This is a genomic window from Tardiphaga sp. 768_D3_N2_1 (assembly GCF_052076105.1).
In the GTDB taxonomy this organism is placed as follows: Bacteria; Pseudomonadota; Alphaproteobacteria; order Rhizobiales; family Xanthobacteraceae; genus Tardiphaga.
Genome location: NZ_CP197245.1, coordinates 1540483 through 1593191, shown reverse-complemented (window position 1 = coordinate 1593191; position 52709 = coordinate 1540483). Strand labels below are relative to the sequence as shown.

Sequence of the window (52709 nt, the reverse complement as noted above, 5' to 3'; positions counted from 1 at the left end):
GGCGACGGGACGACGCCTCCAAGGTCAGCGCCGCAAAGCGGCTATTCGATCGCTTGCGCGCAACAATGGCCGCACCGGTTTCCAGCGCGCCTTCAGACGCTACAAAATAAGACAAACAAATCTCCCCGCAGCCCAAATAGCGACGTCTGAAATTCCGTTGCGCCTTTGCGGCGCCCGTCGTGCTTGGACCCGTTAAGCGGGGTTCTGTGCAAACAGGTTAGCGGGGTAAAACATCGCGGAGTCCAACCAATATCGGTCATCCGACAAGGCTCGCCGCCGTATTCGGCCGATTGCGTCATTAATATCACAGGAGGAACGCGCACTGGATATGAACGTCCAATGAGTCCACGCTCTGGTTCAAATGACGGCGCCGCAAGCGCCGTCATCATCGCGATGAGCCCTGTAACGAAGCAGTGCAGTCGCTTGCAAGCGCGCGACGCGCCATTGCCAGGCGACAGAAAAGGGAAGCCTCGACTCTGATCGGCGTCGCCGCTCGCGCCTTGCCCCAGCGGTTCATGGAAGCGACGGTGTTATCGACGCTAGCTCCGGACGAGATCGCGGCCTTGTTGCTCGAGCCAGTCGCAGAACACGGCGATATGTGGATCGGTCCGTCGCGCTTCCGGCAGATAGGCGAAGTAGCTTCGGGCCGAGAGACTGATGTCGGGAAATGGCGTCATCAATCGCCCGGCCGCGAGATCGTCGGCGACCAGTGCGGTCGGGCCCATCGCCACACCGAGCCCGTCGATCGCTGCCTGTATGGTCAGGTAGAAATGATCGAAGGTCAGGGATGCCTCCGGGCGAAGGGCGGGCTCCCCGGCCTCGGTCAGCCAGTCGCGCCAAAGTCGCGCCATCGATGAGACATGAAGCAGCGTATGGCGCGACAAATCGCGGATATCGGCCAGTGGCGCGCGATCGAGGATGGCCGGACTGCACACGGGCAGCCGTCGCTCCCCAAAGAGGAAACGCGATGTGTAGCCCGGAAAGGTGTCCGGCCCTCCTCTGATCACAACGTCGAATGACTCGGCCAGAGCGTCGATCGTCTCGTTCGACGTACTCAAACGTACCTCGATGTCGGGATGCTCCGCACGAAAGGCGCCCATGCGTCGCAACAGCCATCGCAAACTGAAGGTCGCAAGCGCGTTGACATGCAGCACGATGGACGGCGCGTCATGCCGTCTGGTTCGATGCTGCTGCACGGCCGCCGAGATGCGATCGAGGGCCGGCCCGAATTCGGCCAGTAGCGCGGCGCCGGCTGGCGTCAGCACGACCCGCCGGACCGAGCGCCGAAACAGCGCCGGGGCTCCCAGCCAGTCTTCCAGGTGCCGTATCTGTTGACTGACGGCGCCATCGGTCACGCTCAGCTCGACGGCCGCATCCTTCAGACTGCCGAGACGGGCGGCAGCCTCGAAGGCGCGGACCGCATTCAGCGGCGGCAGACTACGGCGCGAGACAAAGGTGGACATGATTGAGATTTTCTAACCCAAACCTGAATATTACTGATTTGTGACGATCGCAAGTCTCGTTCATGGTGACGAATAGCAGCGTTTCGCGCGCCAAGCTCCGGCTCTGGCACCTCAATCTTCAGATTTTCTGCGAGTGCTGCGCCAGCGCGGAAGACCCATGACACAGCACGAGACCACGACACGCCCCACCCCGGCTCCTCCGCCCCCCACACGCGCCACGCGAACGCTTGCACTCACCGGGCTCAATCACGCGCTGCACGACGGCTTCACCGATACGATCTACGTGCTGCTGCCGATCTGGCAGGCCGAATTCGCATTGAGCTACAGCCTTCTCGCGATTTTTCGCGGGCTCTATTCCGGCACCATGGCGTGTTTGCAGATTCCGGCAGGGCATCTTGCGGAGCGCATCGACGCCAAGATCATTCTCTGTTGCGGCACGGCGCTAGCGGCGCTGGGCTACGCACTCGCAGGCATGTCCGGCGGCATCGTCGGATTGAGTTTTGCGCTGGCGGTAGCAGGCGCAGGCTCGAGCACCCAGCACCCTCTGGCGTCCGCCGCCGTGTCACGCGCCTATGGGCGCGCTGCGCGCGGGCCGCTTGGCATCTACAATTTCACAGGCGATCTCGGAAAGGCGGCCATCCCGGCGCTCATGTCCCTGCTGCTTGTCAGCGTCGCCTGGCAACACGCCGTCTTCACGCTCGCTGTCGCAGGCATCGCGGTGTCCGTCGCCATGGCTGTGTGGATGCCCGCCGTCGGCAAAGGACATGCAACCGATGCGAAGGAACGAGCCAGCCAGGCGGGTCAAAACCGGGGCGGGTTCTATTGGCTGCTGGCGATCGGCATGCTCGATAGCGCCGTCAGAATGGGCTTCCTTGCCTTTCTGCCATTCCTCCTGATTGGCAAAGGAGCGACACTTCCCACCGTCGGCTTTGCTCTGGCACTTGTCTTCATCGGTGGAGCCGCCGGCAAGTTTGCCTGCGGCTGGCTTGGCGACAAGGTCGGTACCCGGCGCACCGTCCTCTTCACCGAGATTGCTACGGCCGTTCTGATTGTCGGCGTTCTGGTGCTGCCACTCGTCCCGGCCATCGTGCTTCTGCCGGCGCTGGGAGTGATGCTCAACGGCACATCATCGGTGCTGTATGGAACGGTGCCCGAACTGACCTCACCCCATCGCACCGAACGTGCATTCGCTTTGTTCTATACCGGCACCATCGGCGCGGGCGCCGGCGCCCCGGTTCTCTATGGTTTTCTGGGCGACGCGTTCGGACCCGTGACGGCAACAGCCGCGACCGCGATGACGGCGCTGGCGATCTGCCCGTTCATGATCGCGCTCTCGCGACATCTCGGCGAGGACGTCGACATCGGTGCGGCGTCGCAGTCGTCCGGACAGAAGGCATGAGCGTCATCCGTCTTTCGCCGGGCATGTCTATCAATTTTTATCCCACCACCACATGAAGGTTCGCTAGATGACGACAGCCTCACAGACGCCGCTCATTCTGATCACGGGTGGAAGTCGTGGCGTAGGCGCCGCGACTGCGCGGCTTGCTGCCGCGCAAGGTTACGATGTCGCGATCAGCTTCGTCTCCAACGAGGCTGCCGCCCTTGCGGTGGCGGCTGATGTTGAAGCGGTTGGACGTCGGGCCCTGCCCGTGCGCGCAGACAGCGCGGATCCAGAGCAGGTCGCCCAGCTATTCGCCGCGATCGACCGTATGTTCGGCCGGATCGATGTGCTGGTGAACAACGCCGCAATGCTTGCGCGGCAGTCCCGGCTGGAGGATCTCGGATTCGAGCGGATGCAGCGCATCTTTGCGGTCAACGCGATTGGTCCCATCCTCTGCGCACAGCAGGCTGCGAAGCGGATGTCCTATCGTCACAACGGGCGGGGCGGCTCCGTGATCAACATCTCATCGGCATCGGCCCGGCTCGGCAGCCCGGGCGAATATATCGACTACGCCGCGTCGAAGGGCGCCGTCGAGACATTCACGACCGGCTTCGCCAAGGAAGTCGCGCGGGATGGCATACGCGTCAACTGCATTCGCCCCGGGCACATCTATACTGACATGCATGCCAGTGGTGGAGAACCGGGACGGGTGGATCGCGTCAAAGACTCGATCCCCATGGGAAGAGGCGGTCAGCCTGAAGAGGTTGCGCGGGCGATCCTGTGGCTGGCAGGCGCCGAGGCGTCTTTCGTCACCGGTACATTCCTCGATGTCACTGGCGGCAAGTGAGTAACTCGGCCACTCGCTACCCGCTCATCCTCCCACCCGTCCCCGGCGTCGGATAGCTCATGACAAAGTCGTTGCCGGGAATATCAGGGAAGCCGCGGAAATTGTCGACATTGCCGAAGCGGTCACGGCAGGTCGCCAGCGTCTTGTCGCAGCCGGCCGTAACTGTGAATGCATCGCCGGGCGCGATCGGCTCCGCCATGGCCTGCCACAGCGACAGCCGCACATGGCCCGGCGTGATGCGATGCTGCTTCACTTCCATGGCAAGCCCGGCATTGCCGCCGCTCGTCCATGTCAGACATCCCGCGGTGAACAGATCATCGGCGAAGGTGCCGAGGCCGCTCGCCGAGAACATCGAGGTGCCCTCGAGCGCCGCGACCGCGCCGCTGCCGCGCCAGCCCGCGAGATCGATGCGGCATCTGCCATCGCCGAGATCGGCGCCGCAGCGCGCCGTATAGAGCCGCCCGCTCTCCTGCGACAGCAGCGCCGCAAGCCCGCGCAATTCGGCGATGAAGGCCGTGCCCTCGCGTTTCACCTCGCCCAGCGTACCGCGTGCCGTGAGGACGCGCAGCGAGGTGTCGCTCCAGTCCACCAGCCAGGTCTCCACCTGCGCGGCATCGTAACGCCCCGCCGCAAGATCAGCGTCCGTGAGGATCTCGTCGTCCAGCGCACCGGCGATATCGCCGCCATCCACCGACAGATCGAAGCGGCTCGAGGCTTCCGACGCGGCAAGCCCGGTGCCGGCGCGATAGATGACGCCATCGATGACGAGATCGCAGTCATGATCGGTGAAACCCGCCACGACACCGTCGCGCCGCGTCAGCTTCCAGACCAGCGCCAGCGTGGTGACGCCGGAATCGAGTTTGGTCTGCAGGGCCGCCGGGATCGCTCTCATATCCTGATCTCCACCAGCGGAATCTTCGGGATTGCACCGGCGGCAAAGGCCGACAGATCGACTTCGAGATAGTCGGTATCGAAGCGCACCGGCACGTCGAACTGGAAACCGGCGGTGATTGCGGCCCCCGCTGCGGGAATGTGCCCGCTGGCAAATGTCACGAGGCCCGTTGTCACATCACAACTGAAGGCACTGGTCGCGATCTCGTTGCCGCCAACGCCGATGCGCACGCTGCCGTCGACAGGCTTGGTGATCGGCCGCTGATAGGGCGCAAAGGCGCTGCCATAGGTCTTCATCAGTTGAAACGCGGCGGTTGCGCCATCACCGATGCCGATGCCCTGATCATCAGGCGAGATCGCTCCACCTGCCATGTTCGACGTCTGATCGAGCCGGTCGCGCCAGCGAAAGCCATGCAGCCGCCCGCGCCGTTCCTCGAAGAACGCCACCACGGTCTGCAGCGCCGCCAGCGTCCTGATGCCATAGCCCGCATCGTAGCGGCGACGCGAATGCGCCCAGCGGGCGTTGCGTTCCTCGCGTCCGGAGCCGAACGAGACGATCTCCGTGCGCCGCTCCGGCCCGCCTGCGCTCTTCAGCGCGATGTCGAGCGGAAACAGGATGTCGTGAAACGGGGTCATAGCTGGTATTCCTTCACTCTCCTCTGGAGAGGCGGGCGACCCGCGAAGCGGACACGAGACAGGGTTAGAGCGAAACCACACGCATCGTCGATGAACAGTCGCCCCACCTCGCTCACTTCCGGCTTTGCCATGCGCGAGCGCCCCGCGCCCTCCGGCGAACCGCGCCCCTTGAGAATATCCGGCGCAGGAACATCCGGATTTGCCGTTACAAACCAAGCCAAACGGCTGCTGCGAAACTACAAACCTTCCGGGAGGCTCGCCAAAAAAAGTCGGCTATCCGCTGATAGCAATCAGTTTCGGCTTCGCAGGCACGATGGATCGATAAATTGATCTATCTCAAGATTGTCTCCGAAACGCGCAGCTACATTTGGAACGTCGCGATATGTCCAGACAATCGGGAGATGAAGCATGTACCGGCATATTCTCATTCCGACAGATGGATCGGCGCTAGCGGAGCTCGGGGTGGCGCATGGGTTGGCGCTGGCGAAATCCGTTGGAGCCAGGGTATCCCTCATCTACGTCGTGGAACCGTTTCCGGAAATGACAGGGCAGTTCGCAAGATATATCGAGCTGCGCAAGGACGAGGCCGCGAGCGCATTGGATCGCGCGGCAAAGGCGGCAAAGGAGGCTGGTGTTTCCAGCGAGACGATCCAAGTGGAGAACCCGCAACCCCATCAAGGCATCATTGCAGCAGCCGAGGACAAAGGCTGCGACCTCATCGTTATATCATCGCATGGGCGCAGTGGACTTTCCGCGCTTCTCATCGGCAGTGTGACAAACAAGGTGCTAGCGCTCGCGAAAATCCCCGTGCTGGTTTATCAGTGAATGCGCAGATTGCTCGAGGTCACATAAACCTGCCGGGAGATGGAGACAATGTCCGGCCGAGGTCATTCCCAACCGGGTTGGCCACCGGTACGCCAGGCATGCTCAACTGTACCACTGAATGCGGAAGTGAGCTCCTGCGGCGACGCAGCGGGAGTTAACGCGATGCCTTAGACAGTTCGTTGATCGTCCGGCTGTTGCCAAGGGGCGAATTGCTCACAAACTGCGCTGACCACGCGCCACCGCCCGCGCGATCTGGCCGGTGACATAACTCTCCGACCGGCGAAAGCCATCGAGATCAGGCGTTGCAATCTGCACATTGATGGTGTTGCCGCCGCCTTGCGCGGCGACGCCGAGGCTGCCATCGGCAGCACGTTGCAGCGGCATGATCGCTTCCGGTCCGGCCTCGCCGGCCAGACCCGTGCCGCCCGGCATCGGAAAATAGCTGGGCGTGCCGATCACGCCGCCCGACGCGAACGCCCTGACCGGACTGCTGACGCCCGCCTTGCCCGCGCCGCCGAACAGGCTCGAGACCAGCGAGGAAATGCTCGATGATAGCGCGCCCGCGCCGGCCTGCAGCGCCGATTTCGCCGCCAGGTCCGACATCTTCAGCGCCAGCGACTTCAGCACGTCATCGAACTTCTGGCCCGATGCGACCGAACTCGAAAATGCCTGGGTCATGACTTTCGAGAAAGTCGTCGCGGCTGAGGTCAGGCCGGCGGTCTTCGTGGTCATACTGTCGAGCGTGCCGGACGCCGCGGAAAGGTCACTGGTGTCACTCATGCAAAGGCTCCCCGGAATCCGGAAACTGTTTCATCAGCGCGTCGAGCGCGCCGCGATCCATCGGCATGGAGACAGGGCCACGCACCGCCGCGATGGCATGGGCCAGTTCACGCGGCGTCATCCGCCAGAACGCGTCGGGCGACAGCCGCAGCACGCCGAAGCCGAACTGCATCGCCTCGGCCCATGGAAACGGCGCGGGCTCTGTCATGGCGCGGCCTGCGGCGTGTCGGTGAAGGTCGCTGATATCAGTTCGGCGGCGATGCCGACGAAACCTGCGGCCCCGCCCGGCACGGTCATGGCCGCGACCTCGTCGTCACTGATCGCCTCGCCTGCCCCGCGCAATCCGGCGCCGATGATACGGATGAGATCGCGCGCCGACATCCGCCCGGAGCCGAAACGTTCGGCCAATGCTGCGAGATCATCCGCGCCGAATGCGCTTTCGAGCTCGGCCAACGCGCCGAGCGTCAGCACCAGCGTCCGGCTGCGGCCGCCGAGTTCGGCGGCGATCTCGCCGCGCAATCTGTTGGGCATGATGATCTCCTCACACCGCGGCAAAGGTCAGCGCGCCTGCGGACTCAAGCGCGAGATCAAAGCTCACTTCGCCATTGTGCTCGCCGGCGAATTCGAGGCTGGCGATCTGGAACAGGCCGGTGATGGTGCCGAAATCCGGCACCAGGACCTGGCAATTGCTGATGGTACCGTCGAAGAACGCCTGCCGCACCAGGGCATCGGAGGCGCCGTCCTTGAACAATCCGCGGCCAGAGATCGACGCGCGCCGCACGCCAGCGCCGGCCAAAAGTTCGCGCCAGCGATCGACGGACTCCGCATGGGTGATGTCGACGATCTCCGCATTGAAGGCGATGCGCCGGCTGCGCAGCCCCGCCACCGTAACGAAGGCCGTGCCGTTATGGATCTTGATCAAGAGATCCTTGCCCTTCTGTGCGCCCATCGCGTGCTCCCTCTAATCCTGCGGTTCGGTGATGGCGCGAAACCGCACCACGGCGTGATAGGTCCGGCCATCGGCCTCGCGCCGGATATCGGCGATGGCAAAGCGCAGATTGACCAGCCGATGGCCGCTGGGCGTCAGCGGCGCGTCGTCCAGCGCCTGCAGCAGCGCGCCGGTGATCACATGCGCCTCCTTGTGGCCGCCCTGCCGCGACCAGGCATGCAAAGTGAGCTGATGCTCCTGCACATTGCTGTCATCGGCGGAGACATCGACGATGCGCGCATCGCCGAGGGTGACATAGGGAAAGGCCACATTGGCCGGCGGCTCGTCATAGACGCGGTGACCGCCGAGCGCGGCGCCGAGCGCGGTGTCGGCCTTGAGCGCATCGAAGATCGCCGCGCGCAAGGCGACGTGGGCTGCGGGCATGGGAGGCTCCGTGGGATTCAGTCGATACGCCATTCGGCGTCGATCTCGACAAAGCGTCGCTCGTCGATCTCGCGCAGCGCCACGATGCGATAGATTTTCGCGCCGTCGACGAAGCGATGCCGCAGGGTCAGCGCGAAGCCGCTGCGCAGCACGATGCGCAGATGCACCAGCGCGCCGTCTGCATCGGCCTCGACCTCGCGGCTCATGCGCGCCGGCAGCACCGCGGCCCAGACGGTGGCGACGGCGCTGTAGCTGCGGAGGGCGCCGCCCTGCCCGTCATCGGCCTCATCGGGCGCCTCGATCACGAGCCGCGTCTTCAACCGTCCGGGATCGATCATAACGACAGCCCCCGATACGGCGCGATCAGCGCGTACAGACCTGCGGGCTGCGACGCTGCGCCGCCGGCAGGCGCGAGGCCGCGATTGTCATACCAATGTGCCAGCAGGATCTTCAGCGCATGAATGAGATCCGCGGGCACATCGCTGGCAAGTGCGCCGAAGCCGCAGATCACATCGAGTTCGATGCCGGCGATACTGCGCCCCGGCGCGGGCAGCGCCCAGCACGGCGCGGCAATGACATTCGCCGCGGTGTCGACGACGAAACTCTCGACCTCCAGCGCATGTGCGACACCCACTGCATCGAACATCCGCACTGCCAGCAGCGTCTTGAGCGGCGCGATGCGCAGGCTGATGCGTCCATGCGGCGGCCAGGCATCGAGCACGACGCGCCAGGTCTGCGTCATGAGCGCCCTGCGTGTGAGCGCTTCCACATGCGCGCGCGCGGCGGCGATCAGCGCGGCGATGACAGCGTCATCGTCGGCATGCTCGACACGCAAAAATTGTCTGGCCTCGGCCAGCGACAGCGGCTCGCCGGCCGGCGGCACCAGGGGTATGGCGGACATGGGATCTCCGGGACGCTCGTGTGACCAATCGGGGAATTGACATCGCGGGGCCGCGGGGCTGACATCCCCGCCATGATTCAGACAGGTTCCCGCACGCCGCTGCGCGCACGCGCTATCAGGCGCTCTCTCGTTATTGCCAGCATCGCGCTTGCATCGCTCATCTCAATTCCCGCTTCTGCCCTTGTCGGCGGCGCGAACGTGCGCGACGACGAGATCGGCCGCGCGGTGATCACCATTGTCGGCTCGCGCGGCAATTTCTGTTCCGGCGCGCTGATCGCGCCGACTTTGGTGCTGTCGGCGGCGCATTGCGTGACGCCCGGCGCCAGCTACAAGATCGTGCTCTATGACGCGCAGAAGCAGCCGCAATTGCTGGCGGTGAAGCGCGTCGCCGATCATCCGCAATTCAATGCGCAGGGCATCAAGGCGCATCGCGCCAGCGCCGATGTGGCGCTGCTGCAGCTCGCCGATCCCCTGCCCGGCAAGACCGCGCTGCCGCTCGGCGTGCCCACCGAGCCCTTCGCCGCCGGACAGAGCTATCTCGTGGCCGGCATCGGCGTCGCCGCGCGCGGCGATGGCAAGAGCGGCGGCACCGTGCGCGCGGCGCAGCTCACCTCCACCAGCCATCCCGGCAAATTGCAGATAAGACTGGTCGATCCCGCGACCGACAACACGCGCGACGGCCTCGGCGCCTGCACCGGCGACAGCGGCGGCCCCGTGCTGCAGCAGCAGAATGGCCGCAATGTCGTGATCGGCGTGGTGTCCTGGTCCACCGGCGCCAAGAGCAGTGCCGGCTGCGGCGGCCTCACCGGCGTGACGCCGCTGACGCTGTATCGCGACTGGATCCTGCAGACGGCGCGCGCCTGGGGCACGCCGCTCTGATCGCAGGCCTGTGCAAGCAAGCGCCGCGCAAGGCAGCCGCCGTTAAGATCCGTGAAAGGTTCTCCGCTATGATCCGCGAATCATGAGGGTCTCCGATTTGCTGCGCCTGCTCATTCTTGCCGTCTCGACGCTAGCCCTGATCGCGGGCGCGCAGGCCGCCGACATGGCCGGCCAGGGCCGCATCGGCCGCCTGTTCGACGAGCCGGTGGTGAAGAGCCGCCGCGCCGTCGTGGTCAAGGACGAGCGGCCGATCGAAGAGCCGATCGTGCAATATGCGCCGGAGGTGGATATCCCCTCCATCGTGCATGGCTATTACGGCAAGCCGAATTCCTATTATTACCGCAACTATTACGGCACCCCGTCCGAGACGATCTTCAGCCGCGCACCCTATGGCTGCGGCTTCTACGGCTATTGCTGAGCGCCGCGCGGAACCTGCGCGGGCCGCGGAGGTTTCAGACTGCGACAGCATTTACCTGCGATAGCAGTACATGCGACGGCATTGCCTGCGACATTGTGATATTGGTGTCTCTCATTCTTGTGAACTGCATTTCCGAAACGCCTCCCTAGCTAGAGGGAGGTGCTTCAGAGCATCACGGGAAGCCGGTTGTGCGAAAAGAAGAAAAGACCGAAGCCGAACTTGAGGAAATGATCGCCCAGCGCATCGTTGTCGGCGGCGTCTATGTGTCGGTGCGCCGGGATGCCCTGCTCGGCTGGCGGCCGATGGTGATCACCGCGCCGAAACACGCGACTTATGCGCAGCAGCTCGCCGACGAAGTCGCCACCGAGCTGCGCAAGAAATTCGTGCTGAAGGATTGAGTGGCCTTACACGCGCCCGTATCGCCAGAGCATGCTTGAGATTGAACAAAACCAGAGGCTCGAGGCTCGTCATTGCGAGCCCGCAAAATCGCCTTCGCGATTTTGCGGAGCGAAGCAATCCAGAGCCACACAGGAGAACTGGATTGCTTCGTCGCAAGGGCTCCTCGCAATGACGAGGCGGATGTCCCGATTCACTTCAAAGAAGAATGCCCTAGTCTTTCTTCTCGGTCACATTGCTGATCGTCTTGACGCCATTGCTCTCGGTATAGGTCACCGTCACGCGCTCGCCGGCATGCAGCGACTCCGGAACTGTGCGCAGCCTGAATTTCTCCACCGCTCCCGGCGTATTCGCACCAATGGTCTCGCCAGCCGGCGCCTGCTTGATCACCACCTCGCTGGTGGTGCGATCAAGGATGGTGACAACCCCCGTAAAGGTCTGGTCAGCAGCTTGAGCTGCCGATCCCGCAAAGGACCCCATCACGGCAATCACCGCCGCACACGCGACGCGTTCGGTCAGTCTCATTGTCGTTCTCCCAAAGCTTGCGTGACGTGAACGGAGGTAACGACGGCGGCGGGGGAATGGTTCCGCCGGGAACCAATTCAAACGCCCAGGCAAAATCAGCAGATCCGTCGGCTGATTTCCTGCGGCCCCTATAGAGATCCAGTCAGAGGGCGCTTTATTCCTCTGAACCGAAGGCCCGCCTCAAGGATTCCCAGTCTCATAACGTCGCGCCTGTTCGATGCTTTCATCGAAGTGGTCGAGCGTATAACTCGCATCGGCCGACTGGGGTAAACGTCCAGATCCGCGAATAACCTCCAAGGTCTTTCGCACCTGCTCGGGTGCAACGGTTAGTAGTGCGTAAGCTGCCATGAATTGGACTTGAATATTGGGCGCCTGAAGCAGCGGGATCAACGCACGACGATGATCGCCCTCACGAGACTGGAGCTGCGCCTCGATCAGCTTGATACAGTCATAAAGTCGATTGTAGCGCGCCGTCTGAAATGTCTCCACTGCCTCATGCTGTGCCAGTGCCAGATCAAAAAATTGCCCGACCAGTTCCTGCGTACTAAGGTTCTCGTTCTTTGTCTGTTTCATTCGAGCACCTTGAAGTGTCTTAGTTGCTCCAAGCCGATCCGAGTTTGCTCTTCCCAACTCATCTCGCGCAAGGCCTCTTGGGGTGAGCGTCCTCCGAAGCGGGAATTTTTTGTCGCGTACCACCGACTCAGCTCGATATGCTTCAATTGCGGAATGCGCACCACATTTTCCGGCGCCTCGATCCGACTATCGCCGAATTTGGCACGATTGCCGCCGTGCTGGTTGACGATGTGGTGATTTTCATAACCTGGCTCGCTTGAAGTTTGCGCTCGCCGCTGAAGTTCCTCAAGTGACGCAGGTGGATCGTTGGCCGTCCGGATCATGTGTGAGAGCCGGCCAATCTCTTCCACCTGATCCAGCAGACCAATAAAGGCACTGACCGCAATAGCAGAGCGTCCAAACAACCAGCTGGCAGCGGCGCGCACAAACGACATTCGCTCTTCACGCGTCTCGGGCATATCTTGTGGGATCTCTGGTGCGCCCTCGAGCTCCCCTTCGCTATTGTGGCCGATGCCAGGCGGCACGAATGAACCGAGCCAGAGTTCGCCTCCCTGACTGCCGTCCCCATCGCCAAGACCGGTATCCGTGCCGGTGTCGTCTCTGCGGGTGATATAAACACGCGGCCGTCCCGATCCGTCACCCTCACCTTCATTTTGTCTGCCGAAAGTGAACCTGCCCTCTCCTTCGCCTTCCTCGATACGTGGTTGCCCGTCCCACTTCGTTTCAAGCAATTGCGGCTCAGCAACCAAGGGCTTGCCAAACCGTGCGGCATCCGGTCTGAGATAGCGCCCGGCGTCCGGTCGCATGAAGCGCTGTTGCTGGCGTTGCAGGTAAGCATCGAAACGCGGCTGCATGGATCACCTCGCCGTCCGGCAAACAAAAAGCCGGCCCAAGGGCCGGCTCCGGTTAATTGAGATCGAGCTGAATGCTCTCTTCAGCTCGCCACCATCTTCAGCAGCTTGATCGCATCGAAATCCTGCACGCCGCCGACGACGCGCTTGGTCGTGTAGAACAGCACATGGGGCTTGGCGCTGGTGGGATCGCGCGGCACCCCACGCCCTGGCGGTCCACGATCAGATAGCCACGGCGGAAATCGCCGAAGGCGATGGAGAGCGCCCCGCCGCGACATCCAGCATATCTGCGATACACGCCGGCGCAGGTCAGATCAGCCTCACGCAAGCTCTTTCTGGCAGATATGCATGCACATACGTCGCCATCGCTCTCGCGCAGTGACACGCTGATCAGAAGGAATGCCCGTCGTGCTGCGCCAGCTCGCCCTCGCCTGCATCGCTGCTGCTATGACGCTGCCGGCGGCAGCCGCCGATCTCTCGGGCACTCCGCGCTATGGCCATGGCCCGGTGGCGGAGCCGGCACCGCTCGCTGGCCGCGGGCGTTACCTTGCCGTCGAATCCCCGCCGTGGGACAAGGTCACCACCTATTCGTCCCCGGTCGGAGCTCCAATTCAGGTTCACCGCTATTTCGGTCCGCCGCAGGTTTCCTACTACTACAGCCACTATGGTGTGCCGCCGGAGCTGCTTGTTGGCCGCCAGCAATTTGGCTGCAACTACCGCTATTGCTGAACCACGGAATGGCGGGCGACGGCACATCGCCCGCGCCAACCGTCCGTCTCTCAGCTCGCCGCCATCTTCAGCACCTTGATCGCCTCGAAATCCTGCACGCCGCCGCCGACGCGCTTCGTCGTATAGAACAGCACGTAAGGCTTGGCGCTGTAGGGATCGCGCAGCACGCGAACGCCAACGCGGTCGACGACGAGATAGCCGCGCTGGAAATCGCCGAAGGCCAGTGCAAGCGCATTCGCCGCAATGTCCGGCATGTCCTCTGCCTCCACCAGCGGGAACGTCATCAGCGTGGCACGCCCTCCGGCCTGCGCCGGTGGCTGCCAGAGATAGGCTCCGGTCGTGTCCTTGAACTTGCGGATGGTCGCCTGGGTCTTGCGATTCATCACGAAGCTGCCGTTCTGGCGATAGCCCGCTTTCAGACTGTAGATCAGATCGATCAGCACATCCGACGGGTTGGAAGCCGCAAACGCTCCCGCTGCGCCGGAGGCGATGTAACCGAGATTGCCCCAGCTCGAGGACGCATTGGCCACCGTGGTATAGCTGAGAAATCCCTTCGGCTTGTTGACGCCGTCGCCTGCCACGAAGGCCGCGCCTTCCTGCATGGCGAAGACCAGTTCGACTTCGGAAGCGATCCACTGGTCGAGGTCCACTGCACTGTCATCGAGCAGCGTCGCCGTCGCAGCCGGCATGGCGTAGAGCTCCATCGCCGGAAATGACAGCGCGTCGAATGTCGCCGACGTCGTCTGGGGTCGCGCGTCGGTTTCGCCGACCCAGCCCGTTGCTGGCCCCGCGGTCATGAATGGCTTCTTGTAGACATTGCCGGAGATCTCGCGCACCGAGGCGATGCTGCGGATCGGCGAGATCGCCATCACACGCTGGTTGATCGCGTGTTCGAGCTCCACCGGCACCAGATAGCCACCGTCGGCATTGCTGCCGACCGACATCGCCTTGGTCTCGATCTGCTTGAGACCATCGACATCGCCGGCACGCACATACGCATTAAAGGCACTCTTGTGCTCGCGCACCACGCCATCGCGCGGCTGCCGCCGGATGCCGTCGAGCGATGGCCGGGCCTGGCGCAACGCCAAATTATCCAGCCGCCGCTGCTGCGCATCCAGTGCCTGGTTGATGCGATCGACCTTCTCCTCCAGCAGCACATCGCTGCGCTTGTGCTCGATGCGAGCCAATCGCTCGTCATTGGCCGACTTGAATTCCTCGAAAGTGTGGCGCAACTCGTCATAGTCGTCGCGCGGGCCGGTCGAGAAACCGGCTTTATGTTCTGGGGCAGCATCGGTGATATCGAAACTCATGGGCAGATCTCCATTGGGGGGGTAATGGGGGGATGGAACAGAGGTCACGCGAACAGCGCCACGCCGGCACGTTGACGCGCTCCGCGGAGCTTGCGAAACTTGCCGCGAGCGACGTCAAATTTGATCTAGAACAGTGAACCCGCGGGCGGGGTATGGTGTTATCGCCCGGTGTGATGACAGGGCACGGAGTTGGCGACGATGAGACATGCTCAACCACCGATGACGAAATACGAGCAGTTCCTGCAGCAGGCGCAGGAACAGATGTTCGCCTTCGAGCGGCGCGAGAGTGAGTTCCGCAAGCAGGAGCGTGAGGAGCGCGCGGCGCAATTGCACCTGCCGATCCCGCCCGACGAGCTGCACTAGGTCCTTTCACGGTTTTCGGATTTCCGGCGAAACGCGACACCGGCGCTTACGGCGCCGAGCGCTCGCTTGCGATCGGCGCGGGCGCGCAGCGCGCAGGTCTGGACAGGCCCGCTTGCCTTGCGTCCGCGCCGGATGACCGGCGCCGGTGCATCCGCGGCGCCGCTCAAACCGGTGAGATGTGATCCGGCGAAGTCCTTGCCGGTGAGTTGCGTCCAGTCGCGCTCGGCGCGCAGGCGCGAGCGCGGCGCCTCCTTCACGGCGCTCACCCGCGCGCCATTCAGCAGCGGGAATGTGACGATGGACACTTCCCAGAGATCGACCTGATAGAGCTTGCGCACGCGCGTCTTCGGCTCGATCTGGCCGCGCTGGGTGCGATAGCCGATCGACAATCCGTCCACCGCGCCGGCCTGCAGCAGCGCCAGCAATTCGCGGGCGCGTGTCACATCCGGGATCAGCCGGCCCCGCGCCCATAAGCCGCGCAGGTCTTCCTTCATCTCGAGCCAGACGCCGACGGGCTCCGAGGGATCGTGCTGGAACAGCATCGGGATCTTTCTGAGACCGCGCAGCTTCAGCGTCTGCGTGAAGGCGCCGGGCATCACCATGTCACGCGCCTGGTCGATCTCGCCGAACAGCGAGGCATAGCCCTCGATCACGCCGTCGGGCGTGAGTGCGAGGCGTGCGGGAGATGGCTGGGGCGATGGCAACGGGGCGTGCATCGGCGGCCTCGCAGGATGCGGGGAAAGAGAGAGATCGTGGCTTTGCTCAGATAGAAGTGTTCCCTCCCCCCTTGCGGGGGAGGGTCAGGGAGAGGGGTAGGCCGCTAGCAACGTCGCTTGTTGCGCCCTCTCCCGCCTTCGCTACGCTCAGGCACCCTCTCCCGCGGCGCACGGCTTCGCCGCGCTGGGGGAGAGGGGAAAGAAAAACCGAACTACACTTTCACACGCCGCGCCGGCTTCCGACGCGCCGGCGGCTTCGCCCGCGGCCTGGAAGACAGCGCCTTGCGCTGCAACTGATCGAGATGGGCGAGAAATTCCCTGAAGACACTGAGATGATCCTTGCCCGATTTCGTCTCCGGGCGGATCGAACGCATCACGTCGTGCAGGCTGTCCATGAAAGATCCTCTTCAGATGTCATCGGTGTCGTCGCGCATGCGGTGGCGGCGATGCGCACGGCGGTTGAAGCGCGCGAGCTGCCGCACGAATTCGTCGAAACGGCGCGAGGCGCCGGCGAGTTCGCGCAGCGCGAACAGCGCCGCGGCGCTGGCGACGCTCGCCCACAGAAACAGAGCGAGATGCGCGAGGTCGCCGCGCTCGGTGAAAATGCGGATCAGGTCATCCATGGCGATTGTACTTCCATCTTGCGCAGCCGCTGCCGCGCTGGCGCGCCGTCGAACCTTTCGGCCGATGCCGCCGACCAAAGGGCAACGTCCCGCCCCCTTGCCCGAGCGCCCGCCATGTCTGCGACCACGCCGCTGCGCCTGCCCCGCTTCCGCATGCTGGCCGTGGCCGCGCTGATCGCCGGCCTCGGCGCGGCGCAGGCCATAGCCGCCACGCCGGCGCCGGCCGATCCGGCCAGCGATTACGACATCTGCCTGGGCGATACCGACGACAGGGCCATCGCCGCCTGCAACCGCGCCATCGCGCGCGATCACCATCGCGGCGAGAATCTTGCGATGCTCCATGTCAGCCGTTCGGTCGGCTATCTGCTGGCGGGCGATGCAGATGCCGCCATTGCCGACGCCGATGCAGCGCTCAGACACGATCTCGCTCTGGCGGTCGCGTTCTGGAGTCGCGGCAGTGCCTGGCAGAACAAGAATGAGCCTGCGCGCGCCATTGCCGATTTCAGCGAGGCCCTTCGCCTCGATCCTGCGGACGCGTCGTCACTGATCCAGCGCGGCATCGCCCGCGAAGCGCTCGGCGACACCGCCGGCTGCGCCCGCGACATCGCCGAAGCCACACGCATCGATCCCGTGCTGACCGCACGCAAATATGTCAGGAAGTAATGACGTCAGGACGCGGCATCGTCAGGAAGTGACATCGTCAGGAAGTGATGGGGCCCGCGATATCAGTGATCGTGAAATTGCTGATCGCGGTGGAGGTCCCAGTAATTGGTGACGCCTTCCTCGTGATTCCTGCCGCTGGGCGGCGCCCGCGGCGTATGCAGGAAGGCGCGATACAGAACGGCGACGATTCCGATCAGCAGCAACAGTGGCACAATCCAGTCCGGCATGAGCGTATCTCCTCAGCTTTCCGGCCGATATCCAAACAGCGGCTCCATCGGCCGGCCGTCGAGGTCGCGCAGATCGTAAGCGGCGCCGAGCGTCACCAGCGCATGATGTAGCAGGCCGAACGGATCGGCGGGACTTTTGAGCCCGAGCTGCTGCTGCAGCAGCGGACGGTTGTCTTCGATCGCCGGGTCGTTATCGATCGCGGCCGCGTCCAGATCCGCGCCCTCGTCATCCAGCATTGCGCGCATCGCGGCGAGATCGCCGCCGGCGGATGACGCGATCTGTTCCCACCAGGGATGCGCGACGACGAGTTCGAGAAAGTCCTGCAGGCTGGCCGCCACGATGCCGGCCTGCCCTTCGCTCGTCAGATGCAGCACATGTTTGGTATCACCGACCAGCGCAAAGAGGCCGCCCGATCCGTTCTGGCCGACGACCTCGAATGGCTGCAGCGCCGAGACATCGATCCAGACCGGACCGTGGGATTGATTGTCGGTGACCGTGAAGTCGAACGGCCACAACATGTCGCGCAGCGCCTCGCTGGCGCCGAGCATCGCGGGTGTCACAGTCATGGCGTTCACTCCGTCGGCGTCGCCGCCGCGCGGCGCAAGCGCCAGGCGCGCACCAGCAGCAACACACCAAAGCCGATGCCGACAAAGCCACATATCATCAGCGCCTTCGCGCGTTCGACGCCGGATGACGACAGCCCCACGACCACGCCGGCCGCAAGGCAGGTCGCTCCCACGGCGTCCTCGACCCACGGCCATCGCGCTGTCACCCAACCCCAGACGACCTCGGCAAGGAATTCGACGACAGTTTCGATGATCGAGGACATGGCGGTGTGCCGGTTCGGTTGCGTTACCCGGTTAGGCGTCGCAGCGCGGTCTTTGGTTCAAGAACTCGCATCCGCCTCAAGGCGCCGGCGGCCCGATAATCTCGATCAGTTCCACAGGCCCGCCGGGCAGCGCGTCATCGAACACGCCGATCACCAGCCGGCCGGTTTTCCAGGCATAAGTGTCGAAATTGCTGCGGCCCTGTTTCAGCAGCGGCCCATCGGGATGGCGGTCATGGCCATGCACCACATGGCGAGCGCCCTCGCCTGCATCATGGCCGGACGCGTCATCATCCGCATAACGCTTGGTCATCAGCAGCCGCGGATCCTGCTGCGCCAGCGGCAGCGCGGGATCGACGCCGGCATGAACATAAATGCGATGCGCATCCATGTGCCACAGCGGCCGTCCGTCGAGCCAGTCGATGTCATGCACCGGCACGTCGGCGGCCTCGCCGCCATAGGAGGCCAGCGCCGTATCGCCGCCCTTCACCATCCAGTTCGCCACGGCCACATCGCCGCGCAGCACCGCCACCATCAGCGCATCGTGATTGCCCTTGAGCATCGCCAGCCGCAGGTGCGGTGCCACCCCTGCCCGCAGCCGCGCAATCACGCCGCGCGAATCCGGGCCCTTGTCGACATAGTCGCCAAGCACGACGATGGTCGCATCCTTGCCGCCGGCATGGGCCTCGATTCGCGGCAGCGCTGCATCGAGCAGATCGCGCCTTCCGTGCAGATCAGGGATGACATAGGTGCGGGGCATGATGAACTACGCTCCCCGTGGCAATGGAAACGTTCCGGGCGGAAGGTCTTTCGCAGCTACCCATTCGATACTGTTGGGGAACTCGCCGTCGGTCTCCATGAATTGCTTCACGGCTCTCCACGCAATCGCAAACGGCACGAACAGACCAACCGACAATGGTGTCTCGTGGAGTGATTCCACGAACTCCCCAAGCTGTCGTAGGTCGCCTTTGCCGTTATAGCTGTATTGCTCCCGAACGCGCCCGTCCCACTTCCTGTAAGCGAGATAGACGCCAAGTTGACGATTGCCAATCATCGTCAAGGAAACACCAACCTGGTCCGCCTCTGGCAAATGAGATGTACCGTAGAGGCCTTTAGCATTCATGCCCCAGCTATCGTTGCCGCCGAGATAAGACCATTCTTGACCCGGAGGTGCCAGAAAGAACGGCTCCAGCGCGCTTGGATGCGGCCAATCGGACCATCGGAAACGATCGAAGTAGATTGTCCTGATCACTTCTTGTACCTCCCGCTCAGCCACCGACCATTCCACATCTCGCTCCTGAAGCCGGTGTCACGCTCAACAAAAACTACGTAAGGATTACCAAGCTCCATTCCTAGTTTTGGCAAGATCTGACCACAACTATAGCATACCTCACGATCCACCATGATCTCGATTGAACGGTTTTCCAAAGACCCTCCGTGATCGCTTGCGGCTCGCAGCAAAAGTGTCGTTTCAGCATGAAATAGCCCGTCGTTTGGTACTCCTCCAATATTCCCGAGATCCATATCGAAAGGATACTTCGAAATTAGACTGTCACGGAACTGCACGGCCATTAAACGATCTGGGCTTCCATATCCTGGCGCCGTCGAATTCACACCAAAATATAAATCCCCGTCAATTTGGCCGACGGCCACGGTGCCTTTATCGGCGGGCCATACCGCCTGTCCAAACAAATCCGGCGCATTGTTGATGCCGCGATAGGAATCGATCCACGCACCGCCATCGAATACGCGCGGAGAGGACGCAGCGGACCGCGGTGACGGCGTCTGTGGTGGAAAATTGCCGCCAATGCCGGAGCGCAGTTGATCGAGCCGCGTCTCGGATTCGGCTGCACGTGCTTCGGCACTCCGGATCGCACCTTCGACACTGCCCGGTGCGCGAAGACTGGTCTCGCTCGGACGCCACTCGGCATCATACTGCCTGATCTGCGTCAGCGCATTTTCCGAGCGCGCGACAGCCTGGTCGAGCCGCACAAGTTGCTGTGTGGATGCGCCAGGGAAGTAACTGTTCGGCGAATTTCCGCGCCGGGCATTAACCTCCTCCAGATTGGCGGGGATGTCTTCGGCGGCGTCAGCATTCGGAATCGGGACCGGTGTTGTGAGATCGTTGCCGATCAGATCCGTCCAGCTGTTCGATGTATCGGTGTCAGCGAACGCTTGAACGGAATCGCCGGCATTGACCGACGCGTCGCCGATGGCAGCATCCACGCCGCCGCCGAGCCCCGCCCCAAGGCTGCTGCCAATACTTCCAAGAGCTCCACCGAGCGCGTTGGCGAGTCCGCCTCCGACGAGATCTTGCAAGCCACCCCACAAGAGATTCTCACCGCTCGCCACCAATTCGTCTACCCAGCGTCCGCCTCCGGTTTGTCCTGCGGGAATCCGCCGCTGGGTCGGGCTGTATTTGATATCGAGGGCGGGAAACACGCTGGCCGGAGCGGTACCCGGCAGGAGAAAGCGCGCAACGTCAGGTCTGATATAACGATGCGCATCCGGCCGCATGCCGCGCTTGCGCTGATGCGCGAGCACGATGGCGTCTCGATCAATCATGAGAGGAGTTTCCCGTAACCGGACAGATGAACGCATGCACCGCGCGTGCTGGTGCTCGAAGTCGCGTGTGAGGGTGATCGCTGTGAGAGGCGCGCGCCCTAGCCCAGCCGGTCCCCGCCCTCCACCGGCGCATAGCCCACGGCTTCGCGTTTCTCGTTCAGCGTCAGGAAGTCCGCGCTGCTGACGCGCTCCCATAGCGCGGTGCGATCGGCGGCGAGCGCATCCACGCGGTCGGTGTCGATGTCGATGCGGATGCCGTCACCGAACGCAGGCGCGAGCCATTGCGCCAGCGCGTTGCCGGTGCGCGCCGCCAGCGGCAGCACGGTCTGGCGGAAGAACACGCGGTTGGCTTCCTGGAAATTCGCAAATGTATTGTCGCCGGGAATGCCGAGCAGCATCGGCGGCACACCGAAAGCGAGCGCGATCTCGCGCGCGGCCGTGTGCTTGGCCTCGAGGAAATCCATGTCCTTCGGCGTCAGCGACATCGCCTTCCAGTCGAGGCCGCCTTCCAGCAGCAGCGGCCGGCCGGCATTGGCCGCGCCCTGATAATTGCCTTCGAGTTCGCGCTTGAGGCGATCGAATTGCGGCTCGGACAGCACCGATCCCTCCGGCCCCGCATAGACCAGCGCGCCGGAGGGGCGCGCGGCGTTGTCGAGCAGCGCCTTGTTCCATTTCGACGAGGCGTTGTGGGTGTCGAGCGCAGTCGCCGCCGCGTCGATCGGCGCCAGGCCATAATGATCGTCGAGCGGATGAAAGAAGGTCAGATGCAGGATCGGCGGCACGCCGGAGGCCTGCTGATCGAAGCGCACGCTGCGGCCGCCGACGCTGTAGTCATAGGCCTCGGCCCAGCCATCGCTGCCGGGCACGACTTTCATGCGATCCGGCCGCAGCGCGTAGAGTTCACGGACCTCGTGCTGCCGCACTTGTTCATCGAGCGTGACGGCTTCGACATAGGCGTTGCCGGCAAGCAGCAGATGCGCATAGAGCGTCTCAAAAAACACGCCGCCATCCTGCCGCGGATTCGGCCGCGTCAGGAGCTGCGCCAGCGGATGCGCCTCGCGCTCCTGCGCCCCATCGAAGACGAGGAAGCTGCACGCCGCGGCATTCTCGGCGATCAATCGCACGGCGCGATGCACGATGGCGTTCGACAGATAGCCCTCGCGCGCCAGCGCCGCAAAATCCTTCGGCGTCCATCGCGCGCGTCCGCCCGATTCAAAGGCCAGTAAACGCGCGGTGCGCGACGCCTTCGCTTCCGGCGCCGCGAGATAGGCTTTCAATCGATCGAACATGATATGATCCCACTCCGTGATGCCCTGACACGATGCTCACAACACCCGCACCCGCGGCCCACCGCCGCGCGGCACCAGCGCCAGCGACGCGACGGCCCAGACCATGGCATCCAGGCGATCCGGCGAATGGCCCGACGACAGGCCTGAACTTGCGAAGTCACACATCTCGTCTTCCAGCGCGGTAAAGCTACCGGCATGTTTCACGCGGCCCTGCTCGTACAGGGTCGCCACCGGCTCGGCGCGCAGCCATTTGCCGCGCACGGCGCGCACCGGCGTCACGGGCACGGTATGGTCTACCTCGTTGATCACGCTGCGCACCATCTCGCCGCCCTGGTTGACTTCCACCACCAGCGCATCGGCCTCGAGCCTGCGCCACAGCGCGATCGCCTTGTTGGCCCAGGCCGTCGGCGTCACCGAGGATACGGTGTCATCGGCCATCACATAGACGATACCGTCCTCGGCGATCCCCGCCGCGACGATGCCGCAGGCATCCGCACGTTTGCCCGACGACACCGGCGGATCGACAGCCACGACGATGCGCTGCATGGGCGGAGCGTCGCGCACGCGGCACTGTTCGAGCAGTGCACGCGACCACAATGCATCGGGCCGATCCTCGATGATCTCGCCCACCAGTTCCTGCCGTCCCAGCCGCGTGCCCGCATAGCGGCCCATCACGCTCTGCAGAAACGTCGGCGCGAGATTGAACGCATTCACCACCGTCGCGGCGCGTGTGGTCACCGTCGTCGGATCGCCCATCAGGCGCTTGAGCAGCGCGGTCGGGCGCGGCGTCGTGGTGATCATCTGCCGCGGCTGGCTGCCGAGCCGCAGGCCGAATTGCAGCATGTCGAAAGCCGCTTCGGCATAGCGCCACTTCGCCATCTCGTCGGACCATGCGCATGAAAATTGCGGGCCGCGCAGGCTCTCGGGATCCTCCGCGGAAAACACCTGTGCGACGGCGCCATTGCTCCATTCCAGCCGCTTGCGTGACGGCATCCAGACGGGGCGCTCGTGCCTTTCATGAACCTCCATCAGGCCTGAGACGCCTTCGATCATCACTTCGCGCACGTCGTGTTCGGTTTCTCCGACCAGCGCGATCCGTTCCGCGACCTCATAGGCGAGCGGTGGACGGCCCATTGCCTGCGCGCGCACCCACTCGGCGCCGGCGCGTGTCTTGCCCGCACCGCGGCCGCCGATCATCAGCCAGGTCAGCCACGGCGCGTTGTTGCCGGCCAGCACCGGCGGAAGCTGATGCGCATGCGCGAATACATGCCAACTCTCATTCAGGAACGTCATCTCGCCGCGCGTTAGCCCCGCCAGCAGGAAGTCGCGCTCCTCCCTGGAGGCGTTTTGCAAGACGCTCAGAAAGTCTTTGACGGAGTTCGTCGAGGTCCCGGGGGCGGTCGTCATCTTCTGCAGACCCTTGTTCGTCGTCGACACGTCCCTTCTTCAATTCGATCAGCGTACGCGCCAGCACCGCCAGCGTTCGGGCGCGGCGTTCGGCTTCGGTGCGCAGGGCTTCATCCCCGCCTGTGCGCCCGACGATCTTCTCGATCAGATCCAGTTCGCGTTCGATGACTTTGGTGACACGCTTGACCAATGGACCGCGCGACCCAGTCTTCGCCCCATCATCGGACGTCATGTTATCAGCAGATACGTCATCAATTGCATCGGGCAATACAATTGCCGGAGTTTCCTTAGCTCTCACGGCAGCAGCCCGCGCCGGCTTTCTCGCCGGGCGGGCTATTGGTTTTCTGGCCATGTTGGAAACTCGTTGCTGCTGTCAGTCGCTCATGCCGGACTGACTGATATGCTCGGCCGATCGCCGGAACCGATCACGTCCTGAAGAACACAAACCAGACCACACCGAGGATCAGCACAGCGAGGCCAAGGCTGATCGTCAACAGCGCGAGAATGGACGGGCCCGGTTCGGCCTGGCGTGCCTCGGTCGCGGTTTCGACGATCTGCCCTTTCTCCTTGGTTGCCGAATTCCTGATCATCATGGCACCCTCATTTCGCTTGCTGCTGGATGCCATCACGAGATTCGTTGCGGCACCGTATCAAGAGCAACGCGGGATCTGGACCGATGTTCCGGATCATTCACCGCCACACGGGCCGAACACAGACGGCGCAGATTCACCGCCAATCAGCGGCGGCGTCTCCTGCGAACCCAATTGTGGAGCATGCCGTAAAGCTACTTCGACAGCGCAACGCTGTCAAGGCTAAAAATCCTAGATTTTGAATTTAGTCCCTATATCGGAATTTTATCCGCGCAATCAAGGCACTGGCTATCGCGGCGGCTGCGACCACGCCGCTCCCGGCGCGCCGGTGATCTTGCCGGGATAGTCGATATTGACCACGCAATTGCCGCGCAGGGCGGCCGCGGCCTGCAGGCATTGCTGATAGTCGAAGAACCGGCATATCTGCGGCACACTCCCCGGCCCGCGGGGGCCGCCGGTCAACACGCAGAACGGCGGAATACCGGAACGGGCCGCGACCGATGGCCGCGCCTGCGCGGGCTCCAGAGTCGCGAACGAGACCGACGCGATGGTGATCGCAGCCACAGCCCATAGGGGCCCGCAAATCCTTGTTGTCATCGATGCGTCCTTTACGAACGGGCGATCACTTACCGCGCGCGCCGGCGACGTTGTGGCGCCGGCTCCGTGGCAGCTCCGCCGCGATAGTCGATATTGCCCACGCAGTTGCCTCGCGTACCGACGGCAGCATTGATGCATTGCTGGTAGTCGGAAAAGATGCAGTTGCTGACATAGGAGGATTCGCCGTTGGCACCGCTCTGGGCGATGCAGTATTGCGCACCTGCCGCCGAGGCCGGGGTCGCTCCCGCGAGGACGAATGCGGCAAATCCCAAACCGGCAAATGCCGAAAGATTCAAAAGCGAATTCAAAGTCATGATGGTCATCCATATGAAAATGCGCAGGCTCGAGGCCCGCGCACGATCATATAGGGTGCTACACCGCAATCGATAGGACATTCACAACATTGCGTTCCGACAAGACAGCCATGTCTTTTGCCGGTTGCAATAGCGGCGTGCTGGCACCGGCCGGTCTTCGCTGCCCTATTTCAGCGATGAATTCACAGCGGCATAGCGGCCGTTCAGCGTGGTACCAAGGCCCTGCACGGTGACGATGATCGCGAGGCTGATGCCGGCAGCGATCAGCGCGTATTCGATGGCCGTTGCACCGGACTCATCGTCGATAAATTTCGAAATCAAACGCAACACTGAAACCTCCTGATACGGCCGCGGATTTCTTCCACGCCGTCCCCCTGAAAACTGAACTCAACCTAAGCGGCAGAGGTTGCAGGAAGGTTCACTAACAGGCTCAATTATGAATTAATCATGCGGTAACTATGTGTAAGCTCGCTCGTTACAGCAGGTGGATTAGCGCAGCGTAATCCGACGCCCGACCTTCCACCGGCGGATTACGGCTTCGCCTGATCTGCGCCACTCTAAAAGTCTATTCCGAAACCAGTGACGGCTTCGCCTTTGCCGGCCCTGCCAGCGGGCGTTCTTCCATCAGCAGCAGGAACGTAGTCGAGAGCGCCATCAGGGCTGCCGCGGCTTCGAACACGTAACGGAAGGCGGTGACCATATCGCCGGCTGCGATCGGATGCGTGCTGCCGGCGTGTTCGCCTGTGATCGAGATCTCCGTGCCCAGCGCCATCAGCAGGATGGTCGTGAAGGCGGCGACAGTGAACGACGCCATCAGCGCGCGGAAGAAGTTCATCGCGCCGGTGGCGGTGCCGATCTGCGGCCGCGGCACGGCGTTCTGGATCGAGACGAGGCTGACGGGAAACACCGTGCCGAGCCCGATGGAGAAGAGGCCGAGCATCGTGAGCAGCGCCCATAGCGGCAACGGCGTCATCAGCGCCAGCAACAGGCCCATCAGCGCCGACATGCCCGTGCCGGCGATCGCCACGCGCTTGTAGTGCTTCGCCTTGGTCATCATGTGGCCGGCAAAGGCGGCGCCGCCGACCGACACCGCCGCGATGGGGATCAGCGCGACGCCGGCCTCGCCTGCCGTCAGGCCGTAGACCACTTCGTAATAGAGCGGCATGTGCACGGTGAGCCCGAGCATCGCGCCCATCGCGCAGCCGCCGGCGGCCATCGCGAAAGGCACCACCGAGCCGGACATCAGCGGCAACGGCAGGAACGGCTCATCGTGATGGATCGCATGCCAGATGAAGGCGAAAGCCATCACAGCCGCAGCGCCGATCATCGCGACGATGGTCGGTGACGCCCACGAGAATTTGGTGCCGCCCCATGTCAGCACCAGCATGAAGACGACGGCCGAGGCCATCAGCAACAGGCCGCCGAGCCAGTCGACCTTGCGGCGGCGATGGAACACAGGAAGCTTCTTCATCTTCGGCAGCAACAGCGCCAGCGATCCAACGCCGAGCGGAATGTTGATCCAGAAGATCATCGACCAATGCAGATGTTCGGCGAACAAGCCGCCGATGATCGGGCCGCCGATGCCGGCCGCCACCCATACGCCGCTGAAATAAGCCTGATACTGGCCGCGCTCACGCGGCGACACCACGTCGGAAATCACCACCTGCACGATGGGCAGGATGCCGCCGCCGCCGAGGCCCTGCAAAGCGCGCGCGATGATCAGCACAATCATGTTCGGCGCCAATGCACAGAGGATCGAGCCGGCCATGAACAGCGACATCGCGGTGATGATCATCGCGCGGCGGCCATAGATATCGCTGAGCGTGCCGAACACCGGTGCCACTGCGGTCGATGCCAAGAGATAGGCGGTGATGACCCAGGACAGATTGTTCACGTCGGCGAATTGCCGGCCGATGGTCGGCAGCGCGGTGGCGACGATGGTCTGGTCGAGCGCCGCCAGGAACATGGTCAGCAGCAGGCTCATCAGGATGGTGCGGACTTCGGCGGGGGTTAGCGGCGCCTTCACGGCAGCAGGCGCATCGCCGGGTTCGATTACTTCAGTGGGGATCCGCGACAGTTCCTGCGCGAGTTCGTCCGACAGGAGCTCATCCGACGGGATGTCCTCGGGCAATGTCTGGTCATCGGCCGTTGACCGGCTCTGCCGCTCGATCTTGTTCATGAAACTTCGGATTCAAAGGATCTGGGAGGTAACGCGAGAGCCCAACCGGCACGCGGCATCGCGCACAGACTCTCTTTGGAAGAAATCTATTCCCCCGCCCCGTGCAGCAACAGTTGTTTCCTTGCATGGGAGCGTCCCGCCGCGATCATCTGACCGTCATATGCGCGTGACCGGACACCGCACACCGCGGGTTTTAGGCCGGCCGCTTCTTCAGCTTGGCCTTGCGCGGCAGCAAGGCAGGCCATCGAACGATGTGATCCTGCAGCTCGTCGTCGGAGATCGTGTCCTCGTTGCCCTCGACCCGCCCGCGCACCGAGACGCCGGCCTCATGGACGGTGTCGGGGCTGCCGGAGATCAGCGGATGCCACCAGTAGAGATCGCGCCCCTCGGCCGCGAGCTTGTAGCCGCAGCTCGGCGGCAGCCAGCTCAGGGTGCGGACATTGTCGGGGGTCAGCCGCACGCAATCGGGAACCTTGTCGGAGCGGTTCGGATAATCCTTGCAGGCGCAGAGGCCGGCGTCGAGCAAGCGGCAGGCCACATGGGTGTAATAGATCTTGCCGGTATCTTCGTCTTCCAGCTTCTCCAGGCAGCAGCGTCCGCAGCCATCGCACAGGCTTTCCCACTCGCCGTCGGACATCTCTTCCAACGTCTTGGTTTTCCAGAACATTCCCGCTTGTGCGGAAGGACGCGGGGGACGCGCTGTCATGCGATTTGAATCGATCCAGTTTGCGGCGAAAAGCCGTTCTAGGTGCAGCCGCATCACCTCTGCAAGCAACATCGTGATCACGGCTTCGCAAACTAAGGGCAAAACCCGGCAGGCCGTTAGCTCTCTCACGCAAAATTCCGAGCGATGCCATTGGTTTATCGGCCCTGCTCGGCTAGAACTTGGCGAGTCTTTCGGTGCCTCGCCGCGCCGCTGGATCGCCGTAATATGTCCGCAAGACATCCACATGCGTCGCGAGCGTGACGCATGAATATCGCAACAAACCAAGGGCCCCCGTGCCTCAGATCGTGCCATCCCGTTGGAAGACCAAATTCCGGCATTTCTTGCTGGATCTGGATGCGCGCATCGATTCCGGCCTGTTCTCGTCCGGCCGCGGCACCCGCGAACTGTGGGAGCGCTACTCCACCTTCATGGACCGCTTCTATGTCGGCCGCTGGAAGCGCTGGGTATTCATCGAGCCGCTATCGGAAATGGCCACCATCGGCCTCGGCGGTCTGATCCTGATGCTCGCTTTGGCGCAGCCGGCGTTTCGAGAAACTGCCGATGAAGACTGGCTGAAGAAATCCGACCTCGCGGTGACGTTCCTCGATCGTTACGGCAATCCGATCGGCAGCCGCGGCATCAAGCACAACGACTCGATCCCGCTGGAAGACTTCCCGGACAACCTGATCAAGGCCACCCTCGCGACCGAGGACCGCCGCTTCTACGATCACTTCGGCATCGATATCGCAGGCACCGCGCGCGCGCTGGTGACCAATGCGCAGGCTGGCGGCGTGCGCCAGGGCGGCTCGTCACTGACGCAGCAGCTCGCCAAGAACCTGTTCCTGTCGAATGAGCGCACCATCGAACGCAAGGTCAACGAAGCGTTCCTCGCCATCTGGCTGGAAACCCGCCTGACCAAGAACGAGATCCTGAAGCTCTATCTCGATCGCGCTTACATGGGCGGCGGCACGTTCGGCGTCGACGGCGCCGCGCATTTCTACTTCAACAAATCCGCCCGCGATGTGAACCTTGCGGAAGCCGCGATGCTCGCCGGCCTGTTCAAGGCCCCGACCAAATACGCGCCGCATATCAACCTGCCGGCCGCGCGCGCCCGCGCCAACGTGGTGCTCGACAACCTCGTCGATGCCGGCTTCATGACCGAAGGCCAGGTGTTCGGCGCACGGCGCAATCCTGCCGTCGCCGTCGATCGTCGTCAGGAAATCTCGCCGAACTACTATCTCGACTGGGCCTTCGACGAGATGCGCAAGCTCGTCGATACATTCCCGAAATCCTATATCGAACGCGTCTTCGTGGTCCGCACCGCCATCGACATGAATGTGCAGCGCGCCGCCGAAGCCGCCGTGGAAAACCAGCTCCGCCAGTTCGGCCGCGACTATCACGCGACGCAGGCCGCAACCGTCGTGTCGGATCTTGAAGGCGGCGTCCGCGCCATGGTGGGCGGCCGCGACTATGGCGCCAGCCAGTTCAACCGTGCGGTGGACGCGATGCGCCAGCCCGGCTCATCCTTCAAGCCCTATGTCTACACGACGGCGCTGCTCAACGGTTACAAGCCGACCTCGATCATCCTCGACGGCCCGGTCTGTATCGGCAACTGGTGCCCGCAGAACTACGGCCACTCCTATTCCGGCAACGTGACCCTGACGCAGGCGATCACCCGTTCGATCAACGTCGTGCCGGTGAAGATCTCCATTGCGCTTGGCAAGGGCGCGCAGAACCCGGCCAAGGCCGGCCGTGCCAAGATTGTCGAGACCGCACGCCGCTTCGGCATCAAGGCGCCGCTGCTCGATACGCCGTCGCTGCCGATCGGCTCCACCGAAGTGACCGTGCTTGAACACGCCGTCGCCTATGCGACCTTCCCTAACAAGGGCCGCTCGTCGACGCCGCATGCCGTGCTGGAAGTGCGCACCGGCGCCGGTGACCTCGTCTGGCGGTTCGACCGCGATGGTCCGAAACAGTTGCAGGCCATCCCCGCCTCGGTCGCCGCCGACATGGCCAGCATGATGAGCCACGTGGTCAGCGAGGGCACCGCACGGCGCGCTGCCCTCGATGGCATTCCAACCGCAGGCAAGACCGGCACTACCAATGCGTATCGCGACGCCTGGTTCGTCGGCTACACCGGCAACTTCAGCTGCGCGGTCTGGTACGGCAATGACGACTACTCGCCGACCAACCGCATGACCGGCGGCTCGCTGCCGGCGCAGACATGGCATGACATCATGGTCGCAGCCCATCAGGGCATCGAGATCAAGGAAATCCCGGGTGTCGGCGCGGGCACCAAGAATCCTGCTGCAGCTGCCTCATCCGTCACGGCCGCCAATGCGCAGGACGCCAAGCCTGGCCCGCCGCCGGTGCTGACCCGCCGCGGCGCCGACATCCTGCTGCGTGTCGAGAAGCTGCTCGACGACGCCGGCAAGACCGCTGGCCGCACATCCTCCAACGAACCATTGAAGCCCCGCGCCTCCTCCGCGCTGGCCTTCCCCGAGAGCTACGCGTCGGCCAATGATGCAGCGGATACCAAACCAATGACGTCCGCGACCACATCCGCAACCGCCCCCGCGTCGCGCAAGAACTGAAGCTGCTATCATGACGGTGCGCACGTGCGGCTGATCTTCCTCACGCTCCTGGCGCTCGCGATCGCCACTATTGTCGGTCTCGGTCTGACCTGGACCACCGCGACCCGCGGCACAGACCTCGGCACGCTCACGATCGGTGCATGGACCGCGCGCCCGCGCACCGGCACCAGCGAGATTGATCCCTATGCGCGTGCGTCCATTGCACGGTCGGGCGAATTGCCGATCGGCACCGGCGACGGCGTCACCTTCACCGCCACCGCCGACGACAAGAAGAAGCCGCTGGATGGTCGCTGCGATATCGTCGTGTCGGGCGTGACACCGGCTGCGCGTTTCTGGACGCTCTCGCTCTATGACACCAAGGGCCGTCTGGTGCCCAACACATTGCAGCGCTACGGCTTCACCAGCCAGGAAGTGGTGCGCAATGCCGACGGCGCGTTCGAGATCCGCATCGCTGCACGCTCGCGCGCGGGCAACTGGCTGCCGACATCAGCGCTGGAACGCTATGTGTTGATGCTGCGGCTGTACGATACGCCGGTTGGCGTTGCTACCCGGACGCAGAAAGACGCGCCGATGCCCGCCATTGCCACGGTGAGCTGCCCATGATCCGGCTGCTGTTCGCAATCATCGGTGGTGTCGTGCTCGGCGGTATCGTGCATCTCGTCAGCGTGCTGGCGCTGCCGCGCATCGCGACGCAGGACGCCTATTCGCGCCTCGCCTCGGTGACGAAAGAAAACGCGGTCACTGCACTGCCGCAGACCGAACCGGCCAATGCGCTGCTGCCATTCATGGACCCGGCCTTCGCCATGGCTGTCTGCCGCTATGATCTGTCGAAGGGACCGATCAAGCTCACGGTACCGGTCAGCCAGTCCTACACATCCGTGTCGTTCTATACCCGCAGCGACGTCGCTTACTACGCGATCAATGATCGTTCCGCGGGGCGTCGCGTCATCGAACTCGATCTGATGACCGAAGCGCAGCACGAAGCGCTGCCCGAGGAAGAGGATGTCACATCCGCCGACCGCCTCATCATCGACTCGCCGACTCCGACCGGCCTGATCGTGCTGAAGGCGCTCGCCGCCGAGCCCGGCCTGATGATCCAGGCCCAGGCATCCCTCGCCGCCTCGAATTGCCGGGTGCAGACCGATCCGCCGGCTGCGCCGGTGAAGGGCAAGCGCTGAGCGCTCGCTATCGCGCAATCAGCTATCCCGTTGCCAACGGCGTGCCGATATCCGCGACAAGCTTCACGAGATCGGCCTGCCGTGACCTTCCGGTCTTGGCGTAGATCCGGTTGAGATGTGTCTTCAGCGTATTCTCCGAGATCCCGAGCGAAGCGGCAGTCTGGGACGGGTTGAGCCCCTTTCCGGCGCTCACGAGCACGCGCGCCTCGGCGGGCGTGAGTTCAAACAGCGTCGTCAACACAGCCTCCGGCATTGGAGAGGCCGAGGTCGTTGTCGAAACGAAGACCGCCGCACATGCAGGGCGGAAAGCGGCGCGCGCCGTGCCAGCCGTTAGGGGCAAGACATAGGCGACCGCGGGCGGTTGCCCTGCCGCCGACACCGGCAGGCCAATGCCTTTGGCACCGAGCGAGAGGTCCGAGGCAGCGCTTGCGATCGCCTGCAACAGAGCATCCCCCATCAACGCGTTCTGTGCCTGAATGGTTCGCCCCTGACGCAGGATCGGACCATCCGTTGCGAACATGCGTTCGGCACTGGCATTGGCATGGAGCACCGATCCGACCGCGTCGGTCAACACGACGGGCACTGCGAGGTTCTCGAGGGATTCGCGAAACAGATGCGCCGTCACGCGCACGTCATCGAGCAGGTCGCTGATCATCGCAGCCCGGCGCAGATGCGGAGACAGCAAGGTCAGAAACCGTTGGTCCACGGCAGATACAGCAGCCCTGTCCGCCCAGGTCGTGCAGCCGAGCAGACCGATGCGATCCGGCGTATGGACGAACTTGACGATGCACCCTTCCCGCAATCCCTGCGGCCCAGCCCAATTGCGAAAGAACGCAGTCTGCTGCAATTCACTTTCGGGCATCAGCGACAGCGTGGATATAGGCGTATCGATATCGCCGACCACCGCGGCTTTCAGGCCCGGAATATCATCGAAACTGTAGTCCTGCAGTGCGCGCATGCGCTCCGCATCCCAAGGCGATTGGGCAGCAAACCGGCCGTGATTGTCTGACGTGCCTGCCAGGGCGATCGTGGTGTAGGCCGCATCCATCGTCTGCGTGATGCGGGTGAGTACACTCGCCCATCCCTCTCGGTTCAGAACGCAGTCGTAGATATCTCCGATGATTGAAGAGAGTACGTCATTGTCGACAACGTCCATGAATATTCCAAACCAGTCATTGCGCGCGCTCTGGTGTGGCACAGCGAAGCCAGAGTCAATTTCCAGACACGCACACGCGGCATATTTTACCACATCATACTTCGGGGTGACGACACGAAATCCCGCGCCACGTAGCAGTGGCGATGGCGACTCCGGATGATCCGGATGCGCCTGTCGAAAGACCTGCTGCGTGAGGGCTTTCGTATCTGGAATTCACGCCTCGACGTATCTGGAGAGCTTGATGTCGACATCTGCGAAATTCGCCTGCGTGATGGGTTGCGTTCTGTTGGCATCAACTCCGGCGCTATCCGCAGACAATCTCGCTGAGCCGCATTACAAGGCGGCGCCTGCTCTCGTGCAGTCTCCAATGCCAAGCTGGGCCGGCGCCTATATCGGCGGCACCGTCGGCTATCGCTGGGCTGACAGCGCTTCGAGCATTTCGGCGCTCGACCCGGTCTTCATGTCCTTTTCCCAGTCGCAAGGATCGATCCCCACCTCACTCGACTCCCGTCTGAAGGGGGCCATCGGTGGCATCGAAGTTGGCTACAACTGGCAATTCGGCCACTGGGTCACGGGCCTGGAAGCCGATTTCTCATATGCCAAATCCACCAGTGTTGCGACCCATCACGCATTGGAGGTCGGCGCGCTTCCAGAGATGATAACCAGCCATAGCACCGAGCTGACCTGGTTTGGCACCGTGCGCGGACGACTGGGCTATCTCGCGACACCGGATACGCTGCTATTTGCAACGGGCGGCCTCGCCTATGGGCAGGCAAAGGTGTCGACAAACGTCGTGCCAGATCCGAGCCAGCCATGCCGAAGGAACGTGATGTGCTCCAGCGGAGAGGCCTCAGACACGCTGGTCGGCTGGACGATCGGCGGCGGCCTGGAAACGAAGATTGCATCGAACTGGACGGCCAAGATCGAGTATCTGCATTTCAATCTCGGCACCATCGGCAATACGGCGACCACGCTGACCAGCAACACCTTTTGGCGCGGAACAAAAATGATTGGCGTCGACTCCGACATCACCGGCAATATTGTCCGTGTCGGCGTCAATTATCAGCTCTGACACGTCCTCAGCCGTGACGTTTTTCCGCATGGAAAACATCTAAAGAGCCCTCTGGCGTAATCTGCCTGCCATCTGTCGCAGCGAAGCTCCGCATCGATTGCCGATCCACGAATCGGCGCGAATGCGGGGCCTCCATGCAACACGACCAAGCGACGTCCGATACGGCCGTCACATATCTCCTGTCCCTGATCTGGTGGCCGCTGCTGTATTTCGGGGCGCTGATCGGTGCCGGCATGGCCTTCGCCAGCGACGCGCCGCTGTTCTGGTTCAATACCATCTATGCCGCGTTGTTTCTCGCCATCGTCGCCCTCGAACGGCTGATGCCGCACCGTGCCGAATGGCTTGAGCATGATGGCGAAACACTGAATGACATTGGTCATACGCTGCTGACCAAGGGCACGGCGCAACTGGCTGTTGCGGCGACCTCGATCGTGCCGATGGCGGTGGCGACCGTGACGCGCGCGAACGATCACGCCTCGCATCTGTGGCCGACACAGTGGCCGCTGATCGCGCAGGTCGCGCTCGCGCTGGTGATTGCCGAATTCGGCCTCTACTGGTCACACCGGATCGCGCATGAAAACCTGTTCTTCTGGCGCTTTCATGCGCTTCATCACAGCGTGGTCCGGCTCTGGGTGGTGAATACCGGACGCTTCCATGTGATCGACTCGCTGATCAAGATGGTGCTCAGCCAGGCGCCGCTCTACCTGCTCGATGCACCGTTGCCGGTCTTCCTGTGGGTCGGCGCGGTGACCGCCGTTACCGGCCTCCTCACCCATTGCAATGTGGAGACGCGCACGGCGCTGTTCGATCCGATCTTTGCGACGCCAAAATTGCATCGCTGGCATCACTCAAAGACGCTGAAAGAAGGCAACAGCAACTATTGCGAGAACATCATGGTGTGGGACCATGTGTTCGGCAGCTATCTCAATCCCGCCAAGGCGTCGCCGGATCGGCTCGGCATCAGCGGCAAGGTTGCACCTGATTTTCTGGGACAGATTGTGCAGCCATTTTCGCGCAAGGGCGCGCGGCAGATTCTTGGCCGCCAGACCGTCCCGGACGATCAGGTGAAGCCAGTGGAAAAATCCGACGCCGTAGCGCGGATCAGCGAGGCGTAATCCGCCTGCTCTTCCCTATCCGCCGACCTGGAGCACCTTGCCGGGGCGAACCGGCGTGAGGCTGCCCGCCATGGCCGTGGTCTGCGCCGCCAATTCGCCGATCAGCATATCGGCGCTGGACGCCATGCCGTCGGGGGCGTGGATCACCATCCGCTCCAGCGCCCACTTGTAGGACGACACCCGGCGCTGCAGGCATTGCTCGACCCACTGCACGATCAGCGCGTTCTCATCCATGCGCGCGATGGCGTCGGCGCGCTCCTTCGGCTCCAGCGCCGACACCAGCTTCAGGCTGGCATTGCGCTTGCGATCGAGCTCGATGACCTTTGCCGCCGTCGAATAGAAGGCTTCGAAGCGCAGGATGTCGTCGCGCGCGTCGTCCATCAGCACGCTGTAGCGCGACGTATGCGAGCGATGCGGCTCGTCGATCAAGAGCCGGCCATAGGCCGTGCGATCGAAGGGGACGTTCTGCCGCCAGGGCGATGCGATCGGCTTGTAGTCGCCAAACACACTCTTCCAGAGAGGGCGCGAATGCGGCGGCTCGATCAGGGGATAAGCGAGATCGCGCATCTGGCGTTCAAGATCGGTGAGCTGGAATTCCGACGACTTCAGGCCGACGCTGCCGGTCGCCTCGACGCCGATCCAGCGATGCATGTCGTCGGTCACCGCATTGTTGCGGGTCCGGCCGAAATCGCCGCCGGCGCAGCCGCCGAGCGTGCTGCCGATCAAACTCGCAAATATGAAACACGGCGCAAGAAACGACGTCTTGCGCCGAAGCCGTGTCCGGTTCGGATGGGATATCGCCGACATCAGAACAGGTCCGGGGTCAGGAACGGGCGCGGCGCTTGCGGCGGCGTCCCGGCGCAGTGCCCTCTTCCGGGCCGCTGCCACCATTGCTGTCATCGATCTGACGCTCGATTCGGATCACTGGCAGGATCAGGATTTCGGCGGAGGTTTCGCGGGGAGATGGCGCCACATTCACGCCCAGCCTGCGCGCTGCCGCATCTGCCGGGAACTTGATGATGGTGCTCATTATCCAGTCTCTCCGCGCCGCTTCGCCTATTTGCCAACGCATCGTCATTAAGGACAGTCATGGTTAATGGCGTGTTAACGCCGCCATGCCGCCATATGCTGGCCGCCTTGAGGAACATGATTGGGCGTCGCAGCATTGACCCAGAGCGGAATGATACAGGGGCGCATTTTCCTCATGAACGACATTGCTGGAACCCGGATGGAATGCACCCATTCTGCGGACTGGAAATTCCGCATGCGCTGCCCGCGCTGCGGCTCGTCGATCTCCGACATTCAGACCAGGCCGTCCTGCGTGAACTATGACTGCGATTACAGCGACGCCGGATTCCCGGTTGTCGATGGGCAGCCAGTGCTCATTGATTTCGAGTCCAGCGTGTTCGACCGACGCCTGTATCATCGCGACAATGGCTCGGTGATGCCGCGCGATGTCGCCGGCCAGTCGATCGGTACGCGCCTGCATCGTTTCACCTTCGGTGAAAATCCTGTCGCGGCCAGGAATTGCGAGAAATTCCTCGACCTTCTCAAGAAGGAGACTGCAAGACCCGTCGTGCTCGTTGTCGGCGGTGGCACCGTCGGCTCCGGTGCGGACTGCCTCTATGATGATCCGGATGTCGAAGTCGTCGGAACCGACGTCTTCTCCACCGACAATACCGTGCTCGTGGCCGACGCTCACAGACTGCCATTCGAGGACGCAACCTTCGACGGCGTCTGGATTCAGGCTGTGCTCGAACACGTTCTGGAGCCGGCCACCGTCGCGGCGGAAATCCATCGTGTCTTGCGCAAGAACGGCCTTGTCTATGCCGAGACGCCCTTCATGCAGCAGGTGCACGAACGCGCCTATGACTTCTCGCGCTTCACGCAGAGCGGACATCGCTGGCTGTTCAGGAAATTCACCGAGATCGATGCCGGAGCCGTCAGCGGCGCCGGTATCGGCCTGCTCTGGTCGATCCGGTATTTTTCACGCACCCTGGGCGCCGGCGACAAATTCTCGCGCCTCTTCACCCTGCCATTCTTCTGGCTGCGCTACTTCGATCGCCTCGGCCGCTCGCGCGCCCGCGCCGACGCCGCCTCCGGCGTGTATTTCATGGGCCGCCGGGCCGAACGGGCCATCAGGCCGCGTGAGATGCCGCGCTACTACAATGCTCAGGCCTGAACGGACTCGCCGGAATCAGATCTGCCTCGGCCAGCGGCCCATGGTTAAACACATATTAATGCGTCTGCGATAATTTGAGGCAAGGTTCCCTTAGTAAGCGTATGCCATGCCTGCCTCACCTCCGATGTTTCCGGGCTTTGACGGATTGCTGACGCTCTCGCGTCGCGAAGGCGTGGACGTGCGACCGACCTTGCTGCGCGTGCTGACTGATCTCTATGTCCAGGCGCCGAACCATACGATCGACGAAGAGAAACAGTTCGTCGAACTCACCGCGCGCCTGATCGATCAGGTCGATGACGCCACCCGCGCCGCGGTGCGCGCGCGCCTGTCGATCTATCCGAACACTCCGCGCGCGATCCTCAACCGGCTCAATCTGCGCCCGACCGAACCCGGCCAGGCTGTGCCGCTCGCGCAGCCCATTTCTTCCGCCGAGTCTCCCGCGCCGACCGTGAAGCAGCCGAGCGAAACGCAGATGCGTGTCGCCGCCAATATGGCCATGGCACCCAGGGACGCGTCCGAGATCAGTACGCTGTTCTTTGCCGCGTCGAGCGGCGAGCGTGCGCAGATCCTGCATAATCTCGCCGAAACGCCGCTGCGATCGTCAGCCCGGATTCCGCAAGCGCGGGCCGCCCGCGCCATGCACATCCTCGAAATGGCTGCCTTCGCCGAAGACCGCGACAACTTTGCGCGCGAGTTGAGCGAAGCCTTGATGCTGCCCGCCGCCATCGCCGAGCAGGTGGTCAGTGATCCCGGCGGCGAGCCGCTTGCCTGCTGCGCCAAGGCGCTCGGCATGAAGAGCGATATCTTCCAGCGCGTGCTGCTGTTCCTCAATCCCGAATTCGGCACGTCGGTGACCAATGTCTACCGGATCGCACGCATGTATGACGTGCTCAGCGAGCGCTCGGCGCTGATCATGGTGGCAGCCTGGCGCGGCGCACATATGGCGGCAACCCGCGCCAAATTCCGCCCCTCGCTCTACGACGATGAACGCCAGCGCGCACGGCCAAGCGCACCGCAGGCACGGCCGAGCATTCAGCCGGGCGAGGATATCACGCGCATCAGGACGTCGTCGGGGAAATAGGCCGGCTGCGCGGCTCTCTCAGTATGTCGTCCCTGCCTTCGCGGAGACGACTAGCCCTAGCCCTTCGCCAATTCGAGAAAATGCCGGCCGGCCTTGTCCTCGGTCTCGACGATCCAGACGTCGGGATCGAACGAGATTTCCTTCTGCAGACGTTCCTCGATCTTGCGCTCTTCAACGGGCTGCGGCGGTGACGGCGCGAAGACGCGATCGGTCGGGCGGCTCTCGTCATAGGCGCTTTGCGGTGCCGGCGTGTACAGCATCGCGGTGCCATCCAGCAGCGCGACCTTCACGAACACGGCGCCCGCCTCCTCTGCACCGCGGCGACGCACGGCACCGAACACGCCCTCGGTCTGGCAGCGGCGCAGATATGCGGCCACCCATATTGCTGACTTCAATCGTGACATCGCTTGATTATTCCAGAGAGAGCGAAAACGCGAGGTGACCCAGTTTACAGGAGCGAAGCCTGAAATGCTTCCTTGACGCGACGCGGCTCTATAGTATTATAACTATAACGCACAACGTCGCTTGGCATCAATATCAGAATGTCACCCACCGACACACCCTTGGAATTCGTAGGGTCGTCAAAAGACGATCTTTCAGAATTTCCGGTGTCTGTGAAGCTATGCGTTGGCTTTGCTTTGCGTGCGGCCCAAAAAGGCAAAAAGCACCCCGACGCGAAGCCTTTGAAAGGCTTCCACGGCGCAGGCGTTGTCGAGATCGTCTCTGATTTTGATGGGAATACGTTTCGGGCGGTCTACACGGTCAAACTGAAGGGCATGGTCTACGTTCTCCATGCATTTCAAAAGAAATCGAAAACCGGAATCCGGACGCCCAAATCCGAGATTGACCTGATCAAATCCCGTCTGAAAGACGCGGAGACGCTTTACCAACATGCCATGGAGGGCAGCAATGAAAAAACCGACAAGCACAAAGAGCAGCGGCAACGTGTTCGCCGACCTTGGCCTGCCAAACGCTGACGAGCATCTGATCAAGGCCGAGATCGTTCTCGGCATTGCCGCGCGCATCAAAAGCAAAGGGCTGACTCAGGCACAGGCGTCCAAGCTGATTGGCCTTGCTCAGCCCGACGTTTCCAAGCTGCTGCGCGGACAGTTCAGCGGCTACTCTTATGAGCGCCTGTTTGGATTTCTGATTGCCCTCGGCGAGCGCGTGAAAATCGAGGTGTCGGACGCAAAGACGAAGAAGCAGGCACGCGTCGAACTCGAAATGTCGTGAACCGCCTTAGCGGGCCAGCCGCCGGGCCGGCGCTAGTCGATCGCGCGTCCGGTGACGGTAGCGAGTTCGCGCACCATGCGATCGGACACCTGCCCGGTCACCGGCAGCTTGCGTTCACGCTCGAAGCGCTGGATTGCGGCTGCGGTGTCGGAACCGACATTGCCGGTCGGCTTCAACTGGCCGTAGCCGTATTCCGTCAGCGCACGCTGCACGGCGGCGACACGGCGCGTATTGGTGATGAGGTCGCCGAGCGGATCGGTGCGGGTTGCATTCGGGATCGCCGCCGGCGGGCGCGCCACGGCGCCCGTGGTCGCCGGTGACGCCGGTGGTGCCGGCGCCTTCAGGAGATTGCCGACCGGATCGGCCGCGCGCTGCTCGACAGGCTTGGCCGCGAGTGATGGCTTCGGCTCATTGGCGCTGTTGACTGGTTTGGAATCCAGCATGCGGGAATCGAGCTTCGTGTCCGACGCTGCAGCGTCGAGCGGACGCGGCTTCGGCAGCGGATTGCCCACCGGTACGGGAGCCGGCAGCGACACGACCGTGCTTGAGCCGAACATCGGCGACGGATGATGTCCCTTCTGCAGGAAGATCGCATTGGCGATGATGGCGCTCACCGCGGAGAACGCGATCAGGCCGGCAACCAGATCCTTCGGACTGTGCAGCAGCACGCGCAGAACGATGCCGCGCTCCGCGGGCTCGTCGACGATGGCGACGGCGCGGCCGCGTTTGGACTTGGTTGCTTTGGAACTGGCTTTAGGCACTCTTCTTCACCTGATGGGCTTGGTCGGATGGCGCGGTGCGCGCCACAGGATTCAAGGTCGCGATATTGCTGACGCGCTCTGCCTGCGGCGTGAACTCCAGCGGCAGCGCGATTGTGATGGTGGTGCCTTCGTCGATCCGGCTCTGCACATGCATCTCGCCACCATGCATGCCGACTAGGCTCTTCACAATGGACAGACCGAGGCCGGTGCCTTCATGGCGCCGCTGATAGGTCTTGCCGGCCTGGAAGAACGGATCGCCGATGCGGGCGAGATCGTCCGATGAAATGCCGACGCCGGTGTCACTGACGCGCAGCAGGAGGCGCGATCCCTCGACGCCCGCAGCCACGGTGACGCTGCCGCCACGCTCGGTGAACTTGATGGCATTGGACACAAGATTCAGCAGGATCTGCCGGAACGCGCGCGGATCGCCATTGATTTCGGGTAGATCCTTCGGCGCGTCGGTGATGAGATCGATGCCGTTCTCGCGCGCCTTCAGCGCCAGGAGATTGCAGCAATTGATCAGCGCCGGACGTGGCGCGAAGGGCTCAGGCGAAATCTCGAAATTGCCGGATTCCAGCTTCGACATATCCAGGATGCCGTTGACCACCGACAGCAAATGCTGACCGGAATCGTTGATGAGCTGGGCATATTCCTTGCGCTTGGCCATATCGAGCATCATCAGCTCTTCCTGCACCAGCATATCCGAGAAGCCTATAATGGCATTCAGCGGCGTGCGCAGTTCGTGACTCATGGTCGCAAGGAAGCGTGTCTTGGAGGCATCGGCGCGCTCGGCCTCGACACGGGCCTGTGCCAATGCCTCTTCCTGCAGCTTGCGGTCGGTGACATCGCGCAGCACGGCGACGACTTCCACATCGGCGTTAGCGGGGACCGACATATCGGCGCCCTGCTCCATCGGTCGGCAGCGCATTTCGACCCAGATGAATTCGGACCCGGACGGGCGCAGGCGCTCATTGCTGCGCGCGACATCGCGGCGCAGACGAAATTCGACGCTGCGGGCTTCGCCGCCACGTGCGGCGTCGGACAGAGCCGTGAGATAGGCCGGACGATCCGCGACATGGACGCGATCGAACAGGCCATGGCCGAGCAGCTGCTGTGCCGGGGTGCCGACCAGCGCTTCTGCCGCCGGCGAGATGAACTGCACGGCGCCATTGTGACGATGACGCGAGATCACGTCGCTCATATTGCGCGCCAGCAGGCGATAGCGGTCTTCCTCGACATAGAGCAGCGAGACGCTGGTGCGCGCCAGCGACTCCGCGCCGAAAGCCAGACCGGCTGCATAGAGGGTGGCAGAGGCAATACCGAAGGCCATGAAGACGCCATGGCCGGCGAGACCGGCTTCGGATGCGGGCAACCAGTCAAGACTGGTCAGCACGATGAGAATGCCGACGCAGGCGAGCGCCAGCGCCGATGCAAAGGCAACGATGCGGCGCGAAGCCGAGAGCGACGCCTCGATCGGGACCACGACAAGCCAGATCGCCGCGAACGAATTGATGCCACCGGTGGAGATCGCCATCATCATCACGAGGCTGGCGAGTGCGATGGACGACAGCACCTGTGCGCTTTCATAGCGACCGGTACGCGACAGAAAATATGAAACGAGGATCGGCGCCATCAACCAGGCAAAGGCCGCAACCTCGATGGCGTTCGGCGCGCCGCGCAGCGCGAGATAGACAGGGAAAGCCGCAAAGGCCGCAAGGCTGCCGAGCAGACGCGGCGCCATGAATGCGCGATGACGTGCGCTCGTCAGCGCATCGTAGCGCACTGAAGGGTGCAGCATGGCATCAAGGCAGTCGCGAATGATGGTCGATACTGTCACTGGTCTCGCTTCGGCTTGATCGTCAAACTCAGACGCGCCGAAACGCCTCCTTTTATCGTTGCGCCAACGTGTCAGAGCGACATTAAGCGAACACTAAAGTGAACGCCGCGATCGCCATGCCTAATGCGCAAGTGCTGATTTAAGAGGAGTTTTCGCATTTTCATTCGACAACGATGGTGAACGAGACGTTTCAATCGCGGCGTCCGTATGGTTTCGAAAGTGTGCATCCCCAACATCGTGTCGGAAAACGCGCGCGCCGCTCATCAATGGAAAATTTACGCCAAACCGAATGAAGCGAATTTTCGTCGATTTAACCGCATCGCAAATACTTGCAGTTTATCGACGGCTGCTAACTTCGATCCCAATTGCGACAAATCGCAACGGTTCGCAGAGACTAACGGGGTTCGCGATGTTCTTCCTGCTTCGCATGGCATTCTGGCTCGGGCTCGTGCTCGTGCTGCTGCCCAGGGACAAGACGCCAGAGTCGGACAAGCTGCCTCAGATCGGCGCGTCCGATGCGGTATCGGCTGCGAGTGCGGCGATGTCCGACATGGCGCAATTCTGCAAGCGCCAGCCGGCAACCTGCGAAGTCGGCGGCCATGCCGCCACCGTGATCGGCGAACGTGCCAAGGACGGCGCGAAGAAAATCTACCAGATCATCACCGAGAAGAAGCCGGATACCACCGGCTCGATCGGCGGCGAAGGCGAAGACCAAAGCGCCGGCCAGGGCGCGGTCGCCATGGCCCGGCCCGATACGCTCACCCAGGACGACCTCGCCGCCGAATGGCAGCCGCCCACCGCTGCCCCCTAAACGGCTGCGTGCGGCGGATAAATACCGCAAACGGCGGTCGCTTTCGGCGCTGTTCGTCCCTATATAGGGCCTGACATTGCTTGCAGGCCCCGATGACCACGATTGACGATATCCGCGATAATTTCGAGCTCCTCGAAGACTGGGACGACCGCTACCGGTATGTCATCGAACTCGGCCGCGGCCTCACGCCGATGCCGGATGAGGAACATTCCGCCGCCAACAAGGTCAACGGCTGCGCGAGCCAGGTCTGGCTATCGCGCCAGGTCGCCCGCGACCACGGCGCACCGGTACTCAGCTATCTCGGCGACAGCGACGCGCATATCGTTCGCGGGTTGATTGCGATCCTGCTGACACTGTATTCGGGCCGCAAGGCCGAGGAGATTCTGGCTACCGACGCCATCAAGGTGTTCGACGAACTCGGCTTCAAGGAACACCTCACACCGCAACGCTCCAACGGCCTGCGCGCCATGGTCGAGCGCATCCGCCGGGACGCCACCGAGACGCTGGCGGCGGCGAGCTAGCTCTCGAACGCCGCATCATCCGCGAGCCAGGTGCGTACTTTCGATGGCTGCCCCCTGACCTCACCGGCGAAGCCGTAATGCCGCGCGAGGCGGTCCAGCGCGAGCTGCAGCACGACCTTGGCAGAACGCGCCGGCCAGTTGCGTTCGCGCTCGATGTCTTCGAGGCCGCGCAAAAAACAGCACACATCCATCAGAACCCCTGAAAACTCGGGCCCGCAGGCATCCAGCGCCTGACTGACGCGCTGGCGCGATGTCATCATGATATCCGTCATCTCGCCCGGACTGCTGCCGGCCCCGCGCGGCCGGCCGCCGGTCGGCGCAGCCCAGTTCGCCGTCATGCGCGGCGCCATGTTGCCGCGCGTGAAATCGGCGCGCAGCTTCTCGCCGGCGATGAACTGATGCGGGCTGATCATGCTGCGGCCATCGCGGCCCTTGCGCCGGGCCAGCCAGCCGAGCGGGCTTTCACTGTCATTGACGAGGACGCTGGCGACGCCGTCCTCGGTGAGGATCTGCCGCGTTTCCAGCGACAGATGCTGCGCGCGGTGGTGATCGACGTGGTCGGGATGCTTGGTGGTGCTGCGGGATGTCTTCATCGGAGCGACTCCATTTAGGACAATAAGCTCACATCCCAAGCGGCCCGGCAAGCAGAATTTTAGACTTTATTCCTTCGTGGGCTTTTATTCAGCAGACCCAGTGCCTTCGCCCTAAACCGCTCAAGCTGCGGCACTCAGAAATGAAGCGGATTCCCTGCGGCGACTGCGATTGATCCGCACCGGGCGCGCAAAGAACTCATCGCAGTCCTGGGCGGCTACGATCTGCGGGCACGTGCCGTCATGCGACAGATCACTTCGGGAATTCGCAGGACGGTATCGATGCGCTGGATGCATCAACGTCCGCTTGAAAGTCCTCCGTCATGCCCGCCAAGTTGACGTATCGCCTGCCTGTGTCGTCACACACCAATGGCGCGTGGTGCGAGATGTATCGCGCATCCTGACGTAGAACTTTCTTCGTCTCCGATTTGTTCTATATTGGTTCCGGCGAATGGAACCTGACTTTATTGCTTAGCTTTACTTGTGCGGAATACTTGCCCGGACCACTCGCCCAGATCGCTAGTTCAGGTCACTTGCTCAGGTCATTTGCCGAGATCACTTGCGCCGGCGGCGCTGCTGGCCAAGTCCCATTTTCTTGGCGAGCTGCGAACGCGCCACCGCATAGTTCGGCGCGACCATCGGATAGTCGGCCGGCAGGCCCCACTTCTCGCGATACTGTTCGGGCGTCATCGAGTACTGCGTGCGTAGATGGCGCTTCAGCGACTTGAAGCGTTTGCCGTCCTCCAGACAGACCAGATATTCGGCGGTCATCGATTTCTTGACGGACACTGCCGGTTTGGCCGGCTCCGCCGCAACCTCCGGCCGGCCGTTCGACACCCGCACCAGGGCGGCATGAACCTGACCGATCAGCGACGGCAGTTCGGTCGCCGGGGTCGGATTATTGCCGACATAGGCCGACACGATCGTCGCCGTGAGATCGATGAAGCTCTTGCCGGCGATGTCGTTCATGGTCCGTCGTCTTTCAAGGATTGGAGCTGCGCTTTACTTGGCAATCATGTGGGTATTACAGCCACAAGGGCAACACCAACGTATAGCGCGCCGGTTTCATTCTGCGTGCAAGATTAGTCGAGATCAGCTGAAAGTGACCGGCAACGGGCTGAGCGGCGTCAGCCCCTGTTGTCGAGATGCTCGCGCAACTCGTCGATCGAGGCGAAGCGCATCATGCCCTCGGGCATCTGCGCCTCGATGGAGCCGTCGGAATACAGCGAATAGGCCATGCCATCGACGACCCCCGATTTCAGCACGGTGACGTCCGGTGCCTGCGGCGGCTCTTCGGCCGGCGTCGGCGGAACGTAGCGATCCGGGATCAGCGCGGCATCCGGCAGCTTGTCGCTTGGCGGGGGCGACGTCCGGGCGGCGCGACGGATCGCGTCGGAGCGTGACCGATCCGGCTGCGGCCACGCATCCTCGAAACTCTTCGGCTGCTCGGCGGGCGCCTCCGGCTTTGGCATGGCCGCCTCGAATGCAGCAGCAGCTTCCGCCCTCTCCCGCTCCCGGCGCGATGACTGGAACAGCAGGTTGCGACGCTTCGGCTCCTCAGGCGCCGGCGCCTCGGCGGCAGCGGACGCAAGCCGCTCGCGGTCGCGTAGCACTTCGTCCTGCCAAGGTGGCACACCTGGCTCGGGAACGGCCGGTCGCGCGGCGGGCTGGTCACGGCTGAACAGCGGGCTTGGCGCAGGCGCCTCATCCGCCTCCTCGGCGCCATCAGGCGGAACCGGTGGCAGGTTCAGTTCCCGGCGCGGCAGCCGGGGCGACGGAACCGGTTCATCGATCTCCTCCTGCGGCCGGAACTTCTTCAGCTCCTGAACCGCAAGCGCCATGCTGACCATGATCAGGCCGGTGCACGCCCCGACCGTCCCGGTCAGGATCAACGTGTTGCCAAAGCCGAATTCCTTGACCGGAATCCCGAAGCCGATCGCGGCAAGGCCCGCCAGAATGACCCCGATCCCGGCAATCAGCAGCAATTTCATAGTCTTCGAACTCCTCGGCGGACCACTCGCGAGTCTCGCCATGGGTGCCACGATAGCGTCATATTGCGTGCACCGCCAAACGGGATTTTGCGTTCATCCCTTGTACATCGGCCTGGTGGTAGGTTTTCGGAGAGTTTTCTTCCACCGGAGACAACAGGTTTGGGACAGCCCGCGCCGATCTATCCCTAAACGGTAAAGCTTTTACCTTGTCCTGTTTGTTGCAACGCATTAAGAAACTTCAGCCACAATTCTCAATTACTTCAAAAGAGAAGTGCGCTATATCGATGCCGGGGAAACGAGGCTCAAAGAGCGCTAAAGCCGAGCCATTGGGGACACCGGGTTATCAATAGCCATGTCATCGATTACGACTGCGGCCATCGACACGCCAGTACGGCGCTCGGTGGAACGGACGTGTGACGACCTCGCCATCCTGGCGCTTGTCGTAGTCAGTATTGTCGCAAGTTTCACCTTCCGGGACTACGGGCTCGGATGGGACGACTACACGCACGCTGAATATGCCGATCTTCTATTGAAGATGTACGGGTCGGGCTTCACCGACACCGGCGCTTTGTCGTTTGCCAACCTCTACATGTATGGCGGCGGCTTCGATATGGCCGCGGCGCTGCTGCACAAGATCATCCCGCTGGAGCTGTTCGAGACGCGACGCCTGCTCGGCGCGATCGTCGGCGTCATCGGCCTCGGCGTCACCTGGCGTCTCGGCCGTCGGGTCGCCGGCCCCGTGGGCGGCCTCGCCGCGCTGCTGCTGCTGGCGCTGTGCCCGACCTTCTACGGCCATATGTTCATGAACCCGAAGGATGCGCCTTTCGCCGTGGCGATGGTCATCCTGATGCTCGGGCTGGTGCGCCTTGCGCAGGAGTATCCGAACCCGTCGCCGCGTACGGTCCTGATCCTGGGCATCGGCGCCGGCTGTGCGATCGGCTGCCGCATTCTCGCCGGCCTCACGCTGATCTACGCGGTGATCGGCTTCATGCCGCTGTGGATCGACGATGTGCGCACCAATGGCGTCCGCGAGAGTGCGCATCGCTTGCTGCATGTCCTCTACGTGCTGCTGCCGGGCCTCGCCTTCGGCTATCTGGTCATGGGCCTGATCTGGCCGTGGTCGATCCTCGAGCCCGCCAATCCGATCCGCGCACTGGGTTACTTCTCGCACTTCTTCGAGAAGCCGTGGAAAGAGATGTTCGACGGCGCGATGATCTCGGTGCCGGACATGCCGTGGTCCTATCTGCCGACGCTGTTCGCGCTGCAGCTTCCCGAAGTGCTGCTCAGCCTCACCTTCGGCGGCATCGCGCTGACCATCATGTCGCTGTCGCGCGACACCGTGCCGGCGCGTCGCAAGACCATCCTGCTGATGCTGACCTTTGCCGCCATGCTGCCGCTGGTGATCGCCATGGTGAAGCGCCCCGCGCTGTATAACGGCATCCGGCATTTCATCTTCGTGCTCCCGCCGATGGCCGTGCTCGGCGGCGCGGCTTTCGCGGCGCTGATGGACTGGCTGCGCGTCAATCATCGCGGCTCGCAGGCGGCTGTCGTCGCCGTGTTCTCCTTCGGCCTGATGCTGCCGACGGCCGAGATGATCCGGCTGCATCCGTATCAGTACACCCACTTCAACTACATCGCCGGCACCGTTCGCCAGGCCGATGCGCTGTACATGCTGGACTATTGGGGCCTTGCGCTGAAGCAGGCCTCCGACGCGCTGCGCGAGCAGATCGTCGAGCGCCAGGAAAGCCCGCCGGCCGGCCGCAAGTGGAAGGTCGCCGTGTGCGGCCCGCAGCGCCCGGCCCAGGTCGCGCTCGGTCCCGACTTCACCATCGGCTGGGACAGCCAGTCCGCCGACTTCGCGATGACGCTCGGCGAGTTCTACTGCAAGGGCCTCACCGCCCCCGTGATCGCCGAGATCAAGCGCGACGACGTCGTCTTCGCTAAGGTCTACGACATCCGCGGCAGCAGCATTTCGAGCCTGCTCGCGATCCCCGCTCCGTAAGTGGCCGGCGCTGATGCGCCGATCCATCATCCGTCATTGCGAGCCCTGACGAATTGCAAAGCAATTCGTTTGGGCGAAGCAATCCAGAGCCGCAAGGCAGGACTGGATTGCTTCGTCGCAAGTGCTCCTCGCAATGACGGCTGATAGGTTCTGTTTCAGCTCAACGTATGAAGCCTAGGCTCGGCCTGAAACCTGATGTCGCCGTTGTTCAGAAAGCATGTCTTGCTGAACAGGCCAAGATCGACCGGGTTCGGCAACCGCACATCGTCCAGATCGGGATATGGCTTCACCGCCGGATCGTAGGACCGGTGGATCTGCGAGATGAAGACGAAGATCAGCCCTCGCTCCCTGGCGAATGACTGCAGCGCGCGCACCTGCACCATCAAGGCCGGGTTCTCGCGTTTCTGATCGAGCAGTTGCAGATAGTCGATCACCACAAGCGTGCCGCGCGGCGCGTCCGCCAGTTTCCGGACGACGTAATCGGCGCAGATGTCGTCGGAATTATCGAATGCGAACAGAGTATCGAAACGCGCCCGGTCCACGCCGATGGCACTGAAACGGTCCAGCACGTCCTTTTCAGCATATTCCAGCGAGAAGAACACGCTGCGATGGCCGGATTGCATCGCCTCCACGGCAAGCTTCAGGCTCATCAGCGTCTTGCCTTGGCCGGGGCGCGCACCGACCAGCACGAGATCGCCGGGCGACAGTTGTTCGAACAGTTTCGCGGCGGGTGTCACCGAGGACATCCGCGCCACGAGCAGGCTCCAGGCGCCGAAGCCTTCTCGCACGGCGATCCGGTCGAGTGCCTCATGCAATGGAATGTTATCGGTGCGGGAGAGAAGCCTGGCCTTGCGCTTCAATTGATAGACAGGCGCAGAAAGACGCATTGTGAGAACCTCCTGGTGCGAGCGTTGTCACAACCCCTCCTTATGCTTGATGCTCGAACAGTTGGTTCGGTGATCAGAGAGCCCGGTATGATGGATACTTTCCCGCTGGAGGGGGGAGGCGTGGGCCGCGCCAGAATCAGAGTATAGTGCAAACTCCTCCCCCGCGAAATTGCCGATCCCCGATCGCCCGCCATCAATTCTCCCTCTTCGCCCGCGAATGACACGCCATGATGATCAATCGACGAACATTGCTGGCGGCTGCGCCGGCGCTCGCAGTGTGGCCCGCTCTTGCAAAGGAAAAAGAAAAGGACGCACCAGCGGCCTTGCATGCTCCTCTGCAGGCCTATGAACGCGACACCGGCGGGAGGATCGGCGTCTATGCCGAAAACCTGAAGACGGGCGCAAAGATCGCGTGGCGCGCCAACGAGCGCTTCGTGATGTGCAGCACGTTCAAGGCCTCGCTCGCCGCCTGCGTTCTCGCCCGCATCGACCGCGGCGAAGACAAGCCCGATCAGATGATCTCCTATGCCGCCGCAGACCTTCTGCAACACGCGCCGGTCGCGCGCGAGAATCTTGCCAAGGGCGCGCTCTCGGTCGCCGACATGTGCAAGGCCATCGTCGAAGTCAGCGACAATGCCTGCGCCAATATGCTTCTGGCGCGCGTCGGCGGTCCGGCTGCCCTCACCGCCTTCTGGAACAAGACCGGCGACAGCGTCTCGCGCCTCGATCACAACGAACCGCTATTGAACCGTTCGCGTCCCGGAAATCCGCAGGATACAACCACGCCCGCCGCCATGGCCGGCAACGTCAAGCGCTTCATCACCGGCAATGTGCTGACACCCGCCTCGCGCGATCAGCTCATCGACTGGATGGTGAATTGCAAGACCGGCGACAAGCGCCTGCGCGCCGGCCTGCCGAAGGCATGGAAGATCGGCGACAAGACCGGCAATAACGGCAAGGACGCCGCCGGCGACATCGCCGTGACCTGGCCGAAGCCGGACCAGCCCGTCGTCATCGCCGCCTATACGCAGGGCGGCACGCCGACGGCCGCCCAATTGGAGACGGTGTTCAAGGCGATTGGCGAGCTGGTCGGGCGGCAGTTGGGATAGGCTGCACGACGGGCGCAACATCTGGCTTCCGGCGCGACATCGTTCCGATAACGATTCCGCCAAGGATCATGGCCATCGCGGCGATCAGCGACAGCTCGATCGCCTCGCCCAGCACCAGCGCGGAAATCGCGACGCCCATCACCGGCGTTGCCAGCAGACCGAGCGACGTGATCGTCGCCGGAAGGCTGCGGTTGATGATCACCATCGCCCAGTGCGCCAGCGCCGTGCCGAAGATCCCGCCGAACAGCAGCGCTCCCGCAAGTTCGGGCGTCCATGCGATGTCAGGAACACCCTCGCGCATCAGCGCCAGCGATGTCAGCAGCACACTCGCGAGCAGCGCCTGCCAGAACACCAGTTGAAACGGTTCGGAGATCCAGCGGTGGCCGCGGACATAGACGATGTTCGCCGCCCAGCACAAAGCCGCGAGCAGCAACAATCCGCTGCCGATTAGCGCATTGCCGTTGCTCCAGTCGAATGCCGACGGGTTGAACATGACGGCGATGCCGGCAAGCCCGAGCACGATGCCCGCGAGACGTTCTCGCGGAACGGGCTCGCGCAGCAACAGCCACGCAGCGGGCGCGACCCAGAGCGGCGTGGTGTAGCCGAGCACGATGGAGCGCCCGACCGGGACGAATTGCAGGCCGAAGGCGACCAGCACCGAGAATGCGCCCATATGCAGCAGCGCGACACTGACAATCACGGGCATGTCGCCGCGCCGCGGCACGATGAATTGCCGGCGCGCGAGCGTAATTGCCGCCAGAGCGAGTGTGGCAACGACCGCGCGGATGGCCACCGACCACAGCGGCGGAATGTGCTGCACCAGAAACTTCGTCAGCGTCCAGTTCAGCCCCCACATGGTCACGACGACGGCAAACAGCAGCAGCGCCGTGCGGCGCGACAGGGGATGTTCGGACATGGCTTCATCTCACAGCTTCGGTGCATGGCGCACTCGACAGACCGATGACACTAGGTTTTACTGGCCCTAATCAAAGATCCATTTCTGTAAAAATGACTGAGCCAGTTTGATGGGCGACATTCTCGCTGGGCTGATCGATATCGAGCGCGGATCCGCGAGCAGCGAGACCCTGACGCGGCAGCTCTACGATCAGCTCCGCGCGGCGATCCTGAGCGGCGCACTGCCGCCGGGCCATCGCCTGCCCTCGAGCCGCGACTGCGCGCTGCAGCTCGGCCTCGCGCGCAACACCGTCTCCACCGTCATCGATCAACTAGCCATGGAGGGTTATCTCGACGTCGCGCAGGGGCGACGCCCGACAGTCGCTGCCGCCGAGCGCAAGGCGTTGCTCACCGGACGTGCCCTCGCGCGCAAGAAACCCAAACCACTGGCAGTGTCGCGCTGGGCCGAGCGCGTGCAGAAGTCGGACTGGCCGTTCATCAACAAAGGGCGACCGTTGCTGCTGGCCCCGGCGCTGGCTGACGCCAGACTGTTTCCCCACGACATCTGGGCGCGCTGCCTGCGCCGCGCGGCGCGCCGCGGATCGACGGGCGATCCCGCCATCAACCGCGCTTCGCTGCGCAGCGCGCTGCTCCGCCATCTCGTCGCCTATCGCGGCGTACGGGCCGAGGCGCGACAGATCATCCTTATGCCGTCGGCGCAGGCTGCGCTGGAACTGATTGCCTGCGTGCTGCTCGATGCCGGTGATCTCGCCTGGGTCGAAAGCCCCGGCTATGGCGGCGCATATGCGGCGCTGGATGCAGCCGGCGCGACCATACGCGGCGTTTCGCTGGATCGCAGCGGCCTTGCTTTCAAGAGTCGCCGCGACCGCCCACGACTGATCTTCGTGACGCCGTCGCATCAGCATCCCACCGGACGGCTGATGCCCGTGAGCCGGCGGCAGCAATTGCTCGCATTTGCCAACGAGGTCGGCGCCGCCATCGTCGAGGACGACTATGACAGCGAATTCCACTATGACGGCCGCCCGGTCGCCGCGTTGCAGGGCCTTGATGACAGCGGGCGCGTGTTCTATGTGGGCACCTTCTCGAAACCGATGTTCGCGGATGTGCGCAGCGGCTACGCCATCGTGCCGCCGGATCTCGCCGATCTGTTCGAAAAGTCGCAACGCCACGGCAGCCATATCGTGCCCGCACCGGTGCAGGACGCGCTGGCCGAATTCATCGACGACGGCCACTTCGCTGCGCATATCCGCAAGATGACGCGTGTCTATCGCGGCCGGCGCGATCACCTGCTACAGGCGCTGCGCACGCATGCCGGCGATCACCTGACGATTGAACAACCGGCCGGCGGCATGCAGCTCCTCGCTTATCTCGATCCCCAGCACGACGACCGCGCCATTTCGGCGCGGCTTGCCGAACTTGGCGTGACAGCCCGCCCGTTATCCAGGTATTTCAACGGTCCTGCCACCGGCCAGGGATTGTTCATGGGCTTTTCCGCCTGGAACGAACAGGAAATCGACAAGGCTGCCGCCATCGTCGGACAGGTCCTGCGCGACACCGCCACGCCGCGCGGCCGCTCCGGCAAAGCACCGAAACGGCCGAAGAGCTGACGCCGTCCTACGCGGCTGCGGCCAGCTTCTTCTCGACGGCCACCGCCGCGGGCAATGGGCGCCACAGCACCGTCATTTCCTGAATGAGGCCGGCGTCGTTCAGACGCCAATAGTCGACGCCATCGAGCTGTTCGCTGCCGACGGTGATACCGAAGAATGCCGAAACATGTTCCGGCCCTTGCAGGATTTCACGGAAGTCGAATGCATCGACGACACCCAGCAGC

At 63.1% G+C, this 52709-nt stretch carries 68 protein-coding genes and 1 pseudogene (2 of these 69 only partly in view); 23 read left to right on the top strand and 46 right to left on the bottom strand.

All coding sequences use genetic code 11. From position 1 onward, the window contains the following. Both AB8A27_RS07265 and AB8A27_RS07260 read right to left on the bottom strand, forming a co-directional pair. Positions 1 to 115, bottom strand: partial view of an autotransporter domain-containing protein gene (locus AB8A27_RS07265; protein WP_441241336.1) — the beginning only. It extends 3986 nt beyond the left edge of the window; 115 of the gene's 4101 nt are visible here — the first part of the coding sequence; the start codon lies at positions 113 to 115; the stop codon falls past the left edge of the window. A gap of 424 nt (positions 116 to 539) precedes the next feature. Next, a complete protein-coding gene (locus AB8A27_RS07260; protein WP_441241335.1) occupies positions 540 to 1463 on the bottom strand; it encodes a LysR substrate-binding domain-containing protein in 924 nt (307 codons plus the stop codon). Between the two features lie 157 nt (positions 1464 to 1620). Between AB8A27_RS07260 and AB8A27_RS07255 the strand changes: the two genes are divergently transcribed. Continuing rightward, entirely contained in the window at positions 1621 to 2862 is a 1242-nt protein-coding gene (locus tag AB8A27_RS07255; protein ID WP_441241334.1) for an MFS transporter, read from the top strand. Between the two features lie 67 nt (positions 2863 to 2929). Then, positions 2930 to 3691 carry an SDR family oxidoreductase gene (locus AB8A27_RS07250; protein ID WP_441241333.1) on the top strand — a complete coding sequence of 254 codons (762 nt, stop codon included), beginning with the start codon at positions 2930 to 2932 and terminating at the stop codon, positions 3689 to 3691. A gap of 16 nt (positions 3692 to 3707) precedes the next feature. Here the strand turns inward: AB8A27_RS07250 and AB8A27_RS07245 are convergent, their stop codons facing one another. Beyond that, positions 3708 to 4583, bottom strand: coding sequence for a DUF2163 domain-containing protein (locus AB8A27_RS07245; RefSeq protein WP_441241332.1), 876 nt, complete (start codon positions 4581 to 4583; stop codon positions 3708 to 3710). Continuing rightward, positions 4580 to 5218 carry a phage distal tail protein, Rcc01695 family gene (locus AB8A27_RS07240; protein ID WP_441241331.1) on the bottom strand — a complete coding sequence of 213 codons (639 nt, stop codon included), beginning with the start codon at positions 5216 to 5218 and terminating at the stop codon, positions 4580 to 4582. Before AB8A27_RS07240 ends, AB8A27_RS07245 begins: the two co-directional genes overlap by 4 nt. Before the next feature lie 408 nt (positions 5219 to 5626). Between AB8A27_RS07240 and AB8A27_RS07235 the strand changes: the two genes are divergently transcribed. Further along, positions 5627 to 6043, top strand: coding sequence for a universal stress protein (locus tag AB8A27_RS07235; protein WP_441241330.1), 417 nt, complete (start codon positions 5627 to 5629; stop codon positions 6041 to 6043). A 213-nt stretch (positions 6044 to 6256) separates the two neighbouring features. Here the strand turns inward: AB8A27_RS07235 and AB8A27_RS07230 are convergent, their stop codons facing one another. Genes AB8A27_RS07230 through AB8A27_RS07200 form a run of 7 tightly spaced genes read right to left on the bottom strand, consistent with a single transcriptional unit; the run spans position 6257 to position 9096 of the window. Then, positions 6257 to 6823, bottom strand: a complete 567-nt coding sequence (locus AB8A27_RS07230; RefSeq protein ID WP_441241329.1) for a phage tail tape measure protein — start codon at positions 6821 to 6823, stop codon at positions 6257 to 6259. Beyond that, the gene (locus AB8A27_RS07225) at positions 6816 to 7031 is read right to left on the bottom strand and encodes a rcc01693 family protein (RefSeq protein WP_441241328.1); all 216 of its coding nucleotides are present in this window, start codon (positions 7029 to 7031) and stop codon (positions 6816 to 6818) included. Before AB8A27_RS07225 ends, AB8A27_RS07230 begins: the two co-directional genes overlap by 8 nt. Next, positions 7028 to 7354: a gene transfer agent family protein gene (locus AB8A27_RS07220; protein ID WP_441241327.1), complete on the bottom strand. Its 327-nt coding sequence runs from the start codon at positions 7352 to 7354 to the stop codon at positions 7028 to 7030. Before AB8A27_RS07220 ends, AB8A27_RS07225 begins: the two co-directional genes overlap by 4 nt. Positions 7355 to 7364: 10 nt before the next feature. Continuing rightward, positions 7365 to 7772 (bottom strand): phage major tail protein, TP901-1 family, encoded by a 408-nt coding sequence (locus AB8A27_RS07215; protein ID WP_441241326.1) that lies wholly within the window; start codon positions 7770 to 7772, stop codon positions 7365 to 7367. A 12-nt stretch (positions 7773 to 7784) separates the two neighbouring features. Further along, positions 7785 to 8195 carry a DUF3168 domain-containing protein gene (locus AB8A27_RS07210; RefSeq protein WP_441241325.1) on the bottom strand — a complete coding sequence of 137 codons (411 nt, stop codon included), beginning with the start codon at positions 8193 to 8195 and terminating at the stop codon, positions 7785 to 7787. 17 nt (positions 8196 to 8212) lie between these two features. Further along, positions 8213 to 8533 carry a head-tail adaptor protein gene (locus AB8A27_RS07205; RefSeq protein ID WP_441241324.1) on the bottom strand — a complete coding sequence of 107 codons (321 nt, stop codon included), beginning with the start codon at positions 8531 to 8533 and terminating at the stop codon, positions 8213 to 8215. Continuing rightward, positions 8530 to 9096: a head-tail connector protein gene (locus AB8A27_RS07200; RefSeq protein WP_441241323.1), complete on the bottom strand. Its 567-nt coding sequence runs from the start codon at positions 9094 to 9096 to the stop codon at positions 8530 to 8532. Before AB8A27_RS07200 ends, AB8A27_RS07205 begins: the two co-directional genes overlap by 4 nt. A 72-nt stretch (positions 9097 to 9168) precedes the next feature. Here AB8A27_RS07200 and AB8A27_RS07195 point away from each other — a divergent pair, with 72 nt between their 5' ends. The 3 genes from AB8A27_RS07195 (at position 9169) to AB8A27_RS07185 (ending at position 10791) form a co-directional block, all read left to right on the top strand. After that, positions 9169 to 9975 carry a S1 family peptidase gene (locus AB8A27_RS07195; protein WP_441241322.1) on the top strand — a complete coding sequence of 269 codons (807 nt, stop codon included), beginning with the start codon at positions 9169 to 9171 and terminating at the stop codon, positions 9973 to 9975. 82 nt (positions 9976 to 10057) lie between these two features. After that, positions 10058 to 10393, top strand: coding sequence for a hypothetical protein (locus AB8A27_RS07190; protein ID WP_441241321.1), 336 nt, complete (start codon positions 10058 to 10060; stop codon positions 10391 to 10393). A 188-nt stretch (positions 10394 to 10581) separates the two neighbouring features. Further along, complete coding sequence (locus AB8A27_RS07185; RefSeq protein WP_441241320.1) at positions 10582 to 10791, top strand: hypothetical protein; 210 nt, start codon at positions 10582 to 10584, stop codon at positions 10789 to 10791. Between the two features lie 211 nt (positions 10792 to 11002). Here AB8A27_RS07185 and AB8A27_RS07180 read toward each other — a convergent pair whose 3' ends face one another. The 4 genes and pseudogenes from AB8A27_RS07180 to AB8A27_RS07165 form a co-directional block, all read right to left on the bottom strand. After that, a complete protein-coding gene (locus AB8A27_RS07180) occupies positions 11003 to 11314 on the bottom strand; it encodes a hypothetical protein (protein ID WP_441241319.1) in 312 nt (103 codons plus the stop codon). Positions 11315 to 11494: 180 nt separating this feature from the next. Next, positions 11495 to 11887: a DUF2019 domain-containing protein gene (locus tag AB8A27_RS07175; RefSeq protein ID WP_441241318.1), complete on the bottom strand. Its 393-nt coding sequence runs from the start codon at positions 11885 to 11887 to the stop codon at positions 11495 to 11497. Next, positions 11884 to 12741: a hypothetical protein gene (locus AB8A27_RS07170; protein WP_441241317.1), complete on the bottom strand. Its 858-nt coding sequence runs from the start codon at positions 12739 to 12741 to the stop codon at positions 11884 to 11886. Before AB8A27_RS07170 ends, AB8A27_RS07175 begins: the two co-directional genes overlap by 4 nt. Before the next feature lie 80 nt (positions 12742 to 12821). Further along, a pseudogene (locus AB8A27_RS07165) lies at positions 12822 to 13003 on the bottom strand (phage major capsid protein); the annotation flags it as partial. 134 nt (positions 13004 to 13137) lie between these two features. Here AB8A27_RS07165 and AB8A27_RS07160 point away from each other — a divergent pair. After that, complete coding sequence (locus tag AB8A27_RS07160; protein WP_441241316.1) at positions 13138 to 13467, top strand: hypothetical protein; 330 nt, start codon at positions 13138 to 13140, stop codon at positions 13465 to 13467. 50 nt (positions 13468 to 13517) lie between these two features. Here AB8A27_RS07160 and AB8A27_RS07155 read toward each other — a convergent pair whose 3' ends face one another. After that, positions 13518 to 14777 carry a phage major capsid protein gene (locus tag AB8A27_RS07155; RefSeq protein ID WP_441241315.1) on the bottom strand — a complete coding sequence of 420 codons (1260 nt, stop codon included), beginning with the start codon at positions 14775 to 14777 and terminating at the stop codon, positions 13518 to 13520. Positions 14778 to 14975: 198 nt separating this feature from the next. Here AB8A27_RS07155 and AB8A27_RS07150 point away from each other — a divergent pair, with 198 nt between their 5' ends. Further along, positions 14976 to 15140, top strand: a complete 165-nt coding sequence (locus tag AB8A27_RS07150) for a hypothetical protein (protein ID WP_441241314.1) — start codon at positions 14976 to 14978, stop codon at positions 15138 to 15140. Here AB8A27_RS07150 and AB8A27_RS07145 read toward each other — a convergent pair. The 3 genes from AB8A27_RS07145 to AB8A27_RS07135 form a co-directional block, all read right to left on the bottom strand. Beyond that, entirely contained in the window at positions 15137 to 15856 is a 720-nt protein-coding gene (locus tag AB8A27_RS07145; RefSeq protein ID WP_441241313.1) for an HK97 family phage prohead protease, read from the bottom strand. The genes AB8A27_RS07150 and AB8A27_RS07145 overlap by 4 nt on opposite strands. A gap of 212 nt (positions 15857 to 16068) precedes the next feature. Continuing rightward, entirely contained in the window at positions 16069 to 16251 is a 183-nt protein-coding gene (locus tag AB8A27_RS07140) for a hypothetical protein (RefSeq protein WP_441241312.1), read from the bottom strand. 12 nt (positions 16252 to 16263) lie between these two features. Further along, entirely contained in the window at positions 16264 to 16479 is a 216-nt protein-coding gene (locus AB8A27_RS07135; RefSeq protein ID WP_089267037.1) for a hypothetical protein, read from the bottom strand. A gap of 114 nt (positions 16480 to 16593) precedes the next feature. On the opposite strand from AB8A27_RS07135, the gene AB8A27_RS07130 reads away from it, so the two are divergent. Further along, positions 16594 to 17142 (top strand): hypothetical protein, encoded by a 549-nt coding sequence (locus tag AB8A27_RS07130; RefSeq protein ID WP_441241311.1) that lies wholly within the window; start codon positions 16594 to 16596, stop codon positions 17140 to 17142. Between the two features lie 62 nt (positions 17143 to 17204). Here the strand turns inward: AB8A27_RS07130 and AB8A27_RS07125 are convergent, their stop codons facing one another. The 15 genes from AB8A27_RS07125 to AB8A27_RS07055 form a co-directional block, all read right to left on the bottom strand. Next, positions 17205 to 17369, bottom strand: coding sequence for a hypothetical protein (locus AB8A27_RS07125; RefSeq protein ID WP_441241310.1), 165 nt, complete (start codon positions 17367 to 17369; stop codon positions 17205 to 17207). A gap of 12 nt (positions 17370 to 17381) precedes the next feature. Next, complete coding sequence (locus AB8A27_RS07120) at positions 17382 to 17936, bottom strand: hypothetical protein (RefSeq protein ID WP_441241309.1); 555 nt, start codon at positions 17934 to 17936, stop codon at positions 17382 to 17384. Positions 17937 to 17941: 5 nt separating this feature from the next. Further along, on the bottom strand, positions 17942 to 18199 hold the full coding sequence (locus AB8A27_RS07115) for a hypothetical protein (RefSeq protein ID WP_441241308.1): 258 nt from the start codon (positions 18197 to 18199) through the stop codon (positions 17942 to 17944). A gap of 76 nt (positions 18200 to 18275) precedes the next feature. After that, on the bottom strand, positions 18276 to 18956 hold the full coding sequence (locus tag AB8A27_RS07110) for a metallophosphoesterase (protein ID WP_441241307.1): 681 nt from the start codon (positions 18954 to 18956) through the stop codon (positions 18276 to 18278). A 6-nt stretch (positions 18957 to 18962) separates the two neighbouring features. Further along, entirely contained in the window at positions 18963 to 19484 is a 522-nt protein-coding gene (locus AB8A27_RS07105; protein WP_441241306.1) for an Imm1 family immunity protein, read from the bottom strand. Further along, positions 19445 to 20761, bottom strand: a complete 1317-nt coding sequence (locus AB8A27_RS07100) for a hypothetical protein (RefSeq protein WP_441241305.1) — start codon at positions 20759 to 20761, stop codon at positions 19445 to 19447. The genes AB8A27_RS07105 and AB8A27_RS07100 overlap by 40 nt, the downstream gene beginning before the upstream one ends. A gap of 98 nt (positions 20762 to 20859) precedes the next feature. Continuing rightward, on the bottom strand, positions 20860 to 22050 hold the full coding sequence (locus tag AB8A27_RS07095; protein ID WP_441241304.1) for a phage portal protein: 1191 nt from the start codon (positions 22048 to 22050) through the stop codon (positions 20860 to 20862). A gap of 36 nt (positions 22051 to 22086) precedes the next feature. Next, positions 22087 to 23343 (bottom strand): DNA-packaging protein, encoded by a 1257-nt coding sequence (locus AB8A27_RS07090; protein ID WP_441241303.1) that lies wholly within the window; start codon positions 23341 to 23343, stop codon positions 22087 to 22089. Next, positions 23327 to 23809, bottom strand: coding sequence for a hypothetical protein (locus tag AB8A27_RS07085; protein WP_441241302.1), 483 nt, complete (start codon positions 23807 to 23809; stop codon positions 23327 to 23329). Before AB8A27_RS07085 ends, AB8A27_RS07090 begins: the two co-directional genes overlap by 17 nt. 73 nt (positions 23810 to 23882) lie before the next feature. Continuing rightward, complete coding sequence (locus AB8A27_RS07080) at positions 23883 to 24050, bottom strand: hypothetical protein (RefSeq protein ID WP_441245068.1); 168 nt, start codon at positions 24048 to 24050, stop codon at positions 23883 to 23885. Between the two features lie 285 nt (positions 24051 to 24335). Further along, the gene (locus AB8A27_RS07075; protein ID WP_441241301.1) at positions 24336 to 24644 is read right to left on the bottom strand and encodes a DUF3551 domain-containing protein; all 309 of its coding nucleotides are present in this window, start codon (positions 24642 to 24644) and stop codon (positions 24336 to 24338) included. 29 nt (positions 24645 to 24673) lie between these two features. Continuing rightward, positions 24674 to 24958, bottom strand: coding sequence for a DUF3551 domain-containing protein (locus AB8A27_RS07070; RefSeq protein WP_158550507.1), 285 nt, complete (start codon positions 24956 to 24958; stop codon positions 24674 to 24676). A 165-nt stretch (positions 24959 to 25123) separates the two neighbouring features. Next, on the bottom strand, positions 25124 to 25288 hold the full coding sequence (locus tag AB8A27_RS07065; protein WP_092147904.1) for a Flp family type IVb pilin: 165 nt from the start codon (positions 25286 to 25288) through the stop codon (positions 25124 to 25126). Positions 25289 to 25523: 235 nt separating this feature from the next. After that, a complete protein-coding gene (locus tag AB8A27_RS07060; protein ID WP_441241300.1) occupies positions 25524 to 27137 on the bottom strand; it encodes an MDR family MFS transporter in 1614 nt (537 codons plus the stop codon). A gap of 193 nt (positions 27138 to 27330) precedes the next feature. Beyond that, positions 27331 to 27843: a YcgN family cysteine cluster protein gene (locus AB8A27_RS07055; protein ID WP_115033444.1), complete on the bottom strand. Its 513-nt coding sequence runs from the start codon at positions 27841 to 27843 to the stop codon at positions 27331 to 27333. 293 nt (positions 27844 to 28136) lie between these two features. Here AB8A27_RS07055 and AB8A27_RS07050 point away from each other — a divergent pair, with 293 nt between their 5' ends. From AB8A27_RS07050 to AB8A27_RS07040, 3 genes are read left to right on the top strand one after another with little or no spacing between them, the layout of a single operon-like run. Further along, entirely contained in the window at positions 28137 to 30437 is a 2301-nt protein-coding gene (locus tag AB8A27_RS07050) for a transglycosylase domain-containing protein (RefSeq protein WP_441241299.1), read from the top strand. Between the two features lie 24 nt (positions 30438 to 30461). Then, the gene (locus AB8A27_RS07045; RefSeq protein WP_441241298.1) at positions 30462 to 31040 is read left to right on the top strand and encodes a DUF1214 domain-containing protein; all 579 of its coding nucleotides are present in this window, start codon (positions 30462 to 30464) and stop codon (positions 31038 to 31040) included. Then, complete coding sequence (locus AB8A27_RS07040) at positions 31037 to 31615, top strand: DUF1254 domain-containing protein (protein WP_092147892.1); 579 nt, start codon at positions 31037 to 31039, stop codon at positions 31613 to 31615. The genes AB8A27_RS07045 and AB8A27_RS07040 overlap by 4 nt, the downstream gene beginning before the upstream one ends. A 22-nt stretch (positions 31616 to 31637) precedes the next feature. On the opposite strand, the gene AB8A27_RS07035 is transcribed toward AB8A27_RS07040, so the two are convergent. Further along, positions 31638 to 32771, bottom strand: coding sequence for a LuxR C-terminal-related transcriptional regulator (locus AB8A27_RS07035; RefSeq protein WP_441241297.1), 1134 nt, complete (start codon positions 32769 to 32771; stop codon positions 31638 to 31640). 241 nt (positions 32772 to 33012) lie between these two features. Here AB8A27_RS07035 and AB8A27_RS07030 point away from each other — a divergent pair, with 241 nt between their 5' ends. Together AB8A27_RS07030 and AB8A27_RS07025 are read left to right on the top strand one after the other, a co-directional pair. Continuing rightward, on the top strand, positions 33013 to 33843 hold the full coding sequence (locus tag AB8A27_RS07030) for an outer membrane protein (RefSeq protein WP_441241296.1): 831 nt from the start codon (positions 33013 to 33015) through the stop codon (positions 33841 to 33843). A gap of 134 nt (positions 33844 to 33977) precedes the next feature. Further along, positions 33978 to 34958 carry a sterol desaturase family protein gene (locus tag AB8A27_RS07025; protein ID WP_441241295.1) on the top strand — a complete coding sequence of 327 codons (981 nt, stop codon included), beginning with the start codon at positions 33978 to 33980 and terminating at the stop codon, positions 34956 to 34958. A gap of 15 nt (positions 34959 to 34973) precedes the next feature. On the opposite strand, the gene AB8A27_RS07020 is transcribed toward AB8A27_RS07025, so the two are convergent. Continuing rightward, entirely contained in the window at positions 34974 to 35765 is a 792-nt protein-coding gene (locus AB8A27_RS07020; RefSeq protein ID WP_441241294.1) for a hypothetical protein, read from the bottom strand. Between the two features lie 16 nt (positions 35766 to 35781). Next, positions 35782 to 35988 (bottom strand): hypothetical protein, encoded by a 207-nt coding sequence (locus AB8A27_RS07015; RefSeq protein WP_068730489.1) that lies wholly within the window; start codon positions 35986 to 35988, stop codon positions 35782 to 35784. A 174-nt stretch (positions 35989 to 36162) separates the two neighbouring features. Here AB8A27_RS07015 and AB8A27_RS07010 point away from each other — a divergent pair, with 174 nt between their 5' ends. Further along, complete coding sequence (locus AB8A27_RS07010; RefSeq protein WP_441241293.1) at positions 36163 to 37140, top strand: class I SAM-dependent methyltransferase; 978 nt, start codon at positions 36163 to 36165, stop codon at positions 37138 to 37140. Positions 37141 to 37246: 106 nt separating this feature from the next. Continuing rightward, positions 37247 to 38221 carry a DUF2336 domain-containing protein gene (locus tag AB8A27_RS07005; protein WP_441241292.1) on the top strand — a complete coding sequence of 325 codons (975 nt, stop codon included), beginning with the start codon at positions 37247 to 37249 and terminating at the stop codon, positions 38219 to 38221. 56 nt (positions 38222 to 38277) lie between these two features. Here the strand turns inward: AB8A27_RS07005 and AB8A27_RS07000 are convergent, their stop codons facing one another. Next, positions 38278 to 38625 carry a DUF1491 family protein gene (locus AB8A27_RS07000; protein ID WP_441241291.1) on the bottom strand — a complete coding sequence of 116 codons (348 nt, stop codon included), beginning with the start codon at positions 38623 to 38625 and terminating at the stop codon, positions 38278 to 38280. A gap of 138 nt (positions 38626 to 38763) precedes the next feature. On the opposite strand from AB8A27_RS07000, the gene AB8A27_RS06995 reads away from it, so the two are divergent. Both AB8A27_RS06995 and AB8A27_RS06990 read left to right on the top strand, forming a co-directional pair. Next, positions 38764 to 39198 carry a type II toxin-antitoxin system RelE/ParE family toxin gene (locus AB8A27_RS06995; RefSeq protein WP_441241290.1) on the top strand — a complete coding sequence of 145 codons (435 nt, stop codon included), beginning with the start codon at positions 38764 to 38766 and terminating at the stop codon, positions 39196 to 39198. Continuing rightward, on the top strand, positions 39167 to 39454 hold the full coding sequence (locus tag AB8A27_RS06990) for a helix-turn-helix domain-containing protein (RefSeq protein ID WP_441241289.1): 288 nt from the start codon (positions 39167 to 39169) through the stop codon (positions 39452 to 39454). The genes AB8A27_RS06995 and AB8A27_RS06990 overlap by 32 nt, the downstream gene beginning before the upstream one ends. Before the next feature lie 32 nt (positions 39455 to 39486). Here AB8A27_RS06990 and AB8A27_RS06985 read toward each other — a convergent pair whose 3' ends face one another. Continuing rightward, positions 39487 to 40215 (bottom strand): peptidoglycan-binding domain-containing protein, encoded by a 729-nt coding sequence (locus AB8A27_RS06985; protein ID WP_441241288.1) that lies wholly within the window; start codon positions 40213 to 40215, stop codon positions 39487 to 39489. After that, positions 40208 to 42052, bottom strand: coding sequence for a PAS domain-containing sensor histidine kinase (locus AB8A27_RS06980; protein WP_441241287.1), 1845 nt, complete (start codon positions 42050 to 42052; stop codon positions 40208 to 40210). The genes AB8A27_RS06985 and AB8A27_RS06980 overlap by 8 nt, the downstream gene beginning before the upstream one ends. A 409-nt stretch (positions 42053 to 42461) precedes the next feature. On the opposite strand from AB8A27_RS06980, the gene AB8A27_RS06975 reads away from it, so the two are divergent. Both AB8A27_RS06975 and AB8A27_RS06970 read left to right on the top strand, forming a co-directional pair. Beyond that, positions 42462 to 42863, top strand: coding sequence for a DUF5330 domain-containing protein (locus AB8A27_RS06975; RefSeq protein WP_441241286.1), 402 nt, complete (start codon positions 42462 to 42464; stop codon positions 42861 to 42863). A gap of 92 nt (positions 42864 to 42955) precedes the next feature. After that, the gene (locus AB8A27_RS06970; RefSeq protein ID WP_441241285.1) at positions 42956 to 43384 is read left to right on the top strand and encodes a SufE family protein; all 429 of its coding nucleotides are present in this window, start codon (positions 42956 to 42958) and stop codon (positions 43382 to 43384) included. Here the strand turns inward: AB8A27_RS06970 and AB8A27_RS06965 are convergent. The 3 genes from AB8A27_RS06965 to AB8A27_RS06955 form a co-directional block, all read right to left on the bottom strand. Then, complete coding sequence (locus tag AB8A27_RS06965) at positions 43381 to 43977, bottom strand: DUF6456 domain-containing protein (RefSeq protein WP_441241284.1); 597 nt, start codon at positions 43975 to 43977, stop codon at positions 43381 to 43383. The two genes, AB8A27_RS06970 and AB8A27_RS06965, sit on opposite strands and share 4 nt — an antisense overlap. Positions 43978 to 44529: 552 nt before the next feature. After that, the gene (locus AB8A27_RS06960; RefSeq protein ID WP_115033389.1) at positions 44530 to 44943 is read right to left on the bottom strand and encodes a MucR family transcriptional regulator; all 414 of its coding nucleotides are present in this window, start codon (positions 44941 to 44943) and stop codon (positions 44530 to 44532) included. Positions 44944 to 45101: 158 nt separating this feature from the next. Further along, the gene (locus AB8A27_RS06955; RefSeq protein WP_441241283.1) at positions 45102 to 45965 is read right to left on the bottom strand and encodes a hypothetical protein; all 864 of its coding nucleotides are present in this window, start codon (positions 45963 to 45965) and stop codon (positions 45102 to 45104) included. A gap of 352 nt (positions 45966 to 46317) precedes the next feature. Here AB8A27_RS06955 and AB8A27_RS06950 point away from each other — a divergent pair, with 352 nt between their 5' ends. After that, positions 46318 to 47967, top strand: coding sequence for a glycosyltransferase family 39 protein (locus tag AB8A27_RS06950; protein WP_441241282.1), 1650 nt, complete (start codon positions 46318 to 46320; stop codon positions 47965 to 47967). A gap of 155 nt (positions 47968 to 48122) precedes the next feature. Here AB8A27_RS06950 and AB8A27_RS06945 read toward each other — a convergent pair whose 3' ends face one another. Then, the gene (locus tag AB8A27_RS06945; protein ID WP_441241281.1) at positions 48123 to 48854 is read right to left on the bottom strand and encodes a DNA helicase; all 732 of its coding nucleotides are present in this window, start codon (positions 48852 to 48854) and stop codon (positions 48123 to 48125) included. Positions 48855 to 49081: 227 nt separating this feature from the next. Here AB8A27_RS06945 and bla point away from each other — a divergent pair, with 227 nt between their 5' ends. Beyond that, complete coding sequence (gene bla, locus AB8A27_RS06940) at positions 49082 to 49963, top strand: class A beta-lactamase (protein WP_441241280.1); 882 nt, start codon at positions 49082 to 49084, stop codon at positions 49961 to 49963. On the opposite strand, the gene AB8A27_RS06935 is transcribed toward bla, so the two are convergent. Beyond that, the gene (locus tag AB8A27_RS06935; protein ID WP_441241279.1) at positions 49923 to 50879 is read right to left on the bottom strand and encodes a DMT family transporter; all 957 of its coding nucleotides are present in this window, start codon (positions 50877 to 50879) and stop codon (positions 49923 to 49925) included. The genes bla and AB8A27_RS06935 overlap by 41 nt on opposite strands. 109 nt (positions 50880 to 50988) lie before the next feature. Here AB8A27_RS06935 and pdxR point away from each other — a divergent pair, with 109 nt between their 5' ends. Then, positions 50989 to 52485: a MocR-like pyridoxine biosynthesis transcription factor PdxR gene (gene pdxR, locus AB8A27_RS06930; protein WP_441241278.1), complete on the top strand. Its 1497-nt coding sequence runs from the start codon at positions 50989 to 50991 to the stop codon at positions 52483 to 52485. 7 nt (positions 52486 to 52492) lie between these two features. On the opposite strand, the gene AB8A27_RS06925 is transcribed toward pdxR, so the two are convergent. Further along, positions 52493 to 52709, bottom strand: partial view of a nuclear transport factor 2 family protein gene (locus AB8A27_RS06925; RefSeq protein ID WP_441241277.1) — the 3' portion only. Its footprint extends 155 nt past the window's final position; only the last 217 of its 372 coding nucleotides appear in the window; the start codon falls outside the window, past its right edge; it ends in the stop codon at positions 52493 to 52495.

Excerpts from the sequence above, each read along its gene's own strand:
- AB8A27_RS07260 (WP_441241335.1), bottom strand. The coding sequence starts at position 1,463 with ATGTCCACCTTTGTCTCGCGCCGTAGTCTGCCGCCGCTGAATGCGGTC.
- AB8A27_RS07255 (WP_441241334.1), top strand. The coding sequence starts at position 1,621 with ATGACACAGCACGAGACCACGACACGCCCCACCCCGGCTCCTCCGCCC.
- AB8A27_RS07250 (WP_441241333.1), top strand. The coding sequence starts at position 2,930 with ATGACGACAGCCTCACAGACGCCGCTCATTCTGATCACGGGTGGAAGT.
- AB8A27_RS07245 (WP_441241332.1), bottom strand. The coding sequence starts at position 4,583 with ATGAGAGCGATCCCGGCGGCCCTGCAGACCAAACTCGATTCCGGCGTC.
- AB8A27_RS07240 (WP_441241331.1), bottom strand. The coding sequence starts at position 5,218 with ATGACCCCGTTTCACGACATCCTGTTTCCGCTCGACATCGCGCTGAAG.
- AB8A27_RS07235 (WP_441241330.1), top strand. The coding sequence starts at position 5,627 with ATGTACCGGCATATTCTCATTCCGACAGATGGATCGGCGCTAGCGGAG.
- AB8A27_RS07230 (WP_441241329.1), bottom strand. The coding sequence starts at position 6,823 with ATGAGTGACACCAGTGACCTTTCCGCGGCGTCCGGCACGCTCGACAGT.
- AB8A27_RS07225 (WP_441241328.1), bottom strand. The coding sequence starts at position 7,031 with ATGACAGAGCCCGCGCCGTTTCCATGGGCCGAGGCGATGCAGTTCGGC.
- AB8A27_RS07220 (WP_441241327.1), bottom strand. The coding sequence starts at position 7,354 with ATGCCCAACAGATTGCGCGGCGAGATCGCCGCCGAACTCGGCGGCCGC.
- AB8A27_RS07215 (WP_441241326.1), bottom strand. The coding sequence starts at position 7,772 with ATGGGCGCACAGAAGGGCAAGGATCTCTTGATCAAGATCCATAACGGC.
- AB8A27_RS07210 (WP_441241325.1), bottom strand. The coding sequence starts at position 8,195 with ATGCCCGCAGCCCACGTCGCCTTGCGCGCGGCGATCTTCGATGCGCTC.
- AB8A27_RS07205 (WP_441241324.1), bottom strand. The coding sequence starts at position 8,533 with ATGATCGATCCCGGACGGTTGAAGACGCGGCTCGTGATCGAGGCGCCC.
- AB8A27_RS07200 (WP_441241323.1), bottom strand. The coding sequence starts at position 9,096 with ATGTCCGCCATACCCCTGGTGCCGCCGGCCGGCGAGCCGCTGTCGCTG.
- AB8A27_RS07195 (WP_441241322.1), top strand. The coding sequence starts at position 9,169 with ATGATTCAGACAGGTTCCCGCACGCCGCTGCGCGCACGCGCTATCAGG.
- AB8A27_RS07190 (WP_441241321.1), top strand. The coding sequence starts at position 10,058 with ATGAGGGTCTCCGATTTGCTGCGCCTGCTCATTCTTGCCGTCTCGACG.
- AB8A27_RS07180 (WP_441241319.1), bottom strand. The coding sequence starts at position 11,314 with ATGAGACTGACCGAACGCGTCGCGTGTGCGGCGGTGATTGCCGTGATG.
- AB8A27_RS07175 (WP_441241318.1), bottom strand. The coding sequence starts at position 11,887 with ATGAAACAGACAAAGAACGAGAACCTTAGTACGCAGGAACTGGTCGGG.
- AB8A27_RS07170 (WP_441241317.1), bottom strand. The coding sequence starts at position 12,741 with ATGCAGCCGCGTTTCGATGCTTACCTGCAACGCCAGCAACAGCGCTTC.
- AB8A27_RS07160 (WP_441241316.1), top strand. The coding sequence starts at position 13,138 with ATGCCCGTCGTGCTGCGCCAGCTCGCCCTCGCCTGCATCGCTGCTGCT.
- AB8A27_RS07155 (WP_441241315.1), bottom strand. The coding sequence starts at position 14,777 with ATGAGTTTCGATATCACCGATGCTGCCCCAGAACATAAAGCCGGTTTC.
- AB8A27_RS07150 (WP_441241314.1), top strand. The coding sequence starts at position 14,976 with ATGAGACATGCTCAACCACCGATGACGAAATACGAGCAGTTCCTGCAG.
- AB8A27_RS07145 (WP_441241313.1), bottom strand. The coding sequence starts at position 15,856 with ATGCACGCCCCGTTGCCATCGCCCCAGCCATCTCCCGCACGCCTCGCA.
- AB8A27_RS07140 (WP_441241312.1), bottom strand. The coding sequence starts at position 16,251 with ATGGACAGCCTGCACGACGTGATGCGTTCGATCCGCCCGGAGACGAAA.
- AB8A27_RS07135 (WP_089267037.1), bottom strand. The coding sequence starts at position 16,479 with ATGGATGACCTGATCCGCATTTTCACCGAGCGCGGCGACCTCGCGCAT.
- AB8A27_RS07130 (WP_441241311.1), top strand. The coding sequence starts at position 16,594 with ATGTCTGCGACCACGCCGCTGCGCCTGCCCCGCTTCCGCATGCTGGCC.
- AB8A27_RS07125 (WP_441241310.1), bottom strand. The coding sequence starts at position 17,369 with ATGCCGGACTGGATTGTGCCACTGTTGCTGCTGATCGGAATCGTCGCC.
- AB8A27_RS07120 (WP_441241309.1), bottom strand. The coding sequence starts at position 17,936 with ATGACTGTGACACCCGCGATGCTCGGCGCCAGCGAGGCGCTGCGCGAC.
- AB8A27_RS07115 (WP_441241308.1), bottom strand. The coding sequence starts at position 18,199 with ATGTCCTCGATCATCGAAACTGTCGTCGAATTCCTTGCCGAGGTCGTC.
- AB8A27_RS07110 (WP_441241307.1), bottom strand. The coding sequence starts at position 18,956 with ATGCCCCGCACCTATGTCATCCCTGATCTGCACGGAAGGCGCGATCTG.
- AB8A27_RS07100 (WP_441241305.1), bottom strand. The coding sequence starts at position 20,761 with ATGATTGATCGAGACGCCATCGTGCTCGCGCATCAGCGCAAGCGCGGC.
- AB8A27_RS07095 (WP_441241304.1), bottom strand. The coding sequence starts at position 22,050 with ATGTTCGATCGATTGAAAGCCTATCTCGCGGCGCCGGAAGCGAAGGCG.
- AB8A27_RS07090 (WP_441241303.1), bottom strand. The coding sequence starts at position 23,343 with ATGACGTTCCTGAATGAGAGTTGGCATGTATTCGCGCATGCGCATCAG.
- AB8A27_RS07085 (WP_441241302.1), bottom strand. The coding sequence starts at position 23,809 with ATGGCCAGAAAACCAATAGCCCGCCCGGCGAGAAAGCCGGCGCGGGCT.
- AB8A27_RS07080 (WP_441245068.1), bottom strand. The coding sequence starts at position 24,050 with ATGATGATCAGGAATTCGGCAACCAAGGAGAAAGGGCAGATCGTCGAA.
- AB8A27_RS07075 (WP_441241301.1), bottom strand. The coding sequence starts at position 24,644 with ATGACAACAAGGATTTGCGGGCCCCTATGGGCTGTGGCTGCGATCACC.
- AB8A27_RS07070 (WP_158550507.1), bottom strand. The coding sequence starts at position 24,958 with ATGACTTTGAATTCGCTTTTGAATCTTTCGGCATTTGCCGGTTTGGGA.
- AB8A27_RS07060 (WP_441241300.1), bottom strand. The coding sequence starts at position 27,137 with ATGAACAAGATCGAGCGGCAGAGCCGGTCAACGGCCGATGACCAGACA.
- AB8A27_RS07055 (WP_115033444.1), bottom strand. The coding sequence starts at position 27,843 with ATGACAGCGCGTCCCCCGCGTCCTTCCGCACAAGCGGGAATGTTCTGG.
- AB8A27_RS07040 (WP_092147892.1), top strand. The coding sequence starts at position 31,037 with ATGATCCGGCTGCTGTTCGCAATCATCGGTGGTGTCGTGCTCGGCGGT.
- AB8A27_RS07035 (WP_441241297.1), bottom strand. The coding sequence starts at position 32,771 with ATGGACGTTGTCGACAATGACGTACTCTCTTCAATCATCGGAGATATC.
- AB8A27_RS07030 (WP_441241296.1), top strand. The coding sequence starts at position 33,013 with ATGTCGACATCTGCGAAATTCGCCTGCGTGATGGGTTGCGTTCTGTTG.
- AB8A27_RS07025 (WP_441241295.1), top strand. The coding sequence starts at position 33,978 with ATGCAACACGACCAAGCGACGTCCGATACGGCCGTCACATATCTCCTG.
- AB8A27_RS07020 (WP_441241294.1), bottom strand. The coding sequence starts at position 35,765 with ATGTCGGCGATATCCCATCCGAACCGGACACGGCTTCGGCGCAAGACG.
- AB8A27_RS07015 (WP_068730489.1), bottom strand. The coding sequence starts at position 35,988 with ATGAGCACCATCATCAAGTTCCCGGCAGATGCGGCAGCGCGCAGGCTG.
- AB8A27_RS07010 (WP_441241293.1), top strand. The coding sequence starts at position 36,163 with ATGAACGACATTGCTGGAACCCGGATGGAATGCACCCATTCTGCGGAC.
- AB8A27_RS07005 (WP_441241292.1), top strand. The coding sequence starts at position 37,247 with ATGCCTGCCTCACCTCCGATGTTTCCGGGCTTTGACGGATTGCTGACG.
- AB8A27_RS07000 (WP_441241291.1), bottom strand. The coding sequence starts at position 38,625 with ATGTCACGATTGAAGTCAGCAATATGGGTGGCCGCATATCTGCGCCGC.
- AB8A27_RS06995 (WP_441241290.1), top strand. The coding sequence starts at position 38,764 with ATGTCACCCACCGACACACCCTTGGAATTCGTAGGGTCGTCAAAAGAC.
- AB8A27_RS06975 (WP_441241286.1), top strand. The coding sequence starts at position 42,462 with ATGTTCTTCCTGCTTCGCATGGCATTCTGGCTCGGGCTCGTGCTCGTG.
- AB8A27_RS06970 (WP_441241285.1), top strand. The coding sequence starts at position 42,956 with ATGACCACGATTGACGATATCCGCGATAATTTCGAGCTCCTCGAAGAC.
- AB8A27_RS06965 (WP_441241284.1), bottom strand. The coding sequence starts at position 43,977 with ATGAAGACATCCCGCAGCACCACCAAGCATCCCGACCACGTCGATCAC.
- AB8A27_RS06960 (WP_115033389.1), bottom strand. The coding sequence starts at position 44,943 with ATGAACGACATCGCCGGCAAGAGCTTCATCGATCTCACGGCGACGATC.
- AB8A27_RS06955 (WP_441241283.1), bottom strand. The coding sequence starts at position 45,965 with ATGAAATTGCTGCTGATTGCCGGGATCGGGGTCATTCTGGCGGGCCTT.
- AB8A27_RS06950 (WP_441241282.1), top strand. The coding sequence starts at position 46,318 with ATGTCATCGATTACGACTGCGGCCATCGACACGCCAGTACGGCGCTCG.
- AB8A27_RS06945 (WP_441241281.1), bottom strand. The coding sequence starts at position 48,854 with ATGCGTCTTTCTGCGCCTGTCTATCAATTGAAGCGCAAGGCCAGGCTT.
- bla (WP_441241280.1), top strand. The coding sequence starts at position 49,082 with ATGATGATCAATCGACGAACATTGCTGGCGGCTGCGCCGGCGCTCGCA.
- AB8A27_RS06935 (WP_441241279.1), bottom strand. The coding sequence starts at position 50,879 with ATGTCCGAACATCCCCTGTCGCGCCGCACGGCGCTGCTGCTGTTTGCC.
- pdxR (WP_441241278.1), top strand. The coding sequence starts at position 50,989 with ATGGGCGACATTCTCGCTGGGCTGATCGATATCGAGCGCGGATCCGCG.